At 65.1% G+C, this 52,882-nt stretch carries 59 protein-coding genes, 1 tRNA gene and 2 riboswitches (2 of these 62 cut by a window edge); of the genes, 29 read left to right on the top strand and 31 right to left on the bottom strand.

Features of this window, described 5'->3' with window-relative positions; all coding sequences use genetic code 11:
- Positions 1–1,319: the 5' portion of an ankyrin repeat domain-containing protein gene (locus FHY55_RS02910; RefSeq protein WP_140012758.1), read on the bottom strand. Its footprint begins 211 nt before the window's first position; only the first 1,319 of its 1,530 coding nucleotides appear in the window; the start codon lies at positions 1,317–1,319; the stop codon falls past the left edge of the window.
- 193 nt (positions 1,320–1,512) lie between these two features.
- Between FHY55_RS02910 and FHY55_RS02905 the strand changes: the two genes are divergently transcribed.
- The 4 genes from FHY55_RS02905 to recR are packed head-to-tail and all read left to right on the top strand — an operon-like array spanning position 1,513 to position 4,736.
- Positions 1,513–1,899, top strand: coding sequence for a YidH family protein (locus tag FHY55_RS02905; protein ID WP_140012757.1), 387 nt, complete (start codon positions 1,513–1,515; stop codon positions 1,897–1,899).
- 60 nt (positions 1,900–1,959) lie between these two features.
- Positions 1,960–3,717 (top strand): DNA polymerase III subunit gamma/tau, encoded by a 1,758-nt coding sequence (locus FHY55_RS02900; protein ID WP_140012756.1) that lies wholly within the window; start codon positions 1,960–1,962, stop codon positions 3,715–3,717.
- 38 nt (positions 3,718–3,755) lie between these two features.
- Positions 3,756–4,100: a YbaB/EbfC family nucleoid-associated protein gene (locus FHY55_RS02895; RefSeq protein WP_140012755.1), complete on the top strand. Its 345-nt coding sequence runs from the start codon at positions 3,756–3,758 to the stop codon at positions 4,098–4,100.
- Positions 4,101–4,136: 36 nt separating this feature from the next.
- The gene (gene recR / locus FHY55_RS02890) at positions 4,137–4,736 is read left to right on the top strand and encodes a recombination mediator RecR (protein ID WP_140012754.1); all 600 of its coding nucleotides are present in this window, start codon (positions 4,137–4,139) and stop codon (positions 4,734–4,736) included.
- Here recR and FHY55_RS20425 read toward each other — a convergent pair.
- Together FHY55_RS20425 and FHY55_RS02880 are read right to left on the bottom strand one after the other, a co-directional pair.
- Entirely contained in the window at positions 4,733–5,323 is a 591-nt protein-coding gene (locus FHY55_RS20425; RefSeq protein WP_168222919.1) for a DUF4453 domain-containing protein, read from the bottom strand. The genes recR and FHY55_RS20425 overlap by 4 nt on opposite strands.
- A gap of 49 nt (positions 5,324–5,372) precedes the next feature.
- A complete protein-coding gene (locus FHY55_RS02880; protein ID WP_140012753.1) occupies positions 5,373–6,128 on the bottom strand; it encodes a DUF1013 domain-containing protein in 756 nt (251 codons plus the stop codon).
- 130 nt (positions 6,129–6,258) lie between these two features.
- On the opposite strand from FHY55_RS02880, the gene FHY55_RS02875 reads away from it, so the two are divergent.
- Positions 6,259–6,894, top strand: a complete 636-nt coding sequence (locus tag FHY55_RS02875; protein WP_140012752.1) for a ribonuclease T2 — start codon at positions 6,259–6,261, stop codon at positions 6,892–6,894.
- A 132-nt stretch (positions 6,895–7,026) separates the two neighbouring features.
- Here FHY55_RS02875 and FHY55_RS02870 read toward each other — a convergent pair whose 3' ends face one another.
- A complete protein-coding gene (locus FHY55_RS02870; protein WP_140012751.1) occupies positions 7,027–7,821 on the bottom strand; it encodes an SDR family NAD(P)-dependent oxidoreductase in 795 nt (264 codons plus the stop codon).
- Positions 7,822–7,920: 99 nt separating this feature from the next.
- Complete coding sequence (locus FHY55_RS02865) at positions 7,921–8,349, bottom strand: STAS/SEC14 domain-containing protein (protein ID WP_140012750.1); 429 nt, start codon at positions 8,347–8,349, stop codon at positions 7,921–7,923.
- Between the two features lie 117 nt (positions 8,350–8,466).
- On the opposite strand from FHY55_RS02865, the gene FHY55_RS02860 reads away from it, so the two are divergent.
- The 6 genes from FHY55_RS02860 (at position 8,467) to FHY55_RS02835 (ending at position 13,318) form a co-directional block, all read left to right on the top strand.
- Positions 8,467–8,543: transfer RNA gene (locus FHY55_RS02860), tRNA-Arg, on the top strand.
- Positions 8,544–8,858: 315 nt separating this feature from the next.
- Positions 8,859–9,719: a dihydrodipicolinate synthase family protein gene (locus tag FHY55_RS02855; RefSeq protein ID WP_140012749.1), complete on the top strand. Its 861-nt coding sequence runs from the start codon at positions 8,859–8,861 to the stop codon at positions 9,717–9,719.
- Between the two features lies 1 nt (position 9,720).
- On the top strand, positions 9,721–10,377 hold the full coding sequence (locus tag FHY55_RS02850) for a GntR family transcriptional regulator (RefSeq protein WP_140012748.1): 657 nt from the start codon (positions 9,721–9,723) through the stop codon (positions 10,375–10,377).
- A 77-nt stretch (positions 10,378–10,454) separates the two neighbouring features.
- Positions 10,455–11,414 carry a TRAP transporter substrate-binding protein DctP gene (gene dctP / locus FHY55_RS02845; RefSeq protein WP_254695481.1) on the top strand — a complete coding sequence of 320 codons (960 nt, stop codon included), beginning with the start codon at positions 10,455–10,457 and terminating at the stop codon, positions 11,412–11,414.
- A 51-nt stretch (positions 11,415–11,465) separates the two neighbouring features.
- The gene (locus FHY55_RS02840; RefSeq protein ID WP_140012746.1) at positions 11,466–12,026 is read left to right on the top strand and encodes a TRAP transporter small permease; all 561 of its coding nucleotides are present in this window, start codon (positions 11,466–11,468) and stop codon (positions 12,024–12,026) included.
- Positions 12,023–13,318 (top strand): TRAP transporter large permease, encoded by a 1,296-nt coding sequence (locus FHY55_RS02835; protein ID WP_140012745.1) that lies wholly within the window; start codon positions 12,023–12,025, stop codon positions 13,316–13,318. The genes FHY55_RS02840 and FHY55_RS02835 overlap by 4 nt, the downstream gene beginning before the upstream one ends.
- Positions 13,319–13,505: 187 nt before the next feature.
- Here FHY55_RS02835 and FHY55_RS02830 read toward each other — a convergent pair whose 3' ends face one another.
- The 4 genes from FHY55_RS02830 to FHY55_RS02815 all read right to left on the bottom strand — a co-directional run bounded on the left by FHY55_RS02830 (position 13,506) and on the right by FHY55_RS02815 (position 16,640).
- Positions 13,506–14,483: an ABC transporter substrate-binding protein gene (locus FHY55_RS02830; protein WP_254695407.1), complete on the bottom strand. Its 978-nt coding sequence runs from the start codon at positions 14,481–14,483 to the stop codon at positions 13,506–13,508.
- Entirely contained in the window at positions 14,480–15,232 is a 753-nt protein-coding gene (locus FHY55_RS02825; RefSeq protein ID WP_140012744.1) for an ABC transporter ATP-binding protein, read from the bottom strand. The genes FHY55_RS02830 and FHY55_RS02825 overlap by 4 nt, the downstream gene beginning before the upstream one ends.
- Positions 15,225–15,986, bottom strand: a complete 762-nt coding sequence (locus tag FHY55_RS02820) for an ABC transporter permease (protein WP_140012743.1) — start codon at positions 15,984–15,986, stop codon at positions 15,225–15,227. Before FHY55_RS02820 ends, FHY55_RS02825 begins: the two co-directional genes overlap by 8 nt.
- 42 nt (positions 15,987–16,028) lie before the next feature.
- On the bottom strand, positions 16,029–16,640 hold the full coding sequence (locus FHY55_RS02815) for a YkoF family thiamine/hydroxymethylpyrimidine-binding protein (protein WP_140012742.1): 612 nt from the start codon (positions 16,638–16,640) through the stop codon (positions 16,029–16,031).
- Positions 16,633–16,738: riboswitch (TPP riboswitch) on the bottom strand. It overlaps the preceding gene by 8 nt.
- Positions 16,739–16,958: 220 nt before the next feature.
- On the opposite strand from FHY55_RS02815, the gene panB reads away from it, so the two are divergent.
- Positions 16,959–17,786 carry a 3-methyl-2-oxobutanoate hydroxymethyltransferase gene (gene panB, locus FHY55_RS02810; RefSeq protein ID WP_140012741.1) on the top strand — a complete coding sequence of 276 codons (828 nt, stop codon included), beginning with the start codon at positions 16,959–16,961 and terminating at the stop codon, positions 17,784–17,786.
- On the top strand, positions 17,783–18,628 hold the full coding sequence (panC, locus tag FHY55_RS02805) for a pantoate--beta-alanine ligase (RefSeq protein WP_140012740.1): 846 nt from the start codon (positions 17,783–17,785) through the stop codon (positions 18,626–18,628). The genes panB and panC overlap by 4 nt, the downstream gene beginning before the upstream one ends.
- 24 nt (positions 18,629–18,652) lie before the next feature.
- On the opposite strand, the gene FHY55_RS02800 is transcribed toward panC, so the two are convergent.
- The 11 genes from FHY55_RS02800 to rpsU form a co-directional block, all read right to left on the bottom strand.
- Entirely contained in the window at positions 18,653–19,324 is a 672-nt protein-coding gene (locus FHY55_RS02800; protein ID WP_210410526.1) for an ABC transporter substrate-binding protein, read from the bottom strand.
- A gap of 103 nt (positions 19,325–19,427) precedes the next feature.
- Complete coding sequence (locus FHY55_RS02795) at positions 19,428–20,168, bottom strand: ABC transporter ATP-binding protein (protein ID WP_140012739.1); 741 nt, start codon at positions 20,166–20,168, stop codon at positions 19,428–19,430.
- Positions 20,165–21,151: an iron ABC transporter permease gene (locus FHY55_RS02790; protein WP_140012738.1), complete on the bottom strand. Its 987-nt coding sequence runs from the start codon at positions 21,149–21,151 to the stop codon at positions 20,165–20,167. Before FHY55_RS02790 ends, FHY55_RS02795 begins: the two co-directional genes overlap by 4 nt.
- A 97-nt stretch (positions 21,152–21,248) precedes the next feature.
- Positions 21,249–22,019 (bottom strand): ABC transporter substrate-binding protein, encoded by a 771-nt coding sequence (locus FHY55_RS02785; protein ID WP_254695405.1) that lies wholly within the window; start codon positions 22,017–22,019, stop codon positions 21,249–21,251.
- 40 nt (positions 22,020–22,059) lie between these two features.
- On the bottom strand, positions 22,060–23,889 hold the full coding sequence (locus tag FHY55_RS02780; RefSeq protein WP_168222918.1) for a TonB-dependent siderophore receptor: 1,830 nt from the start codon (positions 23,887–23,889) through the stop codon (positions 22,060–22,062).
- Between the two features lie 139 nt (positions 23,890–24,028).
- Positions 24,029–24,231: riboswitch (cobalamin riboswitch) on the bottom strand.
- A gap of 154 nt (positions 24,232–24,385) precedes the next feature.
- The gene (gene nhaA / locus FHY55_RS02775; RefSeq protein WP_140012735.1) at positions 24,386–25,612 is read right to left on the bottom strand and encodes a Na+/H+ antiporter NhaA; all 1,227 of its coding nucleotides are present in this window, start codon (positions 25,610–25,612) and stop codon (positions 24,386–24,388) included.
- Between the two features lie 96 nt (positions 25,613–25,708).
- The gene (locus tag FHY55_RS02770) at positions 25,709–26,380 is read right to left on the bottom strand and encodes a GNAT family N-acetyltransferase (RefSeq protein WP_140012734.1); all 672 of its coding nucleotides are present in this window, start codon (positions 26,378–26,380) and stop codon (positions 25,709–25,711) included.
- Positions 26,377–26,850, bottom strand: a complete 474-nt coding sequence (locus FHY55_RS02765) for a MarR family winged helix-turn-helix transcriptional regulator (RefSeq protein WP_140012733.1) — start codon at positions 26,848–26,850, stop codon at positions 26,377–26,379. Before FHY55_RS02765 ends, FHY55_RS02770 begins: the two co-directional genes overlap by 4 nt.
- Before the next feature lie 60 nt (positions 26,851–26,910).
- Positions 26,911–27,297: a rhodanese-like domain-containing protein gene (locus FHY55_RS02760; protein ID WP_140012732.1), complete on the bottom strand. Its 387-nt coding sequence runs from the start codon at positions 27,295–27,297 to the stop codon at positions 26,911–26,913.
- 9 nt (positions 27,298–27,306) lie between these two features.
- Positions 27,307–28,206, bottom strand: coding sequence for an MBL fold metallo-hydrolase (locus FHY55_RS02755; RefSeq protein ID WP_140012731.1), 900 nt, complete (start codon positions 28,204–28,206; stop codon positions 27,307–27,309).
- 175 nt (positions 28,207–28,381) lie between these two features.
- Positions 28,382–28,588, bottom strand: a complete 207-nt coding sequence (gene rpsU, locus FHY55_RS02750) for a 30S ribosomal protein S21 (protein ID WP_007118112.1) — start codon at positions 28,586–28,588, stop codon at positions 28,382–28,384.
- Between the two features lie 115 nt (positions 28,589–28,703).
- Between rpsU and FHY55_RS02745 the strand changes: the two genes are divergently transcribed.
- Positions 28,704–29,408 carry a COQ9 family protein gene (locus FHY55_RS02745; RefSeq protein WP_140012730.1) on the top strand — a complete coding sequence of 235 codons (705 nt, stop codon included), beginning with the start codon at positions 28,704–28,706 and terminating at the stop codon, positions 29,406–29,408.
- A 7-nt stretch (positions 29,409–29,415) separates the two neighbouring features.
- Positions 29,416–30,408 (top strand): NAD(P)H-quinone oxidoreductase, encoded by a 993-nt coding sequence (locus FHY55_RS02740; protein WP_254695404.1) that lies wholly within the window; start codon positions 29,416–29,418, stop codon positions 30,406–30,408.
- Positions 30,409–30,426: 18 nt separating this feature from the next.
- Here FHY55_RS02740 and FHY55_RS02735 read toward each other — a convergent pair whose 3' ends face one another.
- From FHY55_RS02735 to FHY55_RS02715, 5 genes are all read right to left on the bottom strand, one after another.
- Positions 30,427–30,972 (bottom strand): DUF4760 domain-containing protein, encoded by a 546-nt coding sequence (locus FHY55_RS02735; RefSeq protein WP_168222917.1) that lies wholly within the window; start codon positions 30,970–30,972, stop codon positions 30,427–30,429.
- A gap of 381 nt (positions 30,973–31,353) precedes the next feature.
- Complete coding sequence (locus FHY55_RS02730) at positions 31,354–31,668, bottom strand: hypothetical protein (RefSeq protein ID WP_140012728.1); 315 nt, start codon at positions 31,666–31,668, stop codon at positions 31,354–31,356.
- Positions 31,669–31,697: 29 nt separating this feature from the next.
- The gene (locus FHY55_RS02725; RefSeq protein WP_140012727.1) at positions 31,698–33,119 is read right to left on the bottom strand and encodes a HAMP domain-containing sensor histidine kinase; all 1,422 of its coding nucleotides are present in this window, start codon (positions 33,117–33,119) and stop codon (positions 31,698–31,700) included.
- Positions 33,120–33,157: 38 nt separating this feature from the next.
- Positions 33,158–34,567, bottom strand: coding sequence for an NAD(P)/FAD-dependent oxidoreductase (locus tag FHY55_RS02720; protein ID WP_140012726.1), 1,410 nt, complete (start codon positions 34,565–34,567; stop codon positions 33,158–33,160).
- Positions 34,568–35,302 (bottom strand): TVP38/TMEM64 family protein, encoded by a 735-nt coding sequence (locus FHY55_RS02715; protein ID WP_254695403.1) that lies wholly within the window; start codon positions 35,300–35,302, stop codon positions 34,568–34,570.
- A gap of 291 nt (positions 35,303–35,593) precedes the next feature.
- On the opposite strand from FHY55_RS02715, the gene rpmH reads away from it, so the two are divergent.
- From rpmH to FHY55_RS02685, 6 genes are all read left to right on the top strand, one after another.
- On the top strand, positions 35,594–35,728 hold the full coding sequence (gene rpmH / locus FHY55_RS02710) for a 50S ribosomal protein L34 (protein ID WP_012177012.1): 135 nt from the start codon (positions 35,594–35,596) through the stop codon (positions 35,726–35,728).
- Positions 35,729–35,757: 29 nt separating this feature from the next.
- A complete protein-coding gene (gene rnpA, locus FHY55_RS02705; RefSeq protein WP_254695402.1) occupies positions 35,758–36,150 on the top strand; it encodes a ribonuclease P protein component in 393 nt (130 codons plus the stop codon).
- Positions 36,151–36,315: 165 nt separating this feature from the next.
- Positions 36,316–36,537, top strand: a complete 222-nt coding sequence (gene yidD / locus FHY55_RS02700; protein WP_140012724.1) for a membrane protein insertion efficiency factor YidD — start codon at positions 36,316–36,318, stop codon at positions 36,535–36,537.
- 167 nt (positions 36,538–36,704) lie between these two features.
- Positions 36,705–37,202, top strand: coding sequence for an SH3 domain-containing protein (locus tag FHY55_RS02695; protein ID WP_140012723.1), 498 nt, complete (start codon positions 36,705–36,707; stop codon positions 37,200–37,202).
- 87 nt (positions 37,203–37,289) lie between these two features.
- A complete protein-coding gene (locus FHY55_RS02690) occupies positions 37,290–38,411 on the top strand; it encodes an aromatic ring-hydroxylating dioxygenase subunit alpha (protein WP_140012722.1) in 1,122 nt (373 codons plus the stop codon).
- Entirely contained in the window at positions 38,408–38,608 is a 201-nt protein-coding gene (locus FHY55_RS02685) for a hypothetical protein (protein WP_140012721.1), read from the top strand. The genes FHY55_RS02690 and FHY55_RS02685 overlap by 4 nt, the downstream gene beginning before the upstream one ends.
- A 78-nt stretch (positions 38,609–38,686) precedes the next feature.
- Here FHY55_RS02685 and FHY55_RS02680 read toward each other — a convergent pair whose 3' ends face one another.
- Positions 38,687–39,220, bottom strand: coding sequence for a nicotinate phosphoribosyltransferase (locus FHY55_RS02680; protein ID WP_140012720.1), 534 nt, complete (start codon positions 39,218–39,220; stop codon positions 38,687–38,689).
- Between the two features lie 231 nt (positions 39,221–39,451).
- On the opposite strand from FHY55_RS02680, the gene ttcA reads away from it, so the two are divergent.
- From ttcA to FHY55_RS02640, 8 genes are all read left to right on the top strand, one after another.
- The gene (gene ttcA / locus FHY55_RS02675) at positions 39,452–40,351 is read left to right on the top strand and encodes a tRNA 2-thiocytidine(32) synthetase TtcA (protein ID WP_140012719.1); all 900 of its coding nucleotides are present in this window, start codon (positions 39,452–39,454) and stop codon (positions 40,349–40,351) included.
- A gap of 26 nt (positions 40,352–40,377) precedes the next feature.
- Positions 40,378–41,958: a putative bifunctional diguanylate cyclase/phosphodiesterase gene (locus FHY55_RS02670; RefSeq protein ID WP_371707232.1), complete on the top strand. Its 1,581-nt coding sequence runs from the start codon at positions 40,378–40,380 to the stop codon at positions 41,956–41,958.
- Between the two features lie 101 nt (positions 41,959–42,059).
- Complete coding sequence (gene yidC, locus FHY55_RS02665; RefSeq protein WP_140012718.1) at positions 42,060–43,904, top strand: membrane protein insertase YidC; 1,845 nt, start codon at positions 42,060–42,062, stop codon at positions 43,902–43,904.
- Positions 43,901–44,647, top strand: coding sequence for an MOSC domain-containing protein (locus FHY55_RS02660; protein ID WP_140012717.1), 747 nt, complete (start codon positions 43,901–43,903; stop codon positions 44,645–44,647). The genes yidC and FHY55_RS02660 overlap by 4 nt, the downstream gene beginning before the upstream one ends.
- On the top strand, positions 44,644–45,309 hold the full coding sequence (yihA, locus tag FHY55_RS02655; protein ID WP_140012716.1) for a ribosome biogenesis GTP-binding protein YihA/YsxC: 666 nt from the start codon (positions 44,644–44,646) through the stop codon (positions 45,307–45,309). The genes FHY55_RS02660 and yihA overlap by 4 nt, the downstream gene beginning before the upstream one ends.
- Positions 45,310–45,477: 168 nt before the next feature.
- Positions 45,478–46,347, top strand: a complete 870-nt coding sequence (argB, locus tag FHY55_RS02650) for an acetylglutamate kinase (protein ID WP_210410525.1) — start codon at positions 45,478–45,480, stop codon at positions 46,345–46,347.
- Entirely contained in the window at positions 46,344–46,979 is a 636-nt protein-coding gene (locus FHY55_RS02645; RefSeq protein ID WP_168222916.1) for a ferredoxin, read from the top strand. The genes argB and FHY55_RS02645 overlap by 4 nt, the downstream gene beginning before the upstream one ends.
- An 11-nt stretch (positions 46,980–46,990) precedes the next feature.
- On the top strand, positions 46,991–47,485 hold the full coding sequence (locus FHY55_RS02640; protein ID WP_254695401.1) for a histidine phosphatase family protein: 495 nt from the start codon (positions 46,991–46,993) through the stop codon (positions 47,483–47,485).
- 12 nt (positions 47,486–47,497) lie between these two features.
- Here FHY55_RS02640 and FHY55_RS02635 read toward each other — a convergent pair whose 3' ends face one another.
- From FHY55_RS02635 to FHY55_RS02615, 5 genes are all read right to left on the bottom strand, one after another.
- Positions 47,498–48,646, bottom strand: coding sequence for a sialidase family protein (locus FHY55_RS02635; RefSeq protein ID WP_140012714.1), 1,149 nt, complete (start codon positions 48,644–48,646; stop codon positions 47,498–47,500).
- Positions 48,647–48,804: 158 nt separating this feature from the next.
- Positions 48,805–49,596: an amino acid ABC transporter ATP-binding protein gene (locus FHY55_RS02630; protein WP_140012713.1), complete on the bottom strand. Its 792-nt coding sequence runs from the start codon at positions 49,594–49,596 to the stop codon at positions 48,805–48,807.
- A gap of 12 nt (positions 49,597–49,608) precedes the next feature.
- Positions 49,609–50,937, bottom strand: a complete 1,329-nt coding sequence (locus FHY55_RS02625) for an amino acid ABC transporter permease (protein ID WP_140012712.1) — start codon at positions 50,935–50,937, stop codon at positions 49,609–49,611.
- Position 50,938: 1 nt separating this feature from the next.
- Entirely contained in the window at positions 50,939–52,207 is a 1,269-nt protein-coding gene (locus FHY55_RS02620) for an amino acid ABC transporter permease (RefSeq protein WP_140012711.1), read from the bottom strand.
- A 148-nt stretch (positions 52,208–52,355) separates the two neighbouring features.
- Positions 52,356–52,882, bottom strand: partial view of an amino acid ABC transporter substrate-binding protein gene (locus FHY55_RS02615; RefSeq protein ID WP_140012710.1) — the 3' portion only. Its footprint extends 493 nt past the window's final position; 527 of the gene's 1,020 nt are visible here — the last part of the coding sequence; the start codon falls outside the window, past its right edge — the gene reads right to left on this strand; it ends in the stop codon at positions 52,356–52,358.

The following is a 52,882-nucleotide window of genomic DNA, read 5'->3' as shown; positions in this document are numbered from 1 at the left end:
TAACTGTTTTTGTGCCCAAGGTCCGGGCCTAGCGAGAGCAAGAAAGCCATGATCTCCGAAAGCCCCTCCCAACCCGCAATCTGAACCGGCGGCACGCCCATGCCATCGGGCCTGTCCCACTCCATTCCGGCGGCCACCAGCGCTTTCACCCGCGGCAGCGCGCCGGGCAGGTGAATGATGCCGCGCAGCATCGTGCGGGTCTCCGGGCTCAGTTTCTCGGGCTCAAGCCGCCCCTTGGGCACACGACCTTCCGCCGCCTCGGCAATGATCGCGTCCTGCGCGTCAAGCGTGGTCTCGCCACCGGCTTTGGCGATGACGCTGGCCACCTCGGCATTTCCGAAGATCCGCGCCGTGGCATAGGGGCTGCGCCCGTCCCAGGGCGCGGTCAGCGAGGCACCCGCCTCGATCAGCAGCCGCGCCACGGCGCCCGAGCGCATCCGCCGTGCGGCCTGATGCAGCGCCGAGGCTTTCATCGGCGGCTGGCCCGAGGCGTGGTCTGCCACTCCTTCGTTCGGGTCCGCGCCAGCGTCGAGCAACATGCGCACCGGCTCGATATCCTCGAAATCCAGCGCCCGCAGCAACGCATTGGTGCCCTCGTTCCGCGCGCCGGCCTCCAGCAGCATCCGCAGCCCCTCGTGATGCCCCAACTCGGTGGAGTGATAGAGCGACTCGCCGTCGTTCGGGTCCGCCCCGCAGTCCAGCAGCCAGCGGCCCAGCGCCATGTTGTCGCCGTGGCCGATGGCCCCATAGAGCGGCGAGAGCATATGGCCCGATCCGCCCGCCTCCGGCTTGCCCGCGTTCACATCCGCGCCATGGGCCAACAGCAGATCGGCCAGCGCAAGCATCTCGCCCGCATCGCCATCGCCGTGGCACCACCTGGAAAAAGCGAGGCGGCAGAGCGGCGTCGCCCCCTCGATCTCCCGGGTCGCCACGGCCGGATCGGCGTCAACCGCCGCGCGCCAGGCCGCCACATCATAAAGTGCCGCCGCCACGCCCAGATCGGCGCGCGCCAGCTCGGGTGACACCGCCAGAACCTCGCGCGTGGCCCAGTGAAAGCCGTTCTCCAGCGCTTCCCGCAGCCGCCTCAACCTTTGCTCAGGCGTGGCCGCGCGCAGCTCGAGCCGCAGCTTCAGCCGGGGCCAGCTCTCCGCCCCCTCCTCGCCCGCAATCACATGCAGCGCGTCCACATGGCGCAGCGGTTCAAGCCGCTCGGGCGGCAGCACTGCACCCGCGCGGGCAAGCGCCTCGGCCTCGCCCGCGGCATGGGCCTTCTTGAGCCGCTTGGCGGCCCGGCGAAAACGGTCGATCTCGGAAGTCATGGTCAGGTTTCCCTTGGTCAGGGCCCGATGGTCCGCCAGCGCTGGGCCACAAGAAAAACCGGTATCGGTTCCGTTCTTCTCAGGGGGCCTTTCAGCTTTCCGCGGACCGGGGATGCCGCCCTGCGCGGCCCGCTCAGGCTAGCGGGCGTCAGGGGACATAGGCAAGCCCTCTCGCCCGCGCTAGGCTCACCCCATGCAAGACGGATGCCCCGAAGACCCCGACACCAGGACAGAATGGGCCGAGAGCCGCACCGACTGGGCGGAGGATCGCACGTTGCAGGCCAACGAGCGCACCTTTGCGGGCTGGATGCGTACCGGCCTCGGCTCGGTGGCGGTGGCCATCGGCCTCAAGGCCGTCTTCGGCGATTTCGATCCCACATGGGCCGCAAAGGCCGTCGCCAGCCTCTTCATCCTCTCTGCGCTGGTGATCTTCTTCTTCGCCCAGCGTAACGCCCGGCGCACGCAAGACAGGCTGTCAGACCACGCCGCCGAGCCGCTCAAGCACACCCATTTCACCACCATCGCCAGCCTCTTCGCCGTGGCGACGCTCGCGGTGGGTTTCGTGCTCTGGTCGCTTTGAGCCATGGACCTCTGCCAGCCCAACCCCTAGATTGAGGCGGGTCCACTGCACCGAGGCGACATGAGCGAAACCGCGAAATCCGGCTACCAGGTTCTGGCGCGCAAATACCGCCCGCTCACCTTTGCCGACCTTGTCGGGCAAGAGGCGATGGTGCGCACCCTCAAGAACGCCTTCGAGGCCGACCGCATCGCCCAGGCCTTCATCATGACCGGGATTCGCGGCACCGGCAAAACCACTACCGCGCGGATCATCGCAAAGGGGCTGAACTGCGAGACCGGGCCAACCACCGACCCCTGCGGCAAATGCGATGCCTGCGTGGCCATCGCCGAGGGCCGCCACGTCGACGTGATCGAGATGGACGCGGCCTCCAACACCGGCATCGACGACATCCGCGCCGAGGTGCTGGATACGGTGCACTACGCGCCCGCCAATGCGCGCTACAAGGTCTACATCATCGACGAGGTTCACATGCTGTCCAAGAGCGCGTTCAACGCGCTTCTGAAGACGCTGGAAGAGCCGCCCGCCCACGCCAAGTTCATCTTCGCCACCACCGAGATCCGCAAGGTGCCGGTGACGGTCTTGAGCCGCTGCCAGCGGTTCGACCTGCGCCGGATCGAGCCGGAAGACATGATCGCGCTGATGCGCCGGATCACCGAGGCCGAGGGCGGCAAGATCACCGACGACGCGCTGGCGCTACTGGCGCGGGCCTCGGAAGGCTCGGCGCGGGATGCAACTTCGCTGCTGGATCAAGCCCTTGGCCAAGGCGGCGAGGAGGCGAGTGCCGAGACGGTGCGCGCCATGCTCGGGCTGGCCGACAGGGGGCGGGTGCTTGACCTCTTCGAGATGGTGCTGCGCGGCGATGCGCCCGGCGCCCTTGGCGAACTGGCGCAGCAATATGCCGAAGGGGCCGACCCGATGGCCGTGCTGCGCGACCTTGCGGAAGTGACCCATTGGGTCTCTGTGACCCAGATCACGCCGGATGCGGGCGATGACCCCACGATCTCGCCCGACGAGCGGGATAGAGGCCGCGCGCTGGCCGAGAGCATTTCGATGCGGGTGCTGTCGCGGATGTGGCAGATGCTCCTGAAATCACTGGAAGAAGTGAGCCAAGCCCCCAACGCGATGATGGCCGCCGAAATGGCGATTATCCGGCTCACCCATGTGTCGGAGCTGCCCACGCCCGATGAGCTGATCCGCAAGTTGAAGGACATGCCACCTCCACCGCCGCCCGGCCCGGGTGGGGGTGGCGGCGGCAATGGCGTGGCCGCGCCCTCTGCGCAGGCCCCCGCCGTGAGCCACTCCGCCGCGCCGCCTGTGTCTGCCCCTGCTGGCACGCCGCATGGCACTGCAACGGCGCTCGCCGTGGAACCCGAGGTGGCATTGGCCCGCTATGGGAGGTTCGAGGATGTGGTCGAGCTGATCCGCCACCACCGTGACGTGAAGCTGCTGGTGGAGGTCGAAACCACGTTGCGGCTGGCGCGTTACCAACCCGGGCGGATAGAGTTTGAGCCCACCGAAGATGCCGCGCCGGACCTTGCCGCGCGGCTGGGCGGGCGGCTGCAAACGTGGACAGGCGTGCGCTGGGGCGTTTCGGTTGTGGGCTCCGGTGGCGGAGAGACGATTGCGGAAGTGCGCGATGCCGAGCGCGTGGCGCTGGAGGAAGAGGTGAAGAAACACCCTCTGGTGCAGGCCGTTCTGGCAGAGTTCCCGGCGGCCCGGATCAAGGAGATCCGCACCCCGCAGGAGATTGAGGCGGAAGCCGCCGCAGAGGCGCTTCCGGAAGTGGATGACGAGTGGGATCCGTTCGAAGAGGACTGACCCGCTGATATGAAGATAAATCGCTGAAAGGTTAACAGATGCTTAAAGGACTGGGCCAACTGGGCGACATGGCCAAGATGATGAAGGCCGCGCAGGAGATGCAGGGCAAAATGGCGGCTTTGCAGGACGAGCTGGCCGAAATGACCGTAGAGGGCGAGAGCGGCGCAGGGCTGGTCAAGGCCCGCTGCACCGCCAAGGGCGTGCTCAACGGGCTGGATATCGACCCGTCGATCTTCAACCCCGACGAAAAGGAAGTGGTCGAAGACCTGATTCTGGCCGCGATCAAGGACGCGCAGGCCAAGGCCCAGGTGAAAGCCCGCCAAGAGATGGAAAAGATCACCCGCGAGATGGGCCTGCCCGAGGGCATGGACCTGCCGCTCTGAACCCTCGCACAGACGGGTTAACAGGCAGATAACCGCATGGCCGGAGACCAGGAAGAGATCGAGGGGCTGATTGCCCTCATGGCCCGGCTGCCCGGCCTTGGGCCGCGCTCGGCCCGGCGGGCGGTGCTTCAGCTGATCAAGAAGCGCGGCCAGCTGCTTGTCCCGCTGGCCGATTCGATGCGCGTGGTGGCTGAAACAGCCCGCGAGTGCCTGCGCTGCGGCAATGTGGGCACCGCCGACATCTGCACAATCTGCCAGAGCGAGAAGCGTGGCACCGGCGAGCTTTGCGTGGTCGAGGACGTGGCCGACCTCTGGGCGATGGAGCGGGCTGGTGTGTTCAAGGGGCGCTACCATGTGCTGGGCGGCGTGCTTTCGGCGCTTGATGCCGTAGGGCCTGAAGAGCTGCGCATCCCCCGTCTTGCAGAGCGGGTGCGCGAAGAAAACATCACCGAGGTGATCCTTGCGCTGAATGCCACCGTCGATGGCCAGACCACGGCCCACTACATCGCGGATCAGCTTGAAGACATGGGCGTAACAATCACCTCACTGGCCCAAGGCGTGCCCGTGGGCGGTGAGCTGGATTACCTTGACGACGGCACCATTGGCGCAGCGCTCAGGGCGCGAAAATCGCTTTAGCCCGCAAGGCCTTCGCACTGCTCCGGGCCCCACTCCAATGCCGACCACCCGGCCTTTTTGAGCGTGCCGTTGTCGAAGACTTGCACGTATTCCCAAACCTGCCCCTCTGCCTGCTCCACCTCATGCGAAAACAGCAGAACATCCCCGGGTGACAGCTGAAAAAGTGTTTCTGCCGAGAGACTTGTGCCACTGCGCAGCCCCACCGGCCCGCCCTTCCAGCCGATACACCCCGACTCGCCCATTCCACGGATCGGCAGCACCGAAAGGCGGCGGCGGATGTCGAGATCAGGAATGTCGAGGCTGGTGCGGCTGGCGTCGACAACACAGCCCTCCTCGGCTGTCTTGACCCGCGCCAACCGGGCCTTTTGGGCCTCTGTCAGGTCGGGGGATTTGGTGGTGCATCCCTCGTTGCCGAACACGGCCTGCCCGAGCGGTGAGCCAAAGCAATAGCCGGCCTCGTGGAAAATCGCGTTGCGGGTAAACCAATGCTCATCGCATGTGCCGTCACCGGCGAATGCGGGGCTGGCGAGGAGGGCAAAAAAGGCAGCGAGGCGCATGGCAAAGAAAATCCCGGCGAGTGAGGTCACTGCCGGGATCGTCGATCTTTGTGGCCTTCAAATCAAGGCCAGAGCGTGCTTAGGGCTGCTCGTCGTCGGAGCCGCTCTCATCATCGGGGAGGTTGAAGAAGCTGTCGGCGTCGAGCACCTCTTCCTCTTTCTTCTCCTCTTCCTCTTCGTTGCCGGAGAGGGTGAAGGTTTCCAGCCCGGAGATGGCGGAGGGGATCTTGGGCTCGGGCTCGGCGGTGAGGCTCTGCTCGGTGGAGAGCAGCTTGCGGCGCTCATCATCCGACATCGCCTCGCCTTCGCGGGCCTTCTTGGCGGCGGCTTTCTGAACAGCCGCATCGAGCTCGGTCTGCTTGCAGAGGCCCAGCGCAATCGGGTCAATCGGTTGAATATTCGAGATATTCCAGTGCGTGCGCTCACGGATCGCCTGAATGGTCGGCTTGGTGGTGCCCACCAGTTTGCCAATCTGGCCGTCGGTCAGCTCGGGGTGGAACTTGACCAGCCAGAGGATCGACGCGGGGCGGTCCTGACGCTTGGACAGGGGCGTGTAACGGGGGCCACGGCGCTTTTCTTCGCCGACGGCGGCCTGGTTGAACTTGAGCTTCAACTTGCGACCGGCGTCCTTTTCGGCGGCGTCGATCTCATCTTGGGTGAGCTGGTTGTTCGCGATCGGGTCAAAGCCCTTCACACCGGCGGCCACGTCACCATCGGCGATGCCCTGAACCTCAAGCTCGTGGAGCCCGCAGAATTCGGCTATCTGCTTGAAACTCAACGTCGTATTATCAACCAGCCAGACAGCGGTGGCTTTTGCCATGAGCGGTTTGTTCATTGCTAGAAACTCCTTGAGCACGACTTTCCCGACGCCGGAAAGGCGACCCCGGGTTTTGGCGGGGTGAGTTCACATTGTCGGGGAACTTGGGGGGCTATATAGGGAAAACTGGCGAGGAAAGGAAGGGCAAATGCGGGCTTGGATTGCGGCGATACTGATTGGCCTGACGGGGCCTGCATGGGCCGAGGGGGAGCCTGCGGGGGCGTTTGATTACTACGTGATGAGCCTGTCGTGGTCGCCCAACTGGTGTGCGCTGGAAGGGGATGCCAAGGGCTCGCCACAGTGCGACAGAGGCCGGGGTTTCGGCTGGGTGCTGCACGGGCTCTGGCCGCAGAACGAGCGCGGGTGGCCAAGCTATTGCCGCACCGGCGCGCGCGACCCGAGCCGTGCGCAAACCGCTGAAATGGCTGACATAATGGGCACCTCCGGCCTTGCGTGGTATCAGTGGAAAAAGCATGGCCGCTGCGCCGGGCTCTCGGCCACCGACTACTTTGCCACGGCCCGGGCAGCCTATGGCAGCGTGACCCGGCCCGAGGTGCTGCGGCAGCTGAAAGACCCGATCACCCTGCCCGCTTCGGTCATCGAAGAGGCTTGGCTGCGCGACAACCCGGACCTGCACGCCGATATGCTCACCGTGACCTGCAAGGCGGGGCGTATTCAGGAGGTGCGGATCTGCCTGACAAAGGATCTGGAGCCGCGCGAATGCGGGGTGGATGTGTCACGCGATTGCCGGATGCGGGACGCGGGATTCGAGCCAATTCGCTGAGTGGTTAACGGGCCATGCCCCCCCAAAAAGAGGGGGGCAACAACCCATGCACATCCTATGCACAATCCATGCATACGATTTTGCACGTCGGATCGCCGCGGCAATCGTTAACACCGCGTGCGGCGGTCACGTTCAAAACGGCGTTTCGACCACGCCGCCATCGGCCCTGAGCGCGGCGCCAGTCGTGGCGGAGGCGTCGGGCGAGCAGGCGTAGGCGATCATGCTGGCCACTTCCTCGCAGGTGGTCGGGCGACCAAGGATCGAGCTGGGGCGGGCCTCATGCACGAAAGCTGTTGCCGCCTCATCAAAGCTCTCCCCGGTTTCGGAGCTGCGCTGTTCGATCATCTCGACGAAGCCCTCCGAGGTGGTCGGGCCGGGCAGCACGGCGTTTACAGTCACGCCGGTTTCGCGCAGGCGCTTGGCAAGGCCGCGCGACAGGGCAAGGAGGGCGGTTTTGGTGAGGCCGTAGTGGATCATGTCATCGGGGATGTTCACCGCGGATTCCGAGGAGAGAAACACGATCCGCCCCCAGCCCTTCTCCTGCATCTGCGGCGCGAGGGCGCGGGAGAGGCGGACGGCAGACATGATGTTGGTGTCGAAATAGCTCTGCCACGTGGCGTCACCGGTTTCGAAGAAGTCTCCGGGCCCGTAGATGCCAAGGTTGTTCACGAGGATATCGACGCTGTCGAGGGCAGAGAGCGTCTTGTCGCAGCCTTCGGCGGTGGAAAGATCGGCGGCGATGCCGGTAACGCGGGCCTCGGGCTGGGATTTGGCGAGGCGGGCCACGGCCTCGTCCACCCGCTCGGGCGTGCGCCCGTTCAGCACCACGCTGGCACCGGATTTCGCGAGGCCCTCGGCCACGGCAAAGCCGATGCCGCCGGTGGAGCCGGAAATGAAGGCGGTCTTGCCGCCGAGATCATAGGTCATGACTGTCTCCTTTCACGGTTTCAGATGCGGCGCTTCGGTGAGAAGGCCACGGATAGCCGGGATGCGTGCCACGCAAACCTGCGCGGCGATGCGGGAAGGTCAGATGGGGAAGGAATCGCCCATGGGCGGGTCGGCCTGGGCTTCGGCGGACGCGTCCGGCTCGCTGATCCAGGCTTTTGCCGCCCCGCGCTTGGCCAGAGGAAAGGTTCGCACCGGCGCTTTGATGAGCGGGGCGAAGAGGTGCACCGATTTGGCGACCCAACCGGCATCGGTGACAACGGCGATGCGGGAGAAGTCATGCAGATGGCTCATGCCGAGCCGGGCATCGCTCATCGCGGCCCCTGCGGTGAACCCTTCGAAGGTCTCGTCGAGAATGTAGAGCAGGCGGATATGCGCGTGGCGGCGCAGCCGATGCTCGACCTCGGGGCGCAGCACCGTCTCGTAGGCCTCGGCGTCTATCGTGCCAGAGCCCTTCACGGCGAGCACCTCGGGCGGGAAGTCGGGGAGAATAGAGAAACCATTGGTCATGTCGCTCTCCTTTCATGAGATCAACGCGCGGCACGCTGCCCGGTTTCTGCTGCCGCAAGAAAACCCGCGCGATCCCCCTTGCATTGCCCGGGAGGGCCGGTTAGATGACGGCTCCACGCGCTGGTAGCTCAGTTGGATAGAGTACTTGACTACGAATCAAGGGGTCGGGGGTTCGAATCCTCCCCAGCGCGCCACTTCCCTCCATTTTAATCGTTCCTTGGTCGCCCTGTAGCCCGTACGGGCGATTTGTGGCCCTTGGAATCCCAATTTTCTCTGTGTTTGATCCTTCGGTTTGGCCGTGCGTTCCCTTGTCAGGCTTAGCAGAACGCATTGTGAGGCGGGTTTGTCATGGGCCTGCCGCTACGATGTTTCCCGCAGGGACAGGGATACTCCGATCGTCGGATTCGCGCGCTCGGCTGAGTCTGGCTCTGGGCATCCACAACTAACATGTCAGTTGTGGATGTAGTGATGACCTGCTATTTCTCCCCTAAGGACGGGGAGAATCTCAACTGGAACACTTTGGCATCTCGGTTGCCCTGCTGACGCCTTTCACTGCAGAGGGTGCTATCGACACCACGCAGCTTGGTCAGCACGCACGGCACCTTTTGGATCGCGGGGCGCGGGGCGTCACGCTGTTTGGCACTACGGGAGAAGGCGCTTCGGTGGGCCTTTCGGAACGGGCTGCCGGGATCGACGCCCTGTTGCAGCACGGCTGCCCGGCTGAAGCGATCACGCTTGGCATTTGCGCGACGTCCATCGCCGATGCGTTGGAGCAGATCACGCAGGGCACGCGCCGAGGGGTACAGACGTTTCTGCTGCTGCCGCCCTTCTACTTCAAGGGATGCAGTGACGACGGGTTGTTTGCCTGGCATGCCGAGCTGTTCGCGCAGGCCGACCCGGGGGCCCGGTTCATCCTCTATCACATCCCGCAGGTTTCTGGCGTTGGCCTCTCGGTCGACCTTGTGCGGCGGCTGGCCGATCATGCGCCCGAGCGGGTGCAGGCGATCAAGGACAGCTCGGGTGACTGGGAGAATGCCAAGGCGCTGATCGCGCTGGGCACGGTGACGGTTCTTGTCGGGGATGAACGGCTGCTGCACCGCGCCGTGGCGCTTGGGGCCGGTGGCTCGATTTGCGGGATGGCCAACCTCTATCCCGAGCGGATGGCGCGCATTGTAGAGACCGCCACCGAAGATCCGGAGCTGAGCGCCGAAGTCTCGCGCATTGTGGCGAAGCCGGTCATCCCTGCGCTGAAGGCGGTTATTGCCGCACGCAGTGGAAACGCCGCATGGGAGCGGATGCGCGCCCCCTTTGCCCCGCTCAGCGCGGCCGAACGTGCGGAGCTTCCCATGCAAGAGAAAGCCGAGGCCTGACATGGGCGAACCGGCGGCCCGGCAGCGCGATCACGCCTATTCGAGCTTTACCGACAAGCTCCTGTCCCGGGATATCCAGCCGGGTCAGTTCGTGTCGCAGCGCGAGTTGGTCGAGTTGACGGGCATGCCGCTTGGCGCCATTCGCGAGATGATCCCACGGCTTGAGGCCGATGGCCTGATCCGCACCTCGCCGAAGCGCGGATTGCAGATCCTGTCGATCGACCTCGACCTGATCCGCAACGCATTTCAGTTGCGCCGGATCATCGAGGGGGAGGCTTTTGCGAGCTTCTGCCGGACCGCGCAGGATGACGACCTGGCACGCATCGCACGCGCGCATGCGGAGATGCGGGAGGAAGCGGCACGCGGCGTGACGCCAGATGTGCTTGAGCGCGCGCAGCGGATGGATTGGGCTTTTCACGACCACGTGGTCGACCATATGCAGAACCGCATCGTTTCGGATATCTACCGGGTGAACTCGATCAAGATCCGCCTGATCCGGAACGAGAATACACGAATGCTGCCCGAGCTCGTGGTTTCGGTGATGGACGAACACATGCCCATCGTCGAAGCTCTGATTGCCCGGGACGAGGCGGCGACGGTTGCGGCCATTCAGGCGCATATCAACAGCGCAAGGAGCCGCGCGCTGGAATTTGAATAACACCTAGGGCCAAGGCCCGACCAACAAGTGGAGGAGGAAACATGACACTCATTGGCAAGAAAGGCGCACTGGCGCTGATGACGGCCGCGATGCTGGCCGGACCAGCCGCGGCGCAAGACAAGGTGACGGTGCGGATGTCGACCCCGGCATCGGAAACCGACCAACGCTCGGTTGCGCTGGCAGAGGTCTTCGGGCCGGCTGTCTCGGATTTTGTGACCTATGAGCCGCATTACAACGCGTCGCTCATCGCACAGGGCTCCGAGTTGGAGGCTATCGCATCGGGTGACTTGGAAATGTCGATCGCGTCGGCGCAGGAGCTGGCCCAGTTCTTCCCCGAATTTTCGATCTTTGCCACCGGCTATGTGCATCAGGATGCGGCGCATCAGGTTGCCGTGTTCAACGATGCGCTGATGGACCCGTTCAAGCAGAAGGTTGAGGACGAGCTTGGCGTGAAGCTGCTGAGCGTGATGTACCTAGGTCGTCGGCACGTCAACCTGCGGCAATGCCGCGACGAGGTGGACGTGAAGACGCCGGAAGACCTGAACGGGATCAACCTGCGGATGCCGGGCACCGATGCGTGGCAGTTTCTCGGCAAGGCGCTTGGCGCGAACCCGACGCCGATGTCTTTCACCGAGGTCTACACCGCGCTTCAGACTGGCTCGGTCGATGGGCAGGACAATCCGCTGCCAACGGTCGTGGACGCCAAGTTTTACGAGGTGACCTGCCAGATCGCGCTGACGTCGCACCTTGTGGACCTGAACTATGTCGCCTTCTCCAAGGAAGTCTGGGACGGCCTGACCGCCGAACAGCAGGGTGCCGTGCAGCAAGCGGCGGATGAAGCCGCTGAATCTGGACGCCAGAACCAGCTTGCGAAGGAAGAAGAGCTTGTTTCCTTCCTGCGCGAGAACGGGCTTGAGATTTACGAACCCGACCTTGCGGCCTTCCGCTCGCATGTTCAGGCGCAGTACCAAGGCACCGAGTTTGCGGCCGCTTGGCCCGAAGGCGTGCTGGACCAGATCAACGCCCTCGGCAACTGACCGACTGCCGGGCGGCTCAAGGGCCGCCCGGCCATCAGGGATTTTTGAACAATGATGCAGACCGTTCACGTCATCAGGCGCGGCGCCGAGGTTTTTGTCGGCGTGCTCATGGCCTGCATGTTTCTGACATTCATCCTGCAAATCACCATCCGCTACACCGCGCGGCTCTCATGGATTGCGGAGGCCGTGCCCCTGCTTGATCCGAGCCACTACGGCTGGACACTGGAGTTTTGCCTTCTGCTGTGGATCTGGATCATCTTCGCTGGCGGTGCCTTTGTGGTGCGCGACGAAGACCACGTGACCTTTGACATGATCTCCGGCCACGTCCGGCCCGGCATCCGCCGCTGGTTTATCATCATCGGCGGGTTGGCCATTGCGATTGGCCTTGCGGCCTCGATCCTGCCGACGTGGGACAAATTTTACATCTTGCGCCTGAAAAAGACGGCCACGCTCTCGGGCCTCTTCGGCGACTGGATCCGGATGCGTGATGTCTACTCCGTTTACATGCTGTTTCTCGTAGTGGTCTCGCTTCGATCTGCCTGGGAAGTCTGGCAAGCGATCCGAGGCCGCGCACCCGCGCCCGCCGAGGGCACCACGGGGCCGATCGAATGAGCGGCGCGTTCCTTCTGTGCCTTGGCACGATCTTCGTGATCGCCGGGATCGGGCGGCCGATTGCGCTGGCCATTCTGCTTGGCTCCATCGTCTACATGGTGGCAATCGGGCAAGATATCGGGCTGGCCGGCAAAGTGCTGATGGATGGGCTCTACAACAGCTTTATCCTGCTGGCTGTGCCGCTCTTCATCGTTGCCGCCAACATCATGAACGCGGGCACCATCAGCGACCGTCTGCTGGGCTTCTGCGTTGCGATGGTGGGGCGATTCCGGGGCGGTTTGGGGCACGTCAACGTGGTGGCCTCGCTGATCTTCTCCGGCATGTCGGGCTCTGCCGTGGCGGATGCGGCGGGGATCGGGAAGATCATCATCTCGATGATGACGCGGTCGGGCCAATACACCCGTGGCTACGCGGCTGCGATCACGGCGGCATCGGCCACCATCGGCCCGATCATTCCGCCCTCGATCCCGATGGTGCTCTATGCGCTGGTTTCGAACACCTCGATTGGCTACCTCTTTCTTGGCGGCATCGTGCCCGGGCTTTTCATGGGTCTCGTGCTGATGGGCATGAACACCATGATCTCGCACCGTCGCGGCTTTGCGCTTGAGGAGCCTGTGCCGCTGTCGGAGCTACCCAAGCGCACGCTGACGGCCTTCCCTGCCCTGCTGATGCCGGCGATCCTGCTTTATGGCATTTACGGTGGCGTCACCACGCCGACCGAGGCTGCCGCCATTGCCGCCTTCTACGCCCTCGTGTTGGCCGCGCTCTTTTACCGAGCACTGAGCTTTCGGGCGCTGAGCAGCATCCTTGTGGAAAGCGCCCGCTCTTCTGCCGCCGTGGGCCTTGTGATCGGCGGCGCGCTGATCCTGAACTACGTGGTTGCCTCCGAGAACATCCCCACCCTGCTTGCCCAAAAGCTCGTGGGCCTCGACGTGCATCCGCTGGTCTTTCTGCTTGGGGTCAACATCCTGCTGCTGCTGCTCGGCTGCGTGCTGGATGCGACCACGATCATCTTGGTGATCATCCCGCTCTTCCTGCCGACCTGCCGCGAGCTTGGCATCGACCTTGTGCACTTTGGCGTGGTTGCCGTGGTGAACTGCATGGTGGGGCTGATCACGCCGCCCTATGGGGTGCTGCTGTTCGTCATCAACGCGGTCACGCGCATCCCTCTGGCGGAGATCATCCGCGAGATCTGGCTGTTCCTCTTTGCCCTGATCGCGGCGCTCGCGCTCATGATCCTGTTCCCCGGGATCGTTCTGTGGCTGCCTAGGGTCTTTGGCTACGAAGGCTAAGGCACGAGAGATGGCCTGCCGTTTAGCGGAGCCCGCACTGACCTAGCATGTAGGGCGGGCGCTCCCTTTCGATCCGGAAGAGAGGCTGGTTAAACGGCAGGTCGTGGCCCAGGGGTGCACCCCACATAGGCAGAGGGGCACCCTTGCTCTGATGACGCTCGGCAGAGCCAAGGGTGCGCAGCATGGCTCAGTTGGCTCTCCAGCTTTGATCGACCCAGTCTGACACATCACCAGGCCATTGCAGCGGGGTGCCGCTCTGATCCTTGAGAACTCCGCTGTCGTAGAGGAATTGGGCCATCGTGTTGAGGCGGGTCAGGTCGATCTGGCCGACCGGGGTGGTGCCGTCGGTGAGGTAGGCGCCCTCGTCGATGACGCGCATGGAGCCGCGCACGAGGTCTTCGTTGGGAAAATCACCGGCGTCGATCAGGATACTGGCGGCCTCCTGCGGATGCTCGGCGGCCCAAGCGTAGCCCTTTTGGGTTGCCGTCATGAAGGCTTTGACCCGTTCGGGGGCGGTGGCCAGCGTTTCTGTGCGGGTTCCGATATAGCCGCCCTGCGGCTCGGGCACGCCGTAGTCGTTGTAGACGAAATGCGATTGGTCGCGGCCCAGAAGCTCGCTGTTCACCCCTTCCCATGTTGCGACTTCGAGGGTGAAATCCACCGCGCCCGAGGCCAGCGCCTCATAGGCGCCGGTGCCCAGCGTCACGGTATCGTAGTTTGGGGTGCCGCCGTCATTTTCGATCATGGTCGAGATGAGCGCGTCTTCCCATGCGCTGCCGAAGCCTGCGTAGGTTTTGCCTTCGAGGTCGGCGGGACGGGTGATTGCGCTATTGTCGGAATTGTAGGCAAGCCGCCCCGCCTCGCGCTGCATGGTGACCCAAAGCCCGGTGATCTCTGCGCCGCCCGCCTTGGTGCTCATGAAGCCGAGGGCCGTCATATAGGCAAAGTCCACCGCCCCGGCGGCAAGCAGCGCGGTTGAGGCGCTGTCGGAATAGGGCAGGATATCCACCTCAAGCCCGGCCTCCTCGTAAAAGCCCTTTTCCCGGGCGACGATCAGGCCGATGTGGTTGGTGTTCAGCGTCCAGTCGAGCGCGATGCTCACCTCTTCGGCAGTTGCCATTTGCGCGGCAAGACATGCGGCGAGGCTGAGTGATGCGAGTTTCATGGTGTTTCCTCAAGTAGCATGGATTTGAGCGTCGCGCGGACCTCAGCCAGGGCGGCTTCTGTCCGCTCGGCGCGGGGGGTGGTGATGGGTATGTCGCCGATGATGCGCCCCGGCCCGCCCGCCATGACGAGCACGCGATCGGCAATCTGGGTGGCTTCGAACAGGTCGTGCGTGACCATCAGAACGGTGCGCGGATCTTGTGCAAGGCGCGCCATGAGCCAGCCCTGCATTCGCAGCCGGGTGACCGCATCGAGCGCCGAAAAGGGCTCGTCCAGCAGCAGCAGACGGGCGTCCTGAACCGTGGTTCGCAGGAAGGCCGCGCGCTGGCGCATCCCGCCTGAGAGCTGGTCGGGAAAGCTGTGCTCATGGCCCTGAAGGCCGAAGGCGGGGAAGAGAGCGCGCACCCTGTCTCGCGCCGCAGCCTTGGGGGTGCCGCGAATCTCCAGCCCGAGGCTGGCGTTTTCGAGGATCGTGAGCCACGGGAACAGCGTGTCTTGCTGGGGTTGATAGGCGATGGCGCTGTGGGGGAGTGACAGCGCGGCACCGTCCAGCAAGACGCGGCCTCCGGGGGGCAATTCGGCTGTCAGCTCGGGGGCCAGCACACCGGCGAGCCATTTCAGCACAGAGCTTTTGCCGCAGCCGGAAGGGCCGATCAGGCAGGTGAGCTGCCCTGTGGCGAGGTGCAGCGACAGATCGCTGACCAGTGGCACCTCTTCGGCCCGGATCGTCAGCCCCTTCACCTCAAGCATGGGACGCCCTCCGATACCGGCGCCCGGTGGCCCGGTCGACAAGCTGGATCAGGGCAAGGAGGGTGAGGGTCAGCAGGGCCGAAACGGTGACAGCGGAGAGCACGAGGTCTGCGCGGAAGTTGTTTTTGGCGGTCAGGATATAAATGCCCAACCCCTGCCGCGCGCCCGCGTATTCGGCAAAGATCGTCGCAACGATGGCATAGGTTGCCGAGATCCTGAGGCCGGAAAAGAAATGCCCACGGGCGGAGGGGAGCGTGGCGCGCCGGAACACCTGCCAGCGGCCCGCGCCCATGGACACCAGCTGATCGTGAAAGGCACGCGGCAGGGTGGCGTAACCGGCCATAAGGCTGACCACCATGGGAAAGAAGGTTACGAGGATGACCAGCAGCACCTTGGGCAGCAGGCCGAACCCGAACCACAGCACCATCAGCGGCGCGATGGCGACGATGGGCACGGTTTGGCTGGCGATGAGCAGCGGCATCATCCCCCGCCTCAGCCACCCGGCAAAATGCAGCGCGATGGACACGGTGAACGCGAAGGCGACCGAGAGGCCAAAGCCGATGGCGGCAACCTTGATTGTTGCGAAGGCATGGCGGGCGATGTCGCCCTGCTCAACCCGCAGGCCGCGCAGCACGTCGCTTGGCGCGGGCAGCACCAGAGGCGAAACGCCGGTAAAAGCCACGTAGCCCTCCCAACCTCCGAGGAAGGCGGCGGCCAGCAGGGCGGCCGGAAAGATATGTTGCCGAAACATCATGCGTGACCGAGCACGGGGGCGAGGCCCCGTGGCTTGAAGGTGTCAGCGCAGGCTTGGGCTGTTGGCCGAGGCGGTCAGGTCAATGGTGACATGCCCCTCTGCCGGACCGAACCGCAGGAAGGCCTGCCGCAAGGTCTCGAACACCGCGCCGGCATCACCGCGCAGCCGCGTGCAGAAGTTCTTCGTCTTGAAGAAGGTGCCGCTCTCTCTCAGGAAGTCGATGCAGCCGTAGATCTCATCCATATGCGCATCGCTGCCCATCACGTAGAGCGAGAACTGAACGTCGATCTCGACGCCGGCGGTCGGCGCGCTGCCGACGGCCTGCGCGGCAAGCTGCTTGCGGTCTGCTAGGCTCTCGCCCTGCGCGCGCTCCAGCACCTCGCAGCGGCAGGTCGCATCATCCGGCTCGCCCGGGCAGCCACGCGAGAGGGTGACATGCATGGTCACATGCTCCGGGCGCTTGGCCGCAGCGGCAAAGAGATCACGGATCGCGCCGAACAGTGGTTCGGGCGGGCCGACCATGAGAGTCGACATGTCGTCTGTCTCGATCCTGAGGTCGGACTTGTATGGGGTAAGGGCGGTGAGCCCGGTGGTGATGACATCCACGAAATCGGACGTCATCGGATAAAGTGACACTTGCGCGCCTATGAACATGCTAGCACCTCGCTCCGCTGGTATTATCCAGATCAGCTGTGAAAGGGTTCGCGCGGTCGCGCATCTCAGCCCCGAAAGGAGCACCCCTGGTTATGTGCGGGCAAACTGGGTCAGGCGGTGTGGGATGTCAACCGGCTGTAACCGGGGCGCTGAGGCTGGCGCCTCGGGTGCGCTCACCCATTCGGCCTGCAGGTTGGCGCTTGGGCGGGATTTCTGAAATGGCAACGCTTTGCCCCGGGTGCGCAATATTATTGCGCCGTGGTTGCGCCATCGGTGCAGACAGGCTATCGGCTTTCGCCACGCCACCGAAGGAACGTCATGAGCCAGAACGCCCCGCAAAAATCCATCAGCGCCAGCGACATTCTTGCCCGGAAGGGCGGCGTGCCGCTGGTGTGCCTGACGGCCTATACCACCCCTGTGGCCCAGCTTGCCGATGCCGAATGCGACCTTGTGTTGGTGGGAGACAGCGTAGGCATGGTGCTGCACGGCCTGCCCTCCACGCTGCAGGTGACGATGGAGATGATGGTGCTGCACGGCAAGGCGGTGGCACGCGGGTTGCGCCGGGCGCTGATGGTCGTTGACCTGCCCTTTGGCAGCTACGAGGAAAGCCCGGAGCAGGCCTTCAGGAACGCCGCGCGGCTGATGGCCGAGACCGGGGCCGGGGCGGTGAAGCTGGAGGGCGGGCAGCATATGGCCGCGACGATCCGCTTTCTGGTGGAGCGCGGCATTCCGGTCATGGCCCACATCGGGCTGACGCCGCAGGGGGTAAATGCCTTGGGCGGCTACCGGGTGCAGGGGCGAGGGGCTGATGCGGAGCGTATTCGCGCCGACGCCCGCGCGGTTGCCGAGGCCGGAGCGTTCTCGGTGGTGCTGGAAAAGGTGCCCGCGGCGCTGGCCGATACGATCACCGCCGAGGTGCCCATCCCCACCGTGGGCATTGGTGCCTCTGCGGGCTGTGACGGCCAGATCCTCGTGATCGACGACATGCTTGGCCTGTTCGACGCCTTCAAACCGAAGTTCGTGAAGCGATACGCGCATCTGGCCGAAGATGCCGCAGGGGCGATCCGGGCCTATGCCGAGGAGGTACGAGACCGGGCATTTCCGGGGCCTGAGCATGTGTTTGGCGACGAAGAGAGCAAGAAATGAAGATCCTGCGCCGAAAGGCTGATCTGCGGGCCGTGACCCGCAGCTGGCGGAGCGCTGGCGAGACAATCGGCGTGGTGCCGACGATGGGCGCGCTTCATGCGGGCCACCTCAGCCTTGTGGAGGCGGCCTGCGCCCGTGCCGACCGGGTGATCGTGACGCTCTTCGTGAACCCGCGCCAGTTCAACAGCCCCGAAGACCTTGCCAAATATCCGCGCACCGAGGAGAGCGATGCGGAAAAGCTCGCGCCTTTCGCGGTGGATGTGCTCTACATTCCCGAGCCGGAAGAGATTTACCCGGAGGGCTTTGCCACGACCGTCTCGGTTGCCGGTGTCAGCGAGGGGCTTTGCGGCGCGGCCCGCCCCGGCCATTTCGACGGGGTGGCGACGGTGGTGACCAAGCTGCTGTTGCAGAGTGATGCGGATTTCGCCTTTTTTGGCGAAAAGGACTATCAGCAGCTTCAGGTGGTGCGGCGGTTGGCGGTTGATCTCGATATTCCGGTCGAAATCGTCGGCTGCCCGACCGTGCGGGAGGAGGATGGCCTTGCCATGTCGTCCCGCAACCAACGCCTTGGCCCGAAGGGCCGCGCGGCGGCACCGGCGATGCGTGCGGCGCTGGAAGAGGCGGCCCATGCGCTTGTTGGCGGTGCGTCAGCCGAGGGTGCGCTCGACATCGCGCGGCAGGCTTTGACCGCCGCCGGTTACGAGCAGATTGACTACCTCGAATTGCGTGCCGACCCGGGCCTGTTGCCGGTGAGCACGCTTGATGGCCCGGCACGGCTTTTTGCCGCTGCGTGGATGGATGGCGTTCGGCTGATCGACAACCTCCCGGTGGCCGCTGCATAGCGCCACCTGCGCCCTACGCCTGCCCTAGGTGAGCGCCTTCAGGATGGCATCGAGCCCGTCCGTCATGGCGGCGGGGCCGGGCTGGAGGATGATGGGCGATTTGATTTCGTGGATGCGCTGGTTGGCAACGGCGGGGATATCTTGCCAGCCGGGGCGGGAGGTGATGCGCTCTGTGCGGACCTTCTTGCCGCACCATGAGGCGAGGATCACATCGGGAGCGGCCTCGATCACCTGATCGGGGGTGATGATGCGGTTTTTGGCAGCCTGCTCGCGGGCGAGGTGGGCGAAGGCATCGGTGGCGCCGGTGGCCTCGATCAACTCGGAGACCCAGCCGATGCCGGAGATCATCGGCTCGTCCCATTCTTCGAAATAGACCTTGAGGCCCTTGGCGGGAGCGTCAGCGCGCAGGGCGGAGAGCCGGGCGCGGTAGCTGCTCGTCAAAGCCTGCGCCTTTTCCTCGCAAGCCGTGAGGGCACCGAGGGTTTCGATCATGTCGAAAATGCCGGAAAGGCCGCGCTGGTTGAAGCCGTAGACAGCCACGCCTTCGCGCAGGAGGGCGGCGGCGATATCGGCCTGAAGGTCGGAGAAGGTGAGCACGAGGTCGGGCTTGAGGGCCATGACCTTGGGGATGTCGGCGGAGGTGAAGGCCGACACGCGGGGCTTTTGCTGGCGCACGCCGGGGGGGGCGGACGGCATAGCCGGAGACGCCAACGATGCGATCTTGCTGGCCGAGGAGGTAGAGGGTTTCGACGGTTTCCTCGGTGAGGCAGACGATACGTTCTGGCGGGAAGGGCATGGGCTAGGTCAGGCCTGTGGGTTGGAACAGGGGGCCGTGGTCGGTGAAGATGAAGCTGCCCGTGATCTGGAAGACATCGGCCAGCAGATCGGCGGTGAGCACCTGCTCGGGCGGGCCATCGGCGGCGATGCGCCCCTCGTGCAGCACCACGAGCCGGGTGCAATGGCGGGCGGCGAGGGAGAGATCGTGCAGGGCGGCCACTACGGCGCGGCCCTCGGCGGCGAGGCGGGCGAAGAGCTGCATGGTGGCGATCTGAGCCGCAGGGTCGAGCCCGGCGATGGGCTCATCGGCTAGCAGCAGCGGGGTTTGCTGGGCGAGGGTGCGGGCGATCAGGGCGCGGGCCTGCTCGCCGCCCGAGAGATTGGTGGCGCGGCGGTGGGCGAGCGCGGTGAGATTCATCTGGGCGATGGCCTCGGTGACGGCCTCGCGGTTGGCCAGGGAGGGCGGATGCGGGGTGCGGCCGAGGGTGACGAGGGTTTCAACCGTCAGATCCCATGCGATCTCGCGGGATTGGGGCAGGAAGGCCGATGCGCGGGCGCGGGCGGCAGGCGAGAGCGCCGCGAGGGAGGAGGTGCCGGTGGCGGGCAGCAGGCCGAGGGCGGCGCGAAGGAGGGTGGTTTTGCCCGCGCCATTGGGGCCGATGAGGCCGATGAACTCGCCGGGCGCGACGGTGAGGGAGACGTTGCGCAGGGTGTTTCGCCCGTTCTTGCGGGTGACGGAGAGGTTTTGCAGGGCAAGCGTCATAGCCGCCCCCGCAAGCGCCAGACGAGGTGGAAGAAGAAGGGCGCGCCGACGAGGGCGGTGACGACGCCGAGCTTGAGGTCACGCGCGGGGAGGATGAGGCGAGTGGCCGTATCCGCCGCCAGCAGCATGGCCGCCCCGCCCAGCGCCGAGGCGATGAGCAGGGTCGAGGGGCGGTGGCCGGTGAGCGGGCGCAGCAGGTGCGGCACGACGAGGCCGACGAAGCCCACGGCCCCGGCCACGGCGGTGCCCGCGCCAACGCAGGCCGCGACACCGAGGATCAGCGCGAGGCGCAGGCGTGGCAGGCGGATGCCCATGGAGGCGGCGGCGTCTTCGCCCAGCGAAAGCGCATCAAGCCCCCGCCCGAGCGGCAGGATCAGCGCCGCGCCTGCGAGGATGAAGGGCGCGGCGAGGGCGACATGGGTCATCGAGCGGTCGGCCAGAGAGCCCATCATCCAGAACACGATCTCTGCCGCCGCATAGGGGGAAGGCGAGAGGTTGAGCACGAGCGAGGTGAGCGCCCCGGCCAGCGCCGAAAGCGCCACACCGGCGAGGATGAGGGTAAGCGCGGTGCCGCGCGGGCCGGCGAGGGCGAAGATGGCGAGCACGGCGATGCCGGCCCCGGCGAGCGCCATGAAGGGCAGCGCAAGGGCGGCGGTATAGGCAAGCCCGGTCTGGATGGCGATGACAGCGCCGAGGGCGGCGGAGGAGGACACACCGATCAGCCCCGGCTCGGCCAGAGGGTTGCGCAGATAGCCCTGCATGGCCGCGCCGCAGAGGCCGAGGGAAGCGCCGATGAGCAGGCCGAGCAGGGCCCGCGGCAGGCGGATTTCGCGCATGACCATGGTGGCCGGACCGTCGGATTGGCTGACGAGGGCAGTGAGCGCCTCGGTAAAGGGCAGCGCGGCGGGGCCGATGGTGAGGGAGGCGGTGAAGAGGGCCGCGGTGAGGACGCCAAGGAGGGCGTAGAGGCGCGCCGGGGTCATCGGAGGGGCCTTGGGCGAAGACGCCTCGAAGGGCGGATGAGGAGCACGTGGGGGCGCTCTTTGCCGGGCTGTGCCCGCGCATCGCGGGGGGCGCGCGTCATTCCATCCCCTCCCGGATTGCGGCGAGGCGTTCGACGGTTTCGAGCACGGCGGGGGTGCCGCAGGTCCAGTCGCTATCATGCAGGTTGTCGGTGGGCACCCGCGCGCGCAGGGCCTCGACAACCGGGTGGTGAAGGATCTCTTCGGCGCGGCTTCTCGGGGCGCCGGGGCGGGCGGCGACGAGCAGGTCGGGGCTGGCGGTGGCAAGGGTTTCGAGCGGCACCACGCCACCGTAGGGCAGCCCGAGCTTTTCGGCCAGCAGGGCAAAGCCCGCGGATTTGACGATCTGGCCCGGCAGGGTGGATTGCCCGGCGGAGTAGCCATTGGCGGCATAGAGCGCGGCGAGCGGGGGCGGGCCGGGCGGCATGGGGATGGCGGCGAGACGGGCGTCGAAGGCGGCGACCTCCCGGGCGGCAGCCTCTTCGCGGCCCAGCAGGCTGCCCATCCGGGTGATGTTGGCGCGGATATCATCCAGCGTTTCAGCCGGGGCAAAGACCTCCACCTTCAGCCCCAGCCGCTCCAGCATGCGCAGGGTGTCGGGCGCGGTGAAGCTGCCTGCGATCACCAGATCGGGCGCAAGCAGGTAGACCTCTTCGGCGCGGGCGGAGTTGCCCGGCAGGGCACGGGCCTGCTCGGCAAGGGCGGACTCCTCGCCCTGAAGCATCCGGGTGACGGAAACGAGCTGGCCCGGCGCGGCGATGGCCAGCGCCAACTGGTCGGTGCAGAGGTTGATCGACACCACCCGTTCGGGCGGTGCAGCGAGGGCCATCACGGCCCCCGCGAACCAGAGCGCGAGCGCTCCGATGAGGTTAGAACTTGGCACGGAGGCCCACGTAGAAGGCCCGGTCGGCCTGACCGTAGCCATTGACGGTTTGATACTCGGCATCGGTCAGGTTCTCGATGCGGAAGTAGGCCTCGGCCCCATCGTTGATCTCATAGGTGACCATGGCGTTGACGAGGGTGTAATCGTCTCCCTCGATCGGGCGAACGAAGGTTTGCGCGTCGACGTCGAGCACATCGGCAACGTGCTGCACTTCACCGCTGAAGCTCCAGCGCGGGGCGAAATCGGCCTCGACGCCGAGCACGAGATCATGGCGAGGCACGCGGAGTTGGCGCTCGCCATCCGGATCTTCGCTTTCGGTGTAGGTATAGGCCCCGAAGAGCGCCGCCTTATCGGAAAGCGCCACGCGGCCCGAAAGCTCCAGCCCCTTGGCCACGGAGGTGCCGGGGATCTGGGTGTAGACGAAGGCCGCGTCGGAGCCGATCAGGTCTTCGACCTCGGTGTAAAACAGGGTGGCCTTCACGAAGTCATCGCCGCCCAGCCGCTTTTCGACGCCCAGCTCGGCGCTGCGCGAGGTTTCCGGCGTCAGCGTGTCATTGCCGTAGAACGGCGCGTAGAGCTCGTAGAGCGAGGGGGCGCGGAAGCCGGTGGCGAGCGAGGCACGCAGGATGAGGTCTTCCTGCGGGCGCCATGCCAGCGCCAGACGACCGGTGGTGTGGCCGCCAAAGCGGTTGTGCGCATCGTGCCGCAGGGCGGCGGAGAGGTCGAGCTGGCTGGAGGCGGCCCAGTTCACCTCGGCAAAGACGCCGGTGGTGTTTTGCTTGCCCTCAGCGGTAATGAAGGTGGCGGAGGCAAACTCCTCCTCGGTGTAATCGGCCCCGAAGTTGAGCTGCACGGCGGGCGACAGCGTGGCCTGGCCAAGATAGCGCAGCCCTTGGCGCTCGCCCTCGTAGTGGTTGCCCGAGACCGCGTAGTCCCGCTCGATGTCGTAATAGGTGGCCTCGAACTGGTGGGTCACCGCGCCAGCCTCGTAGCGGGCAAAGGCGCGCAGCCCGTTGGAGGTGCCATCGGTTTCTTCGTCGGTGTCGCCGAAGGGGAAGCCGCCGTCGATCGCCACGGTGCTCTTTTCGGCAAAGCCCGCAAGGCCGATGGTGAGCGCATCGGACAGGGCATATTCGCCATTGAACGACAGGCGCAGCGACGAGAAGCCATCGGCCTCGGTGTTGCCGTCGTTCTCATCAGCAGAGGAGAACCCGCCAAACTCGAGCCGCGCGAGGGTGACGGCAAAGTTGTGCCGGGCGCCCTTGCTGGTGATCGTGGCGGAGGTACCGAAGCTATCGAAGCTGCCAACCTCGCCTTCAAGGTAGACGTGGGTGCCCTCCTCGGTTGCGCGGCGGCTTTGCAGCGAGATCACCCCGGCGACGGCGGAGGAGCCGTATTGCGCCGATTGCGAGCCCTTCAAAACCTCGATGCGGCCAAGGCCGGAGGTGCCCATCAGGCCGAAGTCATAGGAGGGCGAGGGGGAGGATGGGTCCAGCACGTCGATGCCGTCGATCTGCACTTTCACGTATTTCTGGTGCAGCCCGCGCATCCGGATGTCGGCCAGCCCGCCGGGGCCGCCGGCGGCGGCAAGCGAAAGGCCGGGCTGGCGGGAGAGGTAGGTGGCAAGGTCATCATCGCCCGCCGTTTCCAACTCTTCGCGGGTGGTCACTTCGACGGTGGCGCCGGTGCGCTCGGTCTCTGTCTCGCCCGACAGGTCGGCGGTGACGGTGATCGTGTCGAGTTCATAGGCCTCCTGCGCGGTGAGCGCGGAGGCGGCGAGCGCGAGGGTGGCTGTGGTGGCGAGGAGGCTCTTCATGGCGCCCAAAGTCCTTGTCATGCGGCCCCCATGACAGAGGCCGGTGTGGTGAGGTGTCTTTGGAATGGCGAGGCCTTCCGCGGACGGTGCTTTCGTCACCGCTACGGAACAGACCGTTGACGCCGCGCCCCTCGCACGGGTTCAGGGTGATCGCCTCGGCAGGTCTCCTGACTTGCGGGTCATTGCGAGATGGCCGGCCTTCCCGGGGGTTCTCCCCCAGTGGCCCGTCGGCCTCGCTCTCCGCTCACAGTTGCGGGGGCAGTCGTGGCATTGGGAGTTCTTCCCGCACCACGTTCCCTTTTGCTCCGGGCTTTCGCCCGAACCGAAGCAATCTGGGGGGTAGCGCAGGAGGGACGCCAGGCGCAAGGGATTCGTTAACCCTTGGGCAGCGCCGCCCGGGGGGTGGGCTTTGGCGCCACGTTGGGCGTCATTGCCCCCGTGGTCGGCAGCGCGGGCCCGGAAAGCACGCGCTGCCGATGGGGTTGGTGGTGAGTGGCTACTCCGCCGCGGCTTCCGCCCGCTCGGCTGCGCCCGGCTGGTTGAGCGCCTCGGCCACCTCGGCTTCGCCGGGGCGCGTTACCGCCCGCAGAACGAAGTAGCCGATGAGCGCCGACACGCCGGACCCGAGCAGCACGCCAAGGCGCACCTCGTTCATCAGCAATGCATCGTCGAAGGAGAGCGAGCCGATGAAGAGCGACATGGTAAAGCCGATCCCGGCGAGGCAGGCGAGGCCGTAGATATGGGCCCACGTGACCCCGAAGGGCAGCTTGGCGAGCCCCATCTTGACCATCAGCCAAGTGGTGCCAAAGACACCCACTTGCTTGCCGAGGATCAGGCCGAGCGCCACGCCGAGCGGCACCGGATCGAGCAGCGCCCCGAAGGACATGCCCTTCAGCACCACGCCGGCGTTGGCGAAGGCGAAGATTGGGACGATCACGTAGAGCACATAGGGCGAAAGGCCGTGCTCCAGCGAGTGCAGGGGCGACTTGTTCCACTTGTCTTTCAGCGGAATGCAGAAGGCCGTTACCACCCCGGCGAGCGTGGCGTGCACGCCCGATTTGAGCACCAGCACCCAGAGCGCAACGCCGAGCAGCAGGATCGGCGCAACCCTGTGCGCCCCGCGCATGTTGCGCCAGATCATCAGCGCCAGCGGGATACAGGCAAGGAAGAGGTAATCAATCTTCAGTTCGGCGGTATAGAACAGCGCTATGATGAGGATCGCCCCCATGTCATCGAGGATCGCCAGCGTCAGCAGGAAGATCTTGAGCGAGGCCGGCACACGGGAGCCGAGCAGGGCAAGCACGCCGAGGGCAAAGGCGATGTCCGTCGCGGCCGGGATGGCCCAGCCGTGAATGGTGGCTGCATTGCCCCAGTTGAACACGAGGTAGACGAGCGCGGGCACAACCATGCCCCCCACCGCCGCCATGCCGGGCAGCACCACATCGGCGGGGTTCTTCAGCTTGCCTTCCATCAGCTCGCGCTTCAGCTCAAGCCCGATAAGAAAGAAGAAGATGGCCATGAGGCCGTCGTTGATCCACAGAAGGGCGGGTTTTTCGATGCCTTCACCGTTGACGGTGACGCCGATATAGGCCCCCAGAAACTCCTGATACTCCGGGTTGAGCGAGGAGTTCGCGATCATCATGGCGGCCACCGCAGACAGCATCAGCACGATGCCCCCGGCAGCGTCCGAGCCAAAGAATTCATCAATTTTTCTGCGGAGCATTCCCTATCCCTGTTTTTGCGCGTTTTTCCTTATGTCTTGAAATGTGGCTTTGGGTCCACCGGGTCAAGCAGATGAGGCGCGAGGTCGCAGGGTTTTTTAGCGCCGGGTGAAGATCGCGCAGGGTAGTTCGGCGCGAATTGCAAAGCCGAGGCTCTCATAGAGCTTGATCGCCGCCGGGTTGGAGGCGAAGGCGTGGAGAAACGGCATGTCACCTGACATGGCGATCTGGTGGGCGACATGGGCCGAGAGGCTGCGGGCAAGGCCCTGCCCCCGGGCCTCTGGCGCGGTGCAGACGCCGGAGATTTCGGCAAAGCCCGGCGCCGACATGCGGGTGCCGGCCATGGCGATCAGCTTGCCATCCTGCCGGACGCCCCAGAACGGCCCTAGCTCCAGCGCGCGGAGGGTGAAGGGGCCGGGTTTGGTGGCCTCGGCAAGGGTCAGCATCTCGGCGGCGTCCTCGGAGCCAAGGGGCGTGATGCGCGGATCGTCTGGCGCGGGCGGCAGGGTGCGGCAGGTAAGCTGCACACCCATGGCACGGAGGGTTTCATCAAAGCCGGGTGGCGTGGCAACGGGAGCCTTCTGCAAAAACACCGCCAGATCACCGGGCTTGGCGAGGGCTGTAAGATCCTCGGGCGCGGAGGGGTCGATGCAGGCGAAGGGGATGAGCCCGGGATCGTAGCGCAGGGCAGTGCCATGCTGCTGGGCAAGGTGGGCATGGGGGCCGGTGAGGGCGGCGTGGGCCGGGGTATCGAGCGGGTGGCTTGTCATGGGCGGTCTTTCAGCGGCTTTGCGTCGAGGCGGGCTTCGATGGTGTCGAGCATGTTCAGAAGCTCGGGGCCGAAGGGGGCGCAAAGGTCGGTCACGGCGGCGCGGGTGCGGGGCCAGGCTTTGGCGCGGGCCTCGGCCAGCAGGGTGCGGCCAGCAGGCGTGAGGGAGACAAGGCGGAGGCGGGCGTCTTGGGGGCTTGGGGCAGTGGCGGTTAGGCCAAGCGTAGAAAGCCGGGTGACGGCGCGGGTGACGCCGGGCTGCGCTGTGCCGAGGGCCGCGGCGATATCTCCGATGGGGCGCGGCTCCGGCCCGTCGAGAAAGGCGAGAAGCGGCAAGCTGGCGGCGGGCATCCGGGGGTCGATCTCGTTGAGGATGTCCTGCGTCTGCCCCTGCAACCGCTCACCGAGGCGACGGAGGCGGGAGCCGAGGGTGACAAGGCCGTGGGGGCGGAGGGCGTCAGTTTCATGCATGTGTATATAAGTGGTTATATACATGACCGTGTCAATGCCCATCGCCTCGAACGGCGCGGCTCAACCGTTAGACGGGGTTTTCCGGACCGGGGCGCCCGAGGCCATGTCGGTGGCGATATGGGTAAGGCCAGCCTTCTTCCAGCCCGCGAAGCCGTCTTGCAGATGGGCGATGCGCTCGGCTCCGGCCTCAAGGGTCTTGCGCGCCATCTTGCCCGACCGAACGGAAGAGCCGCACATGAGCACCACTCGCTTGTCGCCGTCGCTGGGCAGGAAGCGCGGGTCGAAATGCGCCATTGGCAGCAGCAGCGCGCCCTCGACACTTTCGAAGGCGTATTCGGCAGGGGTGCGCACATCGACCAGCGTGACCTTGCCCTGCGCGAGGCCATCGGCGACCTCTTGCGGGGTCCAGGTTTCGAGTTCTCCGTGATCGGTGGTTTCGGTTTTCATGGTGTCACCTCAAAAGCGGTTGGCAGGGATCTTGAAATAGGCGTGGCCGTCGCCCTCGGGCTCGGGCAGGCGGCCGCCGCGCAGGTTGACTTGTAGCGCAAACAGCATCCGGTCGGGCAGACCGAGAGTTTCGTCGCGTTCGTTGCGGAGGCGAATGAAGGCCTCCTTGGTTTGGTCGCCGCCGACATGGGGGTTGTGGGCGCGGTGCGCCGCGACCGTGGCCTCGCATTCGGGCTGCTCCCGGTCGTCGCTGCCATAGTCGTGGCCGATGAAAAGGCGGGTCTCGGCGGGCAGGGACAGAATTTCCTGAATGGAGTCCCACAGCTGTTCGGTGCTCCCGCCCGGAAAGTCGGCCCGCGCTGTGCCGGTATCGACATGCATCAGGGTGTCATGGACAAAGGCGGCATCTCCGGCAATGAGGCTGATCGAGCCAAGCGTGTGGCCGCGTGAGAGCATCACCCGCAGGTCGAGTTTGCCGAGCGCCAGCCGTTCGCCATCTGCCAGCAGCCGGTCGTAATCGCCCTTCACCGGGAAGGCCTCTGGCAGATGGTAGTAGTCGCGCCAGAGCGCGGCGATATCGGTGCACGTCTCGCCAGTGAGATGCGGCGCACCGGTGCGCTCGGCGAGCCAGTTGCCCGCGCTCAGGTGGTCGGCGTGGGGGTGGGTGTCGATGATCCACGCGGGCGCGTAGCCTTCACGCTCGATGCAGCCGAGCAGGTCTTCGGCAGCCTCGGTGCTGGTGCGGGCATGGGCGGTATCAAAATCGAGCACAGGGTCGATGATGGCGCAGGCCCGGCTTTCGGGGTCGGCGCAGATGTATTGCCACGAGCCCGTGTCGGACTCGTAAAACGCATGAACCGTGGGCCCGCCCGCGTCGGAGGTGCTGGTGATGCTGCGGCCAGTGGGCATGACGGGATCCTCCTGCGCTGGGTTCACAGGATAAACGCCTACCCCTGCGCAGTTGGTTCCATCTGCCCGCCCGGCGTGGCAACGGGGCCAGAAAACAACAAACCCCCGGGCGGAGCCGCGGGGGTCGTCGTAGGCAGAGGCCGAAGCCGCCGCCGTTCGTGTGCCGATGGGTGACTTACATCATCCCTTCGCGCTGGGCCTTCTTCCGAGCCAGCTTCCGCGCACGGCGGATCGCTTCGGCCTTTTCACGGGCTTTCTTCTCGGACGGCTTCTCGAAGTGTTGCTTGAGTTTCATCTCACGAAACACCCCCTCGCGCTGAAGTTTCTTCTTCAGAGCACGAAGCGCCTGATCGACGTTGTTGTCACGAACGCTCACCTGCATGTGGTTGTCACCACCTTTCTGATTAGAGTTGCAAGAGTTTGCAGGAGCGCGCCGTATAGCAAAGGGTCGGGCATCTGTCTACACTCCGGCGAAATTTGCCCTATGTTGCGGTGACATGACCGATCACAGCCCAGAATCCCCCGCAAAAGCTGCCATTCTCGATGCCGCCCTGCCCCATGTGGCCTTCGACGGATGGTCTGACGAGGCCCTCAAACGCGCTGCCGAGGAGGCGGGCGTGAGCGAGTCGGAGGCGCGTGCGCACTTCCCGAAGGGCGCGGTGGATCTTGCGCTGGCCTTCCATGCGCGGGGCGATGCGAAGATGCTGGCGGCGCTGGATGAGGCGGATTTGGGCGAGATGCGGTTTTCTGACCGGATTGCCCACGCGGTGCGGCTGCGGCTGGAGGCGATTGAGGGCGAGAAGGAGGCGGTGCGCCGCGCAGCCTCGCTCTTTGCCCTGCCGCAGAATGCCGCTGCCGGGGCGGGCGCGGTGTGGGGCACCGCCGATGCGATCTGGCGGGCGCTGGGGGACACCTCGGAGGATCTCAACTGGTATTCGAAGCGGGCCACGCTCTCTGCCGTCTATTCGGCCACCCTGCTCTACTGGCTGGGCGACGAGAGCGCAGGCCATGAGGCGACATGGGCGTTTCTGGAGCGCCGGATTGCCGATGTGATGCGGGTGGAGAAGGTGAAGGCGCAGCTCAGGAAGAACCCGCTGACCAAGGGGCTGATGGCCGGGCCGGAATGGCTGGCCTCCAAGGTGCGCGCCCCGCGCAGCACCCCGCCTGCCGACATGCCGGGGCATATGAGCACGAGAGACTGACAGAAGGATGGTGTTTGCAATGATGATGCGGGCGATGGAAATCTCGGAGCCGGGCGGGCCGGAGGTGTTGCAGCCAACGGATGTGACGGTGCCTGCGCCGCAGGCGGGCGAGATTGTGATCAAGGTGGCCTTTGCCGGGGTGAACCGCCCGGATGCGCTGCAACGCGCCGGGGCCTATGACCCGCCGCCCGATGCTTCCCCCCTGCCCGGGCTTGAGTGCTCTGGCGAGGTCTTTGCGGCTGGCGAAGGCGCGCGCTGGAAGGTGGGCGACAAGGTCTGCGCCCTGCTGCCGGGCGGCGGCTATGCCGAATACGTCAAATGCCCCGCCGATCATGCGCTGCCGGTGCCTGAGGGCATGGGGATGAAAGAGGCGGCCTGCCTGCCGGAAACCTTCTTTACCGTCTATTCCAACGTCTTCATGCGCGGTGGGCTGAAGGCGGGCGAGGTGTTTCTCGTGCATGGCGGCTCGTCGGGGATTGGGACCACGGCGATTCAGCTGGCCACGGCCTTTGGCGCGCGGGTGTTCACCACCGCCGGGTCGAAGGAGAAGTGCGATGCCTGCCTCAAGCTGGGCGCAGAGCGGGCGATCAACTACCGCGAAGAGGATTTCGTGGAGGTACTGAAGGCCGAGGGCGGGGCCAACCTGGTGCTCGACATGGTGGGCGGTGAGTACATTCCGCGCAACGTGCAGGCGCTGGCGATGGAGGGGCGGATGGTGCACATCGCGTTCCTCGGCGGGCCGAAGGCGGAGCTGAACTTTGCGCAGGTCATGGCGCGGCGGCTGACGATTACGGGCAGCACCCTGCGCCCGCAGTCGGTGGCGGCGAAGGCCGGGATTGCGGCAGAGCTTGAGGCCAAGGTCTGGCCACTGCTGGCCTCGGGCCGGGTGGCGCCGGTGATGGATTCGACCTTTCCGCTGGCCGAGGCCGCCAAGGCCCATGCCCGGATGGAAAGCTCGGAGCATATCGGCAAGATCGTACTGGAGGTGGCGGGGGAGTGATGCCGGCCTGATGCCGACTCAGCCGAACGGCCCCCGATCATAAGGTGGCATGTCGCGCATCCGACGGTAAAGCCAGAGCAGATGCTCAAAGACGCGCGGGTTATCACCGCGCATCTTTCGGATCGGCGCGGCGTATGTATTGACGATTGCGATGATTGTGCCCCGCAGGGTTTGCCGGACAATCAGATAATCTATCGCGCCGGAACGGACTCCGGCCGCGAGAAACTCGTATTGATTGAGCAGGAAGCGCGACGCATCAAAGAAGCTTGGAGCGTCGATGGAGGACTCTTCGGAAACGTCCCAGAATGCTGCCAACTGGTCGCTTGAGAGCGGCTTACCGAGGGGCATGGCCCGGTTTCGGACCACATAGGCGTTGATAAGGTATTCGCGGTCAGTACGGAGGGTCTGGAGCGTGTCGAGCGCATGGGCGACAGAGGCGCTGCGCCAACCGATCCAAGCATTGGCGAAAATCGCCATTGCGGCAACCGCCACACCGCCAAGCAGAACCCAGGCATTGGGAAGCACATCAGGTTGACTGGCAAGCCATACCCCTATCAAGGCCATGCCTAAGGCCAGGGTGATTATCAGAAAATAGACAAGCCAATAGCGCCTGAATGGTGGCATTCTGGCGTTTTCCCGAACTTAGGGGCTTATATGATGCCGACGGTTTCGCGTGTCATGGCTCTTATATACGCGTTCCATGCCCAAAAATCAACTGACGAGAGGTTAACGCGCCGACATTGATCTGCACATCAACTTGCCCCTACTCGGCGGCCTTTTGCCGCTCAGGGACATCGACCGCGCCACACTCTCGAGGCGGCATCCCCTACGGCGGGTCGGGCAACCTGCGTTACCGCGTCTTCGTATTCGGGCGCGAGATCGACCGGGGGCAGGATTTGAGGCCGGTCGGGCCTTTCTGAGCACACGGGCGCGGGCGGGGCTTACTTACAGGGTTGGTGCCTTCAACGGGCCGATCGCCTGTTCTATACAGACGCGCAGGGCAACATAGGAGCCCTCAGCGAGTCCATAGGCGGTGCACTCCCGGCGCAGGTCGAGTGGCAGGCTCGGCCAAAGGCTGCGCAGGACGCCGAAGGAGAGCGCCTGACCCTGCATGCACATCTCGAAAGCCACGTCGGCATCTTCCAGCCCCTCGGCGCTGCGTTGGCACTGCGGGGCCACGTCGATCTGCGGAAAGTCCTCTGCGGCGAGGGGCGATGCAGAGACGAGGGCGATAGTGATGACGCAGGTTTTGGCTCTCATCGCGGTCTCTCTTTGCGTTCCCGCTCGCCCTACTCGGCGGCCTTTTGTGGCTCGGGCACATCGACCTCGGCAAACTCGCGCGGCAGGACAACGGCAAATTCGGTGCCCTCGGGGCCGGTGCGCAGCAGGTCCAGCCGGCCACCGTGGCCGCGGATCAGCTCGGCGGAGATGGCGAGGCCAAGGCCGGAGCCGCCCTTGCGGAAGCCGCCCTGAAACGGCTGGAACAGGTGCTCTTGCGCCTTGGGCGGCAGGCCGGGGCCGGTATCGGTGACGGTGATCGTCCAGCCCTCATCGTCCTCGCGGGCGGATATGCAGATTTCGCCCGGCTTGCCGGTGGCGACAATCGCCTGCCGGGCGTTGCGGATGAGGTTTGTGAGCACACGGAAAAGCTGCTCGGCATCGGCGCGTAGCGTCAGGCCGCTGGGAATGTCTTCGGCATAGGAGATGTCATGCTCGCCCGCCGCCAGCCGCTCGCTGTCGATCACATCGTTCACCACCGGGGCCAGCGCGAAGCGTGACAGCTTGGGCGGTGCCTCCTCGGCGCGGCCAAAGGCGAGCGTGCTTTCGCAGAGGTTCACGGCGCGGGAGATCGAGTTGACCAGTTTGGGCGCGGCGCGGGCCACCGCCGGGTCTTTTGAAATTTCCATCCGGTCAGCAAAGAGCTGGGCGGTGGTGAGGATGTTGCGCAGATCGTGGCTGATGCGGGCCACCGCGCCGCCGAGTTGGGCCAGCCGCTCCTTTTGCTTCAGCGCGGTGGTCAGCTGGGTCTGCATCTCGGCCAGCCCCTCCTCGGCCTCGCGCAGTTCCACCGCCCCGGCGGAGGGGGCAATGATGCGGCGGGCATCTTCAGGCGCGCGGGCATAGCTGGCCATCGCGTCCACCACCCGGTGGATCGGCCCGACGATAAACACCCGGACGGCAATGAAGAGCAGCAGCGCCGTCAGGCCGGAGATGACCGCCGAGAGCCAGAGGATGCGAAGCCCATAATCCGTCATCGCCATGCGCAGCTCGGCGGTGTCCATCGTCACCTCGATCAGCAGCCCGGCCTGCTCGACCGGGTCACCGATAACGCGGATCAGCTCCGGGTCACTCTTCCAGAGCCTGCGGATCGCATCTTTCATCAGCGCCCATGGGCCGGGGTCGCGCAGGTCATAGGTTTGGGTGACGGGGGCGATGATGGGGGAGGAGAGGATCAGCTCTCGCATCTCGTCGCGGCGGAGCACCACGTTTTTGACGCCGGCGTTTTGCAGCAGTTCGGCCTCAAGGTTGGCGTCAATCACCTCGTCGGTGGCGAGCAGGGCCAGCGAGGCGATTTGCGCCCGCTCCAGCCGGGAGAGCAGGAAATCTTCGCGGTAGCGCGCGATGGAGGGCACGAAGATCAACACTTCGGCCAGCATAACGAAGGCAATCGTCAGCATCAGGAAGCGGCCGGAGAGCGTATTCAGAAACATTTCTCGCGCGTTATACCATTTTAGCGCGGGGGCTGCGACTAGGGCAAAAAGCGCTGCACCAGCCCGACCACGCGCTTGACCAGGGGGCTCTCGAAGAGCTTGGGAGAGAAATAGGCACCCGCGGCGCGTTTGTTAAGTTCCTGCAAGGTCGGATAGGGCAGAACGGCGTTTGCCAGCGCAGTGAGCTTGTGGCCATTGGCGATGGCGGTGGCCCATGCGGCGATGAGTTCGCCCGCCTGCGGGCCTGCGATGGTGGCCCCCACCGGCTTGCCGCCGGAGACCATCAGCTTCAGCCGCCCGTCGAGCCGCATGGCGCGGGCACGGTCGCTGTCGTTATAGGTGAGTTGGATCACGTCGAGGTTGCCGCCGAACTTTTCGCGCGCCTGCGCTTCGGTGAGGCCGACCTGGGCAAGCTCGGGGTCGGTGTAGGTGACCCATGGGATGTGGTTGGTCTTGGCCTTGGCGGGCAGGCCGAACATGGCGGAGCGGATGACGATGCCCGCGTGGTAGCCCGCGACATGGGTGAATTGCAGGCCGCCCGCCGCGTCGCCGATGGCGTAAACACGCTTGTTCGAGGTAGAGCGCAGGCGGGCATCGACCTTAACCGCGCGGTCGTGGTCGACATTGGCGACGTTGAGGTTGAGCTTGTCGATATTCACCTGCCGCCCGACGGCGACCAGAAGGTGCGAGCCGGTGACGGGGCCGGAAGGCGTGTGGACCGTCACGCCGCCCTCTGCCGTGACCTTTTCGGCGGCGGTTTCTTCCATGATCTCGATGCCCTCGGCGCGGAGCTTTTCGAGCACGAAGGCGGCCATCTCCGGGTCATCCTTGCCCAGCGCCTTTTGCGCCTCGATCACGGTGACCTTGCAGCCGAGCCGGGCGTGGGCCTGTGCCATCTCCAGCCCGATCGGGCCGCCGCCGATGACGATGAGATGCGCGGGCTTTTCGCGCAGCTCGAAGATGGTTTCGTTGGTGTGGTAGTCCACGCCGTCCAGCCCGTCGATCGGCGGCACGAAGGGGCGGGAGCCGGTGGCGATGACGAAGCGGCGGGCGGTGATGGTGTGGTCGCCTGCGCGCAGTTCGGTGGGGGAGATGAAGCTGCCCCATTCGCGGATCACCTGCACACCGAGGCCCTCGAAGCGCTCTTGAGAATCATGCGGCTCGATCCCGGCGATGACCTCGGCCACGTGGTCCTTGGCCTTGGCGTAATCCACCTGCGGCTCGGCGGGCGCAATGCCGAAGGGCGCGCCGGTTGTCATGGCGTGGGCGTGATGCGCGGCGGAGAGCAGCGCCTTGGAGGGCACACAGCCGTAGTTGAGACAGTCGCCGCCCATCTTGTGGCCCTCGACGAGCACGGTTTTTGCCCCCATCTGGGCCGCGCCGGAGGCCACGGAAAGCCCGCCGGAGCCAGCGCCGATGATGCAGATATCAGCTTTGATCGTGGACATTCAGAGGCCTTTCTTGCCGCGCAGGGCTTTGAGAACGATGGGGAGGGCGGCCAGCGCGCAGAGGCCGAGGATGGGCAGCAGGATGTGCGGCTCGAAGATGATGCCGAGGTTGGGGGTTTCACCACGGGCAAAGACCTCGCCCAGCCCGGCCCCGACCGAGGTGTAGACCACTGCGCCCGGGATGATGCCGAGGAAGGTGGTGATGGCAAAGCGCGAGAGCGGCACGCCGACGAAGGCGGGCACGAGGTTGGCGACGAAGAAGGGCACGGCAGGCACGAGGCGGATGAGAAAGAGCATTTCCCACTGGTTCGCGTCGATCCCGGCCTTGATCTTGGCCACCACACCGCCCGAGCCTTCGAGCTTTTCGGAGAGCTTGTCACCCAGCCCCCAGCGGGCCGCCTGAAAGATGCAGATTGCACCCAGCGTGGCTGCGGTGACATTGAAGAGCGCGCCGGGGAAGGTGGCAAAGAGAAAGCCGCCGGTAAGTGTGGCCACTGTGGCCCCGGGCAGCGAGAAGGCGACGATGACGACGTAGATGGCGATGAAGGCGAGCACGGTGAGCAGGTAGTTGGCATCGCGGAAGGCGATCAGGGCTTCGCGGTTTTCGGCCAGCGTTTCAAAGCTCAGATGATCGCGCAGGAAGAATGCGCCGGTGAGCGCAACGGCGAGAATAGCCAGCAGCGGCAGGCGTTTGAGCCACGGGCTCTTTGCCCCCGTTTCTGTCATATCGGCCATTGTGTCATCCCTTTGCTTGCCCGTCAGTCATGGCAGAAGATGGGGGTTTGCCCTATGCGGGGCGCGGCAGATCACGCCCGGTTGATGCGGGGTGAGCACATGGAGGGGGTTAGGCCCCGGAAGGCGGGGTTTTGTTACAGCGGGAGGCGCGGACTCCCGGAAATGTTGCAAGATTCCGGTGCGGATCAATTGACAGGCTCCCACGTGGACCCTATTGAGCGGCTTCTAACACAACCGGCAGCCCGAATCCGATCGCGGCGGCCTGAACCGATCCGAACCGGAGCAAGCGCCATGAAACGCACTTTCCAGCCTTCCAACCTCGTCCGCAAGCGGCGTCACGGGTTTCGCGCACGTATGGCCACCAAGGCCGGCCGCAAGATCCTCAACGCCCGCCGTGCACGCGGCCGGAAGAGCCTGAGCGCCTGAGGCGCCGCGGGGCAGAGATGCCCGGCGTAATGGCTGAGGTTGACAAGACCGCCGGGGGCGAAAGCCCTGCGGCGGTTTTCGCTTGTCTTGAGATCATGAAGCAGCGCGCCGAATTTCTGGCCTGCGCCAAGGGACGGCGGGTGCATTGCCCGGGGTTCGTGGTGCAGGGGCGGCGGCGCGGCGAGGATGACGGGGCTGGCGGCGTGCGCGTGGGCTTCACCTGCTCCAAGAAGGTGGGCAATGCGGTGGCACGCAACCGTGCCAAGCGGCGGCTGCGCGAGATTGCGAGGGCGGTGCTGCCGGGCGCGGGACGCGCGGGATGGGATTATGTGCTGATCGGTCGGGCCGGAGAGACGGCGGCGCGAGACTTCGCCCTGATGCAAGACGAGCTGCGCGCCGCTTTGGAAAAGCTGCATGGCTAGGCCGGGCGGGCTCTTCGCGAACCCTTGGCCGCTCATCGCCGCCGCGAGCACGCCTCGAAGGGCGGCCGAGCGGGCCACCGGGAGCCGCTCTTCAAGGCCTCTCGGCCATTCATTGCAGCTGCGAGGAGGCCCGCTTGGGCCGATGAGCTGCCCCGGGCCGACGCGATGACCCTTCTTGCCCGCCTCTTCGCCCTGCCCGTCCGCGCCTATCGGCTGATTTTCTCACCCTGGGTCGGGCACAACTGCCGCTATCACCCCACCTGCTCGGCCTATGCCTTGGAAGCGCTGGAGCGACATGGCGGGCTCAAAGGCGGCTGGCTCGCCTTTCGCCGCATCCTGCGCTGCCACCCTTGGGGCGGCTCGGGCGTGGATGACGTGCCGAAGTGAGCGCTGCGCTGCGCTGTATTCCCGGTGTCTCCACGGGCAGGCTATTGCGCTGATCTTTGCCCGCCTCAGCTGGCCGTAGTCGGATTGTGGAAGCCGCGGGACGCGTCTCGATTGACCCGAGTGCAGGTGGCGGGCGATGCTGGGCCATTGCAAATCGGAGATTTCTCATGACCCGCCGCCTTTTCCTCGCCCTCCTCCTCGCCGCAGCCACGCTTGCCACATCGCTGGTGCCCGGCACGGCCTCGGCGCAGACCGTCTATGTACAAGATACGGATGATGGCTATCTAAACCTGCGCCGCGGCCCCAGCAGCAAGCAGGGCATCCTGATGCGCCTCACCGCTGGCACTGCCCTGCAGATAACCGGCGCGCAGGGCAACTGGCGGCAGGTCATCTTGCCTGACGGCATGCGCGGCTGGGTGCATGGCCGCTACATCGCGCAGCAGTATTTTGCCCAGCGGCCCTATTCCTTCGTGGTGCGTCGCACGAGCGATGGCTACCTCAACATGCGGCGCGGGCCGGGCACGCGCTTTGGCATCATCCGTCGCCTCCACGCCGGGCAGATGCTGCTTTGGAACGGCGTTCGGGACGGCAACTGGACGCAGGTGCAACTGCCCGATGGCACCAACGGGTGGGCCAGCCTGAAGTATCTCACGGCGGTGAACTGAGCGCCCGAAAACGCCGCCCCATGTCGCCTTGAGGCAAGCCCGGCCCGCTTTGGCCCCTCACCCTGAGGGCAGCCAAGGAAGGTGCCCATGCCCGATGATCTCTCCGCCGTCCTCCGCCCGATCGGGGCGGCCCGGGGCCTTCCGAACGCGCATTACACCTGCGAGGCCACCCATGCCGCCGAGCGCGATGCGCTGCTTTGGGGCGGCTGGGCCGGGATTGGTGTGGGGGCCGATGTGCCGGAACCGGGCGATGCGAAGCCACTGGAGTTTCTCGGCCTGCCGCTGCTGATGCTGCGCGGGCGCGACGGGGTGCTTCGCGTCTTCCGCAACACCTGCCGTCACCGCGGGATGATCCTTGTGGACAGGCCGCGCAAGATCGAGGGGGCCATCCGCTGCCCCTATCACTCATGGTGCTATGCCCATGACGGGCGGTTGGTGGCCACGCCGCATGTGGGCGGGCCGGGGATGAACCGGGCCGAGGGCATCGTGAACGACGCGCTCGGGCTGGTGGAGGTGGCCAGCCATGTCTGGCGCGATGTGGTGTTTGTGGATGTCAGCGGCCAGGCGCGGCCTTTCGAGGAGGTTCATGCCACGCTCCTCACCCGCTGGGCCGAGGTGGATGCGCCTCTGCATCACGGCGGGGCAGACAGCCGCTTTACCCTCGATGTGGCCTGCAACTGGAAGCTGGCGGTGGAAAACTACTGCGAGAGCTATCACCTGCCGTGGGTCCACCCCGGGCTCAACAGCTACTCGCGGCTGGAAGACCATTATCACATCGAGGCCGAGGGGTTTTCAGGGCAAGGCAGCACGCTCTATCGGCAGATCAGGGGCGCGGCGGGTGAGGTTTTTCCCGACTTTCCCGGCTGGCCGGAGAGCTGGGAGGAGGGGGCCGAGTATATCGCCGTTTATCCAAACGTGCTGATGGGTGCCCAGCGCGACCATGCCTTTGCAATTGTGCTGGAGCCGACCGGGCTGGCGACCACGCGGGAGCATGTGCATCTCTACTACGCCACGCCCAATACAGACGCCGCGCTGCGGGCACAGAACACCGCGCAATGGCGCGAGGTCTTTGAAGAGGATGTCTTTGTGGTGGAAGGGATGCAGCGCGGGCGCGTGGGGCCGGGGTTTGATGGCGGGCGTTTCTCTCCGGCGATGGACGGGCCGACACATCGGTTTCATCAATGGGTGGCGGCAAGGTTGAAGGGATGAGCCTTGAAGCGCGGCTGCTGGCTGCACATGCGGCGGGGGACCGTGCTGCGCTGGCTGGCCTCTATGCCGAGGCGGCAGAGGCTGGCGGGCCGGGTGCGGGGTTTTTCCTGACGCAGGCCTGGGTGTTTGCGCTGGAGGCCGGGCTGCCTGTAGCCGAGGACTACGCGCGGCAGCTTCGCGCGACGGGCCGGGCCTGAGCCCGCAAGAAAAGGCCCCCGCCACGGGGGCGAGGGCCGTTCGACCTTCGAGGGAAAAAAGGCCTTACGCCGCGAGGTTCAGGCGCGGTCGTCGATCACGAGGGTGACATCGCCCTCGCCTTCGCTTTCAAAGCCCACCACATCGTCTGCGGCGAAGCCTTCTTCTTCGAGGGCGGCGGTCAGCTCGCTGTTGGCTTCGATGGCGTCATGAAAGCCTGCCATCACGTTGGCTTGGGCGTTCAGCGCGGTGTCGAGGGCGTTGGCCCGTTCGGCGCCTTCGATCTCGCTCAGCAGAACGGTATCGACGGTAACGTCAGCGCCAAGCGCCTTGATCTCTGCGGCGGCTCCGGCTGTGGTGCCGCTGTTCAGCCCGGAGATCACCGTGCCGTAGTTGACCTGCGCATCGGCGCTGGCCCCGCCTTGCACGTCCTGCGCGGTGCTGGTCACGGCGTTGTTCACTTGCGACGCGCCGCTTTGAGCGGTTTGCGCGGCTCCGGAGGCAGCACCGGTTGCGTCTGCCTCGACGTCTGCGCCGACCGAGCCGGCAACGGCGGCGGTGCCGAGCGAACCGGCCAGAACGGCGGCGATTGTGCTTTTGGCAAGGTTGGTCATGGTTCCTCCATTTCAGTTTCCGCGGCGACGTGTGCCGCTGGTGTAGGGCGACAACGGCGGGGCGGCCCGGCTGTTCCGGCGTGTGGCTTTCCCCCGGCCTGAGGGCGCAAACGCGCAGGATGTCGCTCAAACCGGGCGCTCGGCTCCGCAGGTTTTTGCGGGTTCACGGAGGCTTGGTTTGAACGTGTGGGCCCGCTTCCCCAAGGCCCCGGTTTCTGGCATAGGCTGCCCATGCTCGACGAATCCGACGATATTCACCCGCTGTTTCACGGTGCCCCCTCGACCACGGAGTTCAAGAAGCTCCGCAAGCGGCTTGTGCGCGATACGCGGGAGGCGATCGAGCAATACGGGATGGTGGAGCGTCGCGCCGGAGGGGCGCAGGACAAGCCACGCTGGCTGGTCTGCCTGAGCGGCGGCAAAGACAGCTACACCCTGCTGGCCGTGCTCCACGAGCTGCAATGGCGTGGGCTGCTGCCGGTGGATCTGCTGGCCTGCAACCTCGATCAGGGGCAGCCGGGCTTTCCCTCAACGGTGTTGCCCGCGTTTCTTGAAAAGATGGGCGTGCCGCACCGGGTGGAGTATCAAGACACCTATTCCATCGTGGTAGACAAGGTGCCTGCCGGGCGGACCATGTGCGCCCTTTGCTCGCGGCTGCGGCGTGGCAACCTGTATCGGATTGCACGGGAAGAGGGCTGCTCGGCGGTGGTGCTGGGCCATCACCGCGATGACATCCTCGAAACCTTTTTCATGAACCTCTTCCACGGCTCGCGGCTGGCCACCATGCCGCCCAAGCTGGTGAACGAGGAGGGCGATCTGTTTGTTTATCGCCCACTCGCCCATGTGGCCGAAGCGGATTGCGAGAAGTTCGCGGCGGCGATGAACTACCCGATCATTCCCTGTGACCTTTGCGGCTCGCAGGACGGGCTGCAGCGCCAGCAGGTAAAGGCGCTGCTCGACCAATGGGAGGCCAATCATCCGGGCCGGCGGCAAAAGATGTTTCGCGCCCTGATGAACACCCGCCCCTCGCATCTGCTCGACCCGGCGATCTTTGATTTCATGGGGCTGGAGCGGCGGGTTCAAGACGATAGTGAAAATTCGAATGAAATCGCCCCACCCGTCTTAAGAAACTGATCACGCCGATTGCCTAGCTTGCCCGCGTGGCGGCTCCGACCGGGCCGCAAAGGCATGAGGGCGTCATGATGCAAGGGCTGAAGGCCAGCGTTCTGAAATTGCGGCGGGTGCTGCGTCAGGGATTTTTCCGGCCACAGATGATCACCTTTCTACCGGCGCTGATGCTCGCGGGCTACTGGTTTGGCGGCGAAGGGGTGATTCTGATCGCCGCGCTGCTGTTTCCCGTACTGGCGATGATGGGCGGGCTGTTTGAAAAGGGCGGGGCCGGGCGGCGCGATGGCGCGACCGACCTGCTGTTGCGCGAGGACTTTCTTGATCTGTTGGGCGAGGCGATTCCCCGCGCCGAGGCGCAGAACTGGTCGACCGCCTGTTTTGTGCTGGAAATCGACGACTGGGCAGAGCTGGTGGACCGGGTTGGCAAGACCGGCGCAGAGATTGTGCTGCGCCGCACCGGCGAGCGAATTGAAAGCGCGATGCGCGGCGCGGATTTTGCCGCGCGGCTGGACGGCCCCCGCTTTGCCGTGGCGCTCGACCCGGTGCGCCGGATCGACCTTGATGTTGCGCTGAACATTGCAGAGCGATTGCAGGGCACCGCCGGGCAGGCCGTGAGTATTGATGCGACCTCGGTGCATGTGAGCGTATCCATCGGTTTTTGCCTCAACACCCGCGCACCCCAGCAAACCGCCCCCTCCCTGCTCGGGGCCGCCGAGATTGCCGCCGAGGAGGCCCGCGCCAACGGGCCGGGCGGCACCCGCGCCTATTCCCGCGAGATGCAGGCCCAGATCAGCGCCCGCCACGCGCTGGTGGACGATTTGCTGACAGCCTTTTCCGAAGGCCAGATCAAGCCATGGTTTCAACCGCAGATCTCGACCGACACCGGCAAGATCACCGGGATGGAGGCCTTGGCCCGCTGGCTGCACCCGGATCGCGGGATGATCGCCCCGGCAGATTTTTTGCCCGCCATCGAGCAAGCCGGGCTGATGGAACGGCTGGGCGAGGTGATGCTGCACCACAGCTGCGCCGCGCTGCGCGCATGGGACAGGGCGGGGGTGAAGATTCCTACGGTTGGGGTCAACTTTTCTGCCGCCGAGCTGCGCAACCCCAAGCTGGGCGACCGGGTGAAATGGGAGCTCGACCGCTTTGACCTTGCCCCAGAGCGGATCACCATCGAAGTGCTGGAATCGGTGGTGGCCGATAACGATGACGACACCATCACCCGCAACATCGCCAACCTCGCCACCATGGGTTGCCCGGTGGATCTTGACGATTTTGGCACCGGCCACGCCTCCATCAGCTCGATCCGCCGTTTTGCGGTGAGCCGCCTGAAGATTGACCGCAGCTTTGTGATGCGCGTTCACGAGGACCGGGAGCAACAGAAGCTGGTTTCGGCGATCCTGCTCATGGCCGAGCAGCTCGACCTTGATACGCTGGCGGAAGGCGTGGAGAGCATTGGCGAGCATGCGATGCTGGCGCAACTGGGCTGCGGCCATATCCAGGGCTTTGGCCTTGCCCGGCCCATGCCCTTTGAAGACACCATCGCCTGGGCCGAAAAACACAACGCCAAGATCGTCGAAACCCCGATTCTCAAGGGCCTTGCGCGGGAGTGACGCAGCCCCTGCGCAGTAACATTTCCGCCCTTTCGGCTTGACCTTTCGGCCCTTGGGCGATTGAACCGGCGCAACTTGAATTCAGCGCGCGGTACTTCTGCATGGACGACCAGAACAAGAACCTCATTCTCGCCACGGCGCTCAGCTTCCTGGTGATCTTGGCCTGGTTCATCATCTTCCCGCCGGAAGAGCCTCCGCTGGACCCGAACGCCCCCCCCGGCGCAGAGCAAACAGCCGATGGCACGCCGACAGTGGCAGACGGCAATACGACCGTGCCGGGAAGCGCCGATGGCTCGGCCCCGGCGGCCTCTGGCAACGGTGCCGGCCCTGATGCCGTGGCCGACGCCCCGCGCCTGACCATCGACACCCGCAACCTCTCCGGCTCGATCAGCCTGATTGGCGGGCGCGTGGATGACGTGAGCCTCAAGCGCTACACCGTGGATGTCGACAGCGAAGAAATCGTGCGCCTGCTTTCGCCCGTGGGCGAGACCAACCCCTATTACGCGCTCTACGGCTGGGCCCCCGGCGCGGGCCTCACCCTTGAGGACGTTCCGGGCGACGACACGGAATGGACCGTGGAAGAGGGCGAAACCCTCACCGCCCAAACCCCCGTCACCCTGCGCTGGGACAGCCCCTCGGGCCTGATCTTCCGCCGCCTGATGGAGGTGGACGACGAGTTTTTGATCACCGTCGAGCAATCGGTTGAAAACCCCACCAGCGCCGCCGTCCGCGCCCAGCCCTATGCCATCATCAACCGCCACGGCCTGCCCGAGCTGACCAACTTCTTCGTCATCCACGAAGGCGTCATTGGCCAGCATGAGGGCGAGCTGGTGATCGAGGATTACGACAACGTCACCGATTTCACCGGCACCGGCGAGGTGTTTGAGAACGTCACCGACGGCTGGATCGGCTTCACCGACCACTACTGGATGACCAACCTCATCCCCGAGCCGGGCCAGCCCGCCACGCTCTCGGTCAGCTACAAGCCCCGCGGCGACATCTACCAGACCCTCAGCAAGCAGCCCACGATGGACGTTGCACCGGGGGCCACCGTGACTTCGCGCAGCCACCTCTTTGCCGGCGCGAAGGAATGGGAAGTCATCAAGCACTACCAGGATGACCTCGGCTTCGTCGATTTCGTCAACACGGTCGACTGGGGCTGGTTCTGGATGCTGACCAAGCCGATCTTCCGGGGCCTGCACTGGCTCAACGGCCTGATCGGCAACATGGGCCTCGCGATCATCGCGCTGACCTTCCTGATCAAGGCAATCCTCTTCCCGCTGGCCTACAAGAGCTACGTCTCTATGGCCAAGATGAAAGAGCTTCAACCCGAGATGGAGAAGCTCAAGGAAAAGGCCGGTGACGACCGCCAGAAGCTGCAAAAGGAGATGATGGCGCTCTACAAGAAAGAAAAGGTGAACCCGGCTTCGGGCTGCCTGCCGATCTTGTTGCAGATCCCGATCTTCTTTTCGCTCTACAAGGTGATCTTCGTCACGCTCGAACTGCGCCAGGCCTCCTTCTTCGGCCCGTTCCGCGACCTTTCGCAGCCCGACCCGACCTCGCTGTTCAACCTCTACGGGTTGCTGCCCTGGGCCAACCCCGAGCCAGGCTCGATCATGGCGCTGGTCTTCATCGGCATCCTGCCGCTGCTGCTCGGTATCTCGATGTGGCTCCAGCAAAAGCTGAACCCCGCCCCCACCGACCCGACTCAGCAGATGATCTTCGCCTGGATGCCCTGGGTGTTCATGTTCATGCTCGGCGGCTTTGCCTCCGGCCTCGTGGTCTACTGGATTGCGAACAACACGATCACCTTCATCCAGCAGTACACGATCATGCGCACCCACGGGCACAAGCCCGACGTGTTTGGCAACATCAAGAAGAGCTTCAAGCGAAAGCCCAAGGGGGACGCTGCCAACGCTGACAGCAAGCCGGGCAGCAAGAAGTGAGCGCAACGCTCGCCCAGATCTGGCGCCATCCGATCAAGAGCCACGGGCGCGAGCGTGTGGGCGAGGTGGAGCTTAAGGCGGGCGAGTCGATGCCCTTCGATCGCCGCTGGGCCGTGGCGCATGAAGACAGCGCCTTTGACGGTGATTGGGAGCGGTGCAGCAACTTTGCCATCACCACCCACCGCCCGCGGCTTTGCCCCTTCAACGTGGTGCTCGATGAGGCGGGGCCGGACGTGACGGTCACCCACCCCAAGCTGGGCGAGCTGCGCTTCAACCCCGATGACGCGGCCGATGCCGCCCGCTTTGTGGAGTGGACCATGCCACTGGCCCCCGAGGGTCTGCCCAAACCCGCGCGGCTGGTTGCCCTGCCCGGGCGCGGCTTTACCGACAGCGCGTTTGCCTCTGTCACCCTGTTTTCCATGGCCAGCCACCGCGCCGTGGAAGAGGCACTCGGCCAGGAGATCACCCCGCTGCGCTGGCGTGGCAACCTTTGGGTTGAGGGGCTGGAGGCTTGGGAAGAGTTCGAGTGGATCGGGCGCGAGTTCAAAGTGGGTGAGGCGGTGCTGCGCGGCGTCGAACGCACCCAGCGCTGCCCGATGACCATGACCAACCCCGAGACCGGCGAGCGCGATGTGCCGACGGTCAAAACCCTCGCATCCCGTTTCGGCCACAAGGATTTTTCGATCCGCTGCGAAGTGCTGAAAGGCGGGCGCATTGCCGAGGGCGCGGAGGTGCAGGCATGAGCGCGCCCCTCCCCTTCCCGCTGGCCGAAGCGCCTGATGCCCCCTCCGAAGAGGCCGCCCGCAAGCTGTTTGCTGGCGAGATCACCTTTGTCAAAGGCGTGGTCGCGATGGACGGCCTGCCCCCCGCCGACCGTCCCGAGGTGTGCTTTGCCGGGCGCTCCAACGTGGGCAAATCAAGCCTGATCAACGCGCTCACCGGGCGCAGGGCGCTGGCGCGGGCCTCCAACACGCCGGGTCGGACGCAGGAGATCAACTATTTCGACCTTGCCGAGCAGGCCTTTCTGGTCGACCTGCCCGGCTACGGGTTTGCCAAGGCCCCCATCCCGGTGGTCGAAAAATGGCAGCGTCTGCTCAAGAGCTACCTTCAGGGCCGCGTCACCCTGCGCCGCGCCTTCGTGCTGATCGACTGTCGCCATGGCGTGAAGGCCGTGGACGACGAGATCATGAGCCTGCTCGACAGCGCCGCCGTCACCTTTCAGGTCGTCATGACCAAATCCGACAAGGTGAAGGAAAAAGACCGCGCCAAGGTGCTGGAGCAAACCCGCGCGGCGCTGCAAAAGCACCCTGCGGCTTTCCCCGAGATCGTGCTGACCTCCAGCGAAAAGGGCGATGGCATTGCCACCCTGCGTGCTATCGTCCGCCGGATCACGCTGGAGGGTTAGGCCCCGCGCCTGATCATTTTCTTGCTGTAAATATCCCCGGGGGCCGCCTTTGTGGCGCCATTGGGTCCAGCCCAATGGCGACGGGGCAGCGCCCCCACTCCGACGGTGAGGCTTGGCACGCCCGCCGGGGCGGCATAGGAAGGGTAAATCCTTCCGAGGCCTCAAGAGATGAAGACCCAAAGCATGAACCGCGACTGGATCGCCACCGCCCGCACCCTCTCCGAGGCCCTGCCCTACCTCAAGCGCTACGTTGGCGCGACTGTTGTTATCAAGCTCGGCGGCCACGCCATGGGCTCTGACGAGGGCATGGCCAGCTTTGCCCGCGACGTGGTGTTGATGAACCTCGTCGGCGTGCATCCTGTGGTGGTGCATGGCGGCGGGCCGATGATCAACGACATGCTCAAGCGGCTTGGCGTTGAGAGCGAGTTCATCAAGGGCAAGCGCGTCACCGACGAGGCCACCATAGAGGTGGTCGAGATGGTGCTTTCGGGCACTGTGAACAAGCGGATCGTGCAGGCGATCAACGCGCAGGGCGGCCGCGCTGTGGGGCTCTCGGGTAAGGATGCCAACATGATGGTCTGTGACCCGACAGACCCGGAGCTTGGGCTTGTTGGCACACCGGTGGAGGTGGTGCCCGATGTGATCCGCCAGTTGCATGACGATGGCTATATCCCCGTGGTCGCCCCGCTCGGTGCGGGCCGCGATGGCGAAACCTTCAACGTCAATGGCGACACCGCCGCCGGGGCCATAGCCGCCGCCCTCAAGGCCGACCGGCTGCTGCTGCTCACCGATGTCAGCGGGGTGAAGAACGCCGAGGGCGAGGTGATGACCCAGCTGAGCCCGGAGAATGTGAAAGAACTGACCGACAAGGGCGTAATTGCCGGCGGGATGATCCCCAAGACGCAGACCGCGCTGGATGCGATTGCGGGCGGGGTGCGGGCCGTGGTGATCCTCGATGGTCGCGCGCCCAATGCAGCGCTGTTGGAGCTGTTCACCGACCATGGCGCAGGCTCGCTGATCCGCCGCGAGGTGAAGTGAGCTATCACGAAACGGCCCGGCTTGCGGCGGAGCATCGCCTTGAAATCTACGGCGGCTTCCACCCGGATGACGGCGGCACGCTGCTGCTTCTCGGCCCCGGGGCCGGGGTGTGGGAGCATGTGAGCGCCGCGCCCGAGTTTGAGCACGCCAAAGACCCGCTAGATCGCTGGTCGCGCCGGGTGATCGGCGGGATGGCCGAGGCGCTTGGGGCGGAGGCGCTGTTTCCCTTCGATGGGCCGCCTTGGCACCCGTTTCAGAGCTGGGCGCAGGCCACGGGGCGCTGCTGGGAGAGCCCGGTGCGCCTGCTGGTGCATGACCGCGCCGGGCTTTGGGCCAGTTTTCGCGGGGCGTTGCGCTTCAGCGAGCGGCTGGCCCTGCCCGAGGCTACGGCACCCCGCCCCTGCGAGGCCTGTGACGCACCCTGCCTCACCGCCTGCCCGGTGGGCGCGCTTGGCCCGGATGGCTACGATACCGCCGCCTGCCACGCCTATCTGAACACCCCGCCGGGTGCCGATTGCCTGAGCCGGGGCTGCAAGGTCAGAAGGGCTTGCCCTGTCTCTGCCGCCTTCCCTAGGGTAGAGGCGCAATCGGCTTTTCACATGTCACATTTCCACAAGCCCGGGACGAATTGATGCGTCAGCTCATGCTTCTCCGCCACGCCAAATCCAGCTGGGACGATCCGCTGGCAGACGATTTTGACAGGGCGCTGAACGACCGCGGGCGGCGCGGGGCGGCGGCGATGGGCGACTGGATGCGCTCCAACGGCCTTGCGCCCGATCTGGTGCTTTGCTCCGCCGCGGCCCGCACGGTGGAAACATGGGAGCTGCTGAAGTTCGAGGCCGAGGTGAAGTATTCACCCGGGCTCTATCACGCAGGCCCCGACCGGATGCTCGCCGCGCTTCAGAAGGCAGAAGGCGAGCGGGTGATGATGGTGGGCCACAATCCCGGTATGGGTGCGCTGGCGGCGATGATGGTGCGCAATGCGCCGGTGCATGGCCGCTTTGGCGACTATCCGACCTGCGCCCTCACGGTGGCCGAGTTCGATATCAAGGATTGGGCCGACCTTGCCCCGCGTCAGGGCCGGGTGCTGCACTTTCTCACCCCGCATGACATCGAAAATGCCAGCCCGCACGCCTGAGGCCCGCCAGGCTCAGGCCGCATCCATCACTTCGACCGCGAGGATGGTGGGCAGGTGGCGTGCGATCTCATCCCACCTGTCGCCCTCATCTGTGCTGGCAAAGACCGAGCCGCTGTTTGTGCCGAAGTAAACGCCTGCAGGCGTGCGGCTGTCGCCTGCCATGGCCTGCCGCAGCACGGTGAAGTAGCAGGCCTCTTGCGGCAGCCCCTTGCGCATCGCCTGCCAGCTTTCGCCCCCATCCCGCGAGCGCCAGACGGCGCAGGCCGCTTCGGGCGGAAAGCGGCCTTGGCTGTCTCCGTTGAGCGGGATGCACCAAAGGGTGTGCGGGTCTGACGGGTGAACGCGGATCGGAAAGCCGAAGGTGGAGGGCAGGCCGGGGGTGATATCCTCCCAGCTGCGCCCACCGTCCGGCGAGCGCCAGACGCCGTGGTGATTTTGCTGATAGAGCAGATCGCCCTGCCCCGGCGCGCGCATCATGTTGTGAACGCAATGGCCGGTTTCGCCGCCTTGCGGGGCCGCCGGGTGGCTGTGGCCCTCGCAGGCCTCGGCATTGGAGAGGCGGTTGCGCCGCTCCCAGCTTTTGCCGCTGTCTTCGGAGGCAAACACCCCGGCTGCAGTGAGGGCCACCCACGTTTTGGCCGGGTCGGTCGGGTGGGCGACGATGGTGTGCAGGGTCAGCCCCGCCGCACCGGGGCTCCAGCTTTCGGCGGAGGGGTGGTTGGTGAGGCCCGCGACCGCCTCAAAGGTTGCGCCCCCGTCGGTGCTGGCCAGCAGGCTGGCGGGCTTGGTGCCTGCGTGGAGCGTGCCGTGCGCGTAGTTGAGAGACCAGACTTGGCTGAAGGCGCTCTCAAAGGGCAGCGGCGCGCCGGTGATGCCGAAGAACTTGGCCGTGTCGGGGTCATCCGCCGCCCAATCATCCATCTCGCCCTTGGTGAGCCGGGTGTTCTGCCAAGTTGCGCCGCCATCCTGCGAGCGCCATATGCCCGCGCCGGTAAAACTGCTGCCACCGCCCGCCCAGATGGTGCCTGTGTCCGGGTCTCCGATGGCGTGGTTGATGCACCAGGCGTCGCAATGCGGGCCAGACACGGCCCAACCGCAGCGGTCCTGCGCCCCGTCTAGGATGAAGGCACCCTTGGTCGTGCCGATCAAAAGTTTCGCCATCAGATTCGCCCTCCCTTCCGGGAGGTTAACACCGGCGGGCTTCAGGGCGAAATAAAAGTTGATATCCACCTAGTTTGCGGCGGAAGGTTGCGGGCACAAAAAAGCCCCGGGCTGAGCCCGAGGCTTTGTGTTGGGTGGTGGGCCAGTGCCCCCCGATATCAGTGGCCGAGGATCTGGCTGAGGAACAGCTTGGTCCGCTCGCTCTTGGGGTTGTTGAAGAACTCCTCGGGCTCGTTCTGCTCCACGATCTGGCCCGCGTCCATGAAGATCACCCGGTTGGCGACCTGCCGGGCAAAGCCCATTTCGTGGGTCACGCAGAGCATGGTCATGCCTTCTTCGGCCAGCTCGATCATGGTGTCGAGCACTTCCTTGATCATCTCCGGGTCAAGCGCCGAGGTGGGCTCGTCAAAGAGCATGATCCGGGGCTTCATACAGAGCGAGCGGGCGATGGCCACGCGCTGCTGCTGACCGCCCGAAAGCTGGCCGGGGTACTTGTCGGCCTGCTCGGGGATCTTCACCTTTTCGAGGAAGTGCATCGCCGTCTCTTCGGCTTCCTTCTTCGGCACCTTGCGGACCCAGATGGGCGCGAGCGTGCAGTTTTCGAGGATGGTCAGATGGGGGAAGAGGTTGAAGTGCTGAAAGCACATGCCAACCTCAGAGCGGATCTTGTCGATGTTCTTGAGGTCCGAGGTCAGCTCGGTCCCGTCAACGATGATCTTGCCCTCCTGGTGCTCTTCCAGCCGGTTGATGCAGCGGATCAGGGTGGACTTACCCGAGCCCGAGGGCCCCGCGATGACGATCCGCTCGCCGCGATTGACCGTCAGGTCGATGTCGCGCAGCACGTGGAAGGTGCCATACCACTTGTTCATGTTGCTGATTTCGATGGCGACCTCGTCGCTCACCTGCATCTTGGAACGGTCGATTTGACGGTCTGTTGCCAGGTCAGACATGGGTGGGGCTCCTTAACGGTGGCCAGTCTGAAGCTTGCGCTCCAGATACATGGAATAGCGGGACATGCCGAAGCAGAAGATGAAGAACAGCAAGGCGATGAAGCCGTAAAGCTCCCAAACCACCCCGTTCCAAGCCTGGTCGGCGCGGATCGCGTTGGACAGGCCCAGCGGGTCGAACAAGCCGATCACCGAGACAAGCGTGGTGTCCTTGAAGAGGCCGATGAACGTGCTGACGATGCCCGGGATCGAAATCTTCAGCGCCTGCGGCATGATGATGAGGCGCTGCGCCTGCCAGTAGTCGAGGCCAAGGCTGTCGGCCCCCTCGTACTGGCCCTTGGGCAGGGCCGCGAGGCCACCGCGGATGACCTCGGCCATGTAGGCGGAGGCGAACAGCGTGGCCATGATGATCACGCGCAGGATGATGTCGAAGTTGGTGCCCGGCGGCAGGAAGATGTTCAGCAGCGTCGAGGCCACGAACAGCAGCGTGATCAGCGGCACGCCCCGAATGAACTCGATGAAGCCGACGCAGAGCGCCTTGACGATCAGCAGGTCGGACTGGCGGCCCAGCGCCAGAACGATGCCCAGCGGCAGGGAGCAGGCAATGGCCACCACGCCGATGGTGATAGACAGCATCAGCCCGCCGAAGTCGCGCGAGGCGACGGTTTCGAGCCCCAGCGGGATGACCGCGGCCAGCCCTTGCTGCACATAACCTGAGATCAAGAGCCACCAGAGCAGCGCGGCCACGACAGCTAGGATGATCGCGCCGAGCTGGCTGATCACCTCACTGGTGAACTTGACCATGGCCCAGAGGATCACGAAGCCCAGCGCCGCACAGATCGGTGCCCAGATGGTGCCGCCCCAAAGCAGCCACGGAAACAGGAAGGGGTAAATGGCGCTGAACCAGAGCAGTTGCGATGGCACCCGGTCGGAGAACAGCACCGGCGCCAGCGCCACGAAGAGCAGCAGGAAGGCCGCCATCGGGCGCCAATAGAGCTCGGCGGGGTAGAAGCCGAACAGGAGCTGAATCCAGCGTTCGCGGATCACCCCCCAGCAGGCACCCGAGGTGCCGTGCTCCCCCACCATTCCGGCGGCGGTGAGCATCTCGCGGCATTCCGACAGCGAGGTGGCGTTCCACGTGGGCGCAAAGAACCAAGGCACCAGCATCCATAGGATCCAAACCACGAAGGCGGTGCAGAGGATGGTGACGATGGTGTTGAATGGCCCGGTGAAGAGGTTTTGCTTGCCCCAGCCCAAAATCCCGATGGTGGAAAGCGGCGGCTCGCGCTGCTCCAGCATGGTGTCGCGGACATAGGCAACGGTATCGGCGTGCGTGTTGCTCATCTTACCTCTCCACCAGTTTAACGCGGTTGTTGTACCAGTTCATGAACGCCGAGATGCTCAGCGAAATGATGAGGTAGATCAGCATGCCCAGAAGCAGCGTCTCCAGTTCCTTGCCGGTCTGGTTGAGGGTGATGCCCATCAGCGTGCCGGTCAGGTCCATGTAGCCCACCGCAATGGCGAGCGAGCTGTTTTTGGTCAGGTTCAGATACTGCGAAATCAGCGGCGGGATGATCACCCGCAGCGCCTGGGGCAAAACGACGAGGCTCATGATCCGCTTGGGGCGCAGGCCCAGCGCGGCGGCGGCCTCGGTTTGCCCGCCTGAGATGGCGAGGATACCGGCGCGCACGTTCTCGGCAATGAAGGCCGCAGTGTAGAGCGACAGGGCCAGCCAAAGCGCGATGAGGGAGTTCCTCATGTAGGTGCCGCCCTGAAAGTTGAAGCCCTTCAGCGCCGGGTAGCCGAGGTGAAAGCCCAGTGCGACAAGCACGATCAGCAGCGGCAGGACAAAGCAGGCAAGGCGCAAATACCAAGTGGTCGGGCGCACGCCCGTGGCCTCTTGAATGCGGTCGGCCCGGCGCTTGATGAAGCCCGCGCCCATGATGCCGCCGACGACCACTGCGATGATCAGCAGCAGGTCGATGCTGATGTCGAAGTTCAGCGAGCTGTTGCCGAAGAGGTGAATATCTCCCAGCGAGCGCGAGAACAGCGGCTCGGGGATATAGACCCCACGGTTGGTGACGGCGACGGTATCGAACACCTTCATCGTCGCTTCCGGGTCTTCCCCTCGGAAAGCGCGTGGCGCAGGGAGGGTTTCGATCAGGATCGCCATAGCAAAGACGATCCAGAGCAGGACCGGCACATTGCGGAACATCTCGACGTAAACGGTCATCAACCGGCCGATGAGCCAGTTGGGCGACAGCCGCAGAACGCCGACGATCACCCCGATAACGGTAGCGGTGATGCAGCCCAGAACGGCCACCAGAAGCGTGTTGAGCAGGCCGATGAAGGCCGCGCGCAGGTGCGAGTTCTGGTTGTCGTATTCGATCAGTGTCTGGTTGATGTCATAGCCCGCAGGCTCACCGAGAAAGCCGAAGCTCACCGTCTTGCCGCTGGTTGCGAGGTTTTGCGCCGTGTTGCTGATGAGGAATCCCACCAGCAGCAGGAACCCGATCAATGCCACCACCTGAATCGTCATCGACCGGTAGCGGGTGTCGTAGATGAGCATGGAAGGCCTGAAGCCAGCCTTCGGCGGATCCGTGACAGTTGCCATGTTGGCGCTCCCCCGAGCTATGTGTGGCTACACCTTCCCCGTCTGCGGGCGCGGACCCGCGAGCCATTGGGTGCAGCTGTTATTGAATTGGTCTTGTCCCCGATCGCGAAGGGGCGCGGCCTTTCGGTCCGCGCCCCCTGCTGTTTTCTTACCGGAACGGCGGTGCGTAGAGCAGGCCGCCGTCGGTCCACTGGGCGTTGAGCCCGCGCGACAGACCGATCGGAGTGCTCTCACCGATGGTGCCGCCGAAGACTTCGCCGTAGTTGCCCACGTTCTCGATGATCTTCTTGGCCCAGTCAGCCTCGAGGCCGAGCATCTCGCCGAGGTTGCCCTCGGTGCCCAGCAGGCGGTTCACTTCCGGGTTGTCACCGGCTTCCATCGACATCTCGCCAACGTTGGCGGAGGTCACGCCATACTCTTCGGCGGCGATCATCGCGTTGAGCGACCAGCGAACGATGTCACCCCATTCGCTGTCGCCGTGGCGCACGAGCGGGCCGAGCGGCTCCTTGGAGATGATCTCGGGCAGGATCACGTGGTCTGCCGCGTTCTCGAAGGTGGAGCGCGTCGCGGCGAGGCCGGAAGCGTCGGTGGTGTACACGTCACAGGCGCCAGCGAGGTACTGCTGCTGGGCCTCGGCGTTGGTTTCGATCGGCACCGGCTCGTAGCTCATGTTGT

Source organism: Oceanicola sp. D3, from assembly GCF_006351965.1.
Lineage (GTDB): Bacteria > Pseudomonadota > Alphaproteobacteria > Rhodobacterales > Rhodobacteraceae > Vannielia.
Note: the sequence above shows the minus strand (reverse complement) of the source record. Positions and strands in the feature narration are given on the sequence as shown.

What these genes read in the sequence shown, in the direction of transcription:
- FHY55_RS02905 (WP_140012757.1), top strand. Translation starts at nt 1,513, where the DNA reads ATGCAAGACGGATGCCCCGAAGACCCCGACACCAGGACAGAATGGGCC.
- FHY55_RS02900 (WP_140012756.1), top strand. Translation starts at nt 1,960, where the DNA reads ATGAGCGAAACCGCGAAATCCGGCTACCAGGTTCTGGCGCGCAAATAC.
- FHY55_RS02895 (WP_140012755.1), top strand. Translation starts at nt 3,756, where the DNA reads ATGCTTAAAGGACTGGGCCAACTGGGCGACATGGCCAAGATGATGAAG.
- recR (WP_140012754.1), top strand. Translation starts at nt 4,137, where the DNA reads ATGGCCGGAGACCAGGAAGAGATCGAGGGGCTGATTGCCCTCATGGCC.
- FHY55_RS02880 (WP_140012753.1), bottom strand. Translation starts at nt 6,128, where the DNA reads ATGAACAAACCGCTCATGGCAAAAGCCACCGCTGTCTGGCTGGTTGAT.
- FHY55_RS02875 (WP_140012752.1), top strand. Translation starts at nt 6,259, where the DNA reads ATGCGGGCTTGGATTGCGGCGATACTGATTGGCCTGACGGGGCCTGCA.
- FHY55_RS02870 (WP_140012751.1), bottom strand. Translation starts at nt 7,821, where the DNA reads ATGACCTATGATCTCGGCGGCAAGACCGCCTTCATTTCCGGCTCCACC.
- FHY55_RS02865 (WP_140012750.1), bottom strand. Translation starts at nt 8,349, where the DNA reads ATGACCAATGGTTTCTCTATTCTCCCCGACTTCCCGCCCGAGGTGCTC.
- FHY55_RS02850 (WP_140012748.1), top strand. Translation starts at nt 9,721, where the DNA reads ATGGGCGAACCGGCGGCCCGGCAGCGCGATCACGCCTATTCGAGCTTT.
- dctP (WP_254695481.1), top strand. Translation starts at nt 10,455, where the DNA reads ATGACGGCCGCGATGCTGGCCGGACCAGCCGCGGCGCAAGACAAGGTG.
- FHY55_RS02840 (WP_140012746.1), top strand. Translation starts at nt 11,466, where the DNA reads ATGATGCAGACCGTTCACGTCATCAGGCGCGGCGCCGAGGTTTTTGTC.
- FHY55_RS02835 (WP_140012745.1), top strand. Translation starts at nt 12,023, where the DNA reads ATGAGCGGCGCGTTCCTTCTGTGCCTTGGCACGATCTTCGTGATCGCC.
- FHY55_RS02830 (WP_254695407.1), bottom strand. Translation starts at nt 14,483, where the DNA reads ATGAAACTCGCATCACTCAGCCTCGCCGCATGTCTTGCCGCGCAAATG.
- FHY55_RS02825 (WP_140012744.1), bottom strand. Translation starts at nt 15,232, where the DNA reads ATGCTTGAGGTGAAGGGGCTGACGATCCGGGCCGAAGAGGTGCCACTG.
- FHY55_RS02820 (WP_140012743.1), bottom strand. Translation starts at nt 15,986, where the DNA reads ATGATGTTTCGGCAACATATCTTTCCGGCCGCCCTGCTGGCCGCCGCC.
- FHY55_RS02815 (WP_140012742.1), bottom strand. Translation starts at nt 16,640, where the DNA reads ATGTTCATAGGCGCGCAAGTGTCACTTTATCCGATGACGTCCGATTTC.
- panB (WP_140012741.1), top strand. Translation starts at nt 16,959, where the DNA reads ATGAGCCAGAACGCCCCGCAAAAATCCATCAGCGCCAGCGACATTCTT.
- panC (WP_140012740.1), top strand. Translation starts at nt 17,783, where the DNA reads ATGAAGATCCTGCGCCGAAAGGCTGATCTGCGGGCCGTGACCCGCAGC.
- FHY55_RS02800 (WP_210410526.1), bottom strand. Translation starts at nt 19,324, where the DNA reads ATGCCGTCCGCCCCCCCCGGCGTGCGCCAGCAAAAGCCCCGCGTGTCG.
- FHY55_RS02795 (WP_140012739.1), bottom strand. Translation starts at nt 20,168, where the DNA reads ATGACGCTTGCCCTGCAAAACCTCTCCGTCACCCGCAAGAACGGGCGA.
- FHY55_RS02790 (WP_140012738.1), bottom strand. Translation starts at nt 21,151, where the DNA reads ATGACCCCGGCGCGCCTCTACGCCCTCCTTGGCGTCCTCACCGCGGCC.
- FHY55_RS02785 (WP_254695405.1), bottom strand. Translation starts at nt 22,019, where the DNA reads ATGGCCCTCGCTGCACCGCCCGAACGGGTGGTGTCGATCAACCTCTGC.
- FHY55_RS02780 (WP_168222918.1), bottom strand. Translation starts at nt 23,889, where the DNA reads ATGAAGAGCCTCCTCGCCACCACAGCCACCCTCGCGCTCGCCGCCTCC.
- nhaA (WP_140012735.1), bottom strand. Translation starts at nt 25,612, where the DNA reads ATGCTCCGCAGAAAAATTGATGAATTCTTTGGCTCGGACGCTGCCGGG.
- FHY55_RS02770 (WP_140012734.1), bottom strand. Translation starts at nt 26,380, where the DNA reads ATGACAAGCCACCCGCTCGATACCCCGGCCCACGCCGCCCTCACCGGC.
- FHY55_RS02765 (WP_140012733.1), bottom strand. Translation starts at nt 26,850, where the DNA reads ATGCATGAAACTGACGCCCTCCGCCCCCACGGCCTTGTCACCCTCGGC.
- FHY55_RS02760 (WP_140012732.1), bottom strand. Translation starts at nt 27,297, where the DNA reads ATGAAAACCGAAACCACCGATCACGGAGAACTCGAAACCTGGACCCCG.
- FHY55_RS02755 (WP_140012731.1), bottom strand. Translation starts at nt 28,206, where the DNA reads ATGCCCACTGGCCGCAGCATCACCAGCACCTCCGACGCGGGCGGGCCC.
- rpsU (WP_007118112.1), bottom strand. Translation starts at nt 28,588, where the DNA reads ATGCAGGTGAGCGTTCGTGACAACAACGTCGATCAGGCGCTTCGTGCT.
- FHY55_RS02745 (WP_140012730.1), top strand. Translation starts at nt 28,704, where the DNA reads ATGACCGATCACAGCCCAGAATCCCCCGCAAAAGCTGCCATTCTCGAT.
- FHY55_RS02740 (WP_254695404.1), top strand. Translation starts at nt 29,416, where the DNA reads ATGGTGTTTGCAATGATGATGCGGGCGATGGAAATCTCGGAGCCGGGC.
- FHY55_RS02735 (WP_168222917.1), bottom strand. Translation starts at nt 30,972, where the DNA reads ATGGCCTTGATAGGGGTATGGCTTGCCAGTCAACCTGATGTGCTTCCC.
- FHY55_RS02730 (WP_140012728.1), bottom strand. Translation starts at nt 31,668, where the DNA reads ATGAGAGCCAAAACCTGCGTCATCACTATCGCCCTCGTCTCTGCATCG.
- FHY55_RS02725 (WP_140012727.1), bottom strand. Translation starts at nt 33,119, where the DNA reads ATGTTTCTGAATACGCTCTCCGGCCGCTTCCTGATGCTGACGATTGCC.
- FHY55_RS02720 (WP_140012726.1), bottom strand. Translation starts at nt 34,567, where the DNA reads ATGTCCACGATCAAAGCTGATATCTGCATCATCGGCGCTGGCTCCGGC.
- FHY55_RS02715 (WP_254695403.1), bottom strand. Translation starts at nt 35,302, where the DNA reads ATGGCCGATATGACAGAAACGGGGGCAAAGAGCCCGTGGCTCAAACGC.
- rpmH (WP_012177012.1), top strand. Translation starts at nt 35,594, where the DNA reads ATGAAACGCACTTTCCAGCCTTCCAACCTCGTCCGCAAGCGGCGTCAC.
- rnpA (WP_254695402.1), top strand. Translation starts at nt 35,758, where the DNA reads ATGGCTGAGGTTGACAAGACCGCCGGGGGCGAAAGCCCTGCGGCGGTT.
- yidD (WP_140012724.1), top strand. Translation starts at nt 36,316, where the DNA reads ATGACCCTTCTTGCCCGCCTCTTCGCCCTGCCCGTCCGCGCCTATCGG.
- FHY55_RS02695 (WP_140012723.1), top strand. Translation starts at nt 36,705, where the DNA reads ATGACCCGCCGCCTTTTCCTCGCCCTCCTCCTCGCCGCAGCCACGCTT.
- FHY55_RS02690 (WP_140012722.1), top strand. Translation starts at nt 37,290, where the DNA reads ATGCCCGATGATCTCTCCGCCGTCCTCCGCCCGATCGGGGCGGCCCGG.
- FHY55_RS02685 (WP_140012721.1), top strand. Translation starts at nt 38,408, where the DNA reads ATGAGCCTTGAAGCGCGGCTGCTGGCTGCACATGCGGCGGGGGACCGT.
- FHY55_RS02680 (WP_140012720.1), bottom strand. Translation starts at nt 39,220, where the DNA reads ATGACCAACCTTGCCAAAAGCACAATCGCCGCCGTTCTGGCCGGTTCG.
- ttcA (WP_140012719.1), top strand. Translation starts at nt 39,452, where the DNA reads ATGCTCGACGAATCCGACGATATTCACCCGCTGTTTCACGGTGCCCCC.
- yidC (WP_140012718.1), top strand. Translation starts at nt 42,060, where the DNA reads ATGGACGACCAGAACAAGAACCTCATTCTCGCCACGGCGCTCAGCTTC.
- yihA (WP_140012716.1), top strand. Translation starts at nt 44,644, where the DNA reads ATGAGCGCGCCCCTCCCCTTCCCGCTGGCCGAAGCGCCTGATGCCCCC.
- argB (WP_210410525.1), top strand. Translation starts at nt 45,478, where the DNA reads ATGAAGACCCAAAGCATGAACCGCGACTGGATCGCCACCGCCCGCACC.
- FHY55_RS02640 (WP_254695401.1), top strand. Translation starts at nt 46,991, where the DNA reads ATGCTTCTCCGCCACGCCAAATCCAGCTGGGACGATCCGCTGGCAGAC.
- FHY55_RS02635 (WP_140012714.1), bottom strand. Translation starts at nt 48,646, where the DNA reads ATGGCGAAACTTTTGATCGGCACGACCAAGGGTGCCTTCATCCTAGAC.
- FHY55_RS02630 (WP_140012713.1), bottom strand. Translation starts at nt 49,596, where the DNA reads ATGTCTGACCTGGCAACAGACCGTCAAATCGACCGTTCCAAGATGCAG.
- FHY55_RS02625 (WP_140012712.1), bottom strand. Translation starts at nt 50,937, where the DNA reads ATGAGCAACACGCACGCCGATACCGTTGCCTATGTCCGCGACACCATG.
- FHY55_RS02620 (WP_140012711.1), bottom strand. Translation starts at nt 52,207, where the DNA reads ATGGCAACTGTCACGGATCCGCCGAAGGCTGGCTTCAGGCCTTCCATG.